The organism is Streptomyces soli, assembly GCF_003999195.1.
Lineage (GTDB): Bacteria > Actinomycetota > Actinomycetes > Streptomycetales > Streptomycetaceae > Actinacidiphila > Actinacidiphila soli.
Genome location: NZ_RJVR01000269.1, coordinates 1 through 43,564 on the forward strand (window position 1 = coordinate 1; position 43,564 = coordinate 43,564).

At 69.8% G+C, this 43,564-nt stretch carries 40 protein-coding genes, 1 tRNA gene and 1 pseudogene; 20 read left to right on the forward strand and 22 right to left on the reverse strand.

All coding sequences use genetic code 11. The features are described from left to right. Positions 1 to 1,676: SpoIIE family protein phosphatase (locus tag EFK10_RS28810; protein ID WP_127358619.1), on the reverse strand; the 1,676-nt coding region annotated here is incomplete at its 3' end. 517 nt (positions 1,677 to 2,193) lie between these two features. On the opposite strand from EFK10_RS28810, the gene EFK10_RS28815 reads away from it, so the two are divergent. After that, positions 2,194 to 3,447: an alpha/beta hydrolase family protein gene (locus tag EFK10_RS28815; protein ID WP_127358586.1), complete on the forward strand. Its 1,254-nt coding sequence runs from the start codon at positions 2,194 to 2,196 to the stop codon at positions 3,445 to 3,447. 140 nt (positions 3,448 to 3,587) lie between these two features. On the opposite strand, the gene EFK10_RS28820 is transcribed toward EFK10_RS28815, so the two are convergent. Both EFK10_RS28820 and EFK10_RS28825 read right to left on the reverse strand, forming a co-directional pair. Then, a complete protein-coding gene (locus EFK10_RS28820) occupies positions 3,588 to 4,010 on the reverse strand; it encodes a GNAT family N-acetyltransferase (protein ID WP_164836182.1) in 423 nt (140 codons plus the stop codon). Continuing rightward, positions 4,007 to 4,876: a LysR family transcriptional regulator gene (locus EFK10_RS28825; protein ID WP_127358588.1), complete on the reverse strand. Its 870-nt coding sequence runs from the start codon at positions 4,874 to 4,876 to the stop codon at positions 4,007 to 4,009. Before EFK10_RS28825 ends, EFK10_RS28820 begins: the two co-directional genes overlap by 4 nt. A 71-nt stretch (positions 4,877 to 4,947) precedes the next feature. On the opposite strand from EFK10_RS28825, the pseudogene EFK10_RS28830 reads away from it, so the two are divergent. Beyond that, positions 4,948 to 5,751, forward strand: a pseudogene (locus tag EFK10_RS28830) (DMT family transporter); the annotation flags it as partial. Between the two features lie 40 nt (positions 5,752 to 5,791). Here the strand turns inward: EFK10_RS28830 and EFK10_RS51020 are convergent. From EFK10_RS51020 to EFK10_RS28865, 7 genes are all read right to left on the reverse strand, one after another. Beyond that, positions 5,792 to 6,778, reverse strand: a complete 987-nt coding sequence (locus tag EFK10_RS51020) for a thioesterase family protein (protein WP_127358589.1) — start codon at positions 6,776 to 6,778, stop codon at positions 5,792 to 5,794. Between the two features lie 2 nt (positions 6,779 to 6,780). After that, positions 6,781 to 7,383 carry a TetR/AcrR family transcriptional regulator gene (locus tag EFK10_RS28840; RefSeq protein ID WP_127358590.1) on the reverse strand — a complete coding sequence of 201 codons (603 nt, stop codon included), beginning with the start codon at positions 7,381 to 7,383 and terminating at the stop codon, positions 6,781 to 6,783. Positions 7,384 to 7,468: 85 nt separating this feature from the next. Beyond that, positions 7,469 to 8,326, reverse strand: a complete 858-nt coding sequence (fdhD, locus tag EFK10_RS28845; protein WP_127358591.1) for a formate dehydrogenase accessory sulfurtransferase FdhD — start codon at positions 8,324 to 8,326, stop codon at positions 7,469 to 7,471. A gap of 5 nt (positions 8,327 to 8,331) precedes the next feature. Next, positions 8,332 to 9,219, reverse strand: coding sequence for a 2Fe-2S iron-sulfur cluster-binding protein (locus EFK10_RS28850; protein ID WP_127358592.1), 888 nt, complete (start codon positions 9,217 to 9,219; stop codon positions 8,332 to 8,334). Beyond that, entirely contained in the window at positions 9,216 to 11,087 is a 1,872-nt protein-coding gene (locus EFK10_RS28855) for an NAD(P)H-dependent oxidoreductase subunit E (RefSeq protein ID WP_127358593.1), read from the reverse strand. The genes EFK10_RS28850 and EFK10_RS28855 overlap by 4 nt, the downstream gene beginning before the upstream one ends. Before the next feature lie 92 nt (positions 11,088 to 11,179). Next, the gene (locus EFK10_RS28860; RefSeq protein ID WP_265737569.1) at positions 11,180 to 13,117 is read right to left on the reverse strand and encodes a molybdopterin oxidoreductase family protein; all 1,938 of its coding nucleotides are present in this window, start codon (positions 13,115 to 13,117) and stop codon (positions 11,180 to 11,182) included. Next, positions 13,114 to 14,097, reverse strand: a complete 984-nt coding sequence (locus tag EFK10_RS28865) for a 2-dehydropantoate 2-reductase (RefSeq protein ID WP_127358594.1) — start codon at positions 14,095 to 14,097, stop codon at positions 13,114 to 13,116. The genes EFK10_RS28860 and EFK10_RS28865 overlap by 4 nt, the downstream gene beginning before the upstream one ends. 183 nt (positions 14,098 to 14,280) lie before the next feature. Here EFK10_RS28865 and EFK10_RS28870 point away from each other — a divergent pair, with 183 nt between their 5' ends. Together EFK10_RS28870 and EFK10_RS28875 are read left to right on the forward strand one after the other, a co-directional pair. Next, positions 14,281 to 15,222: a rhomboid family intramembrane serine protease gene (locus EFK10_RS28870; protein WP_240677532.1), complete on the forward strand. Its 942-nt coding sequence runs from the start codon at positions 14,281 to 14,283 to the stop codon at positions 15,220 to 15,222. An 84-nt stretch (positions 15,223 to 15,306) separates the two neighbouring features. Continuing rightward, the gene (locus EFK10_RS28875) at positions 15,307 to 15,858 is read left to right on the forward strand and encodes a cysteine hydrolase family protein (RefSeq protein ID WP_127358596.1); all 552 of its coding nucleotides are present in this window, start codon (positions 15,307 to 15,309) and stop codon (positions 15,856 to 15,858) included. 241 nt (positions 15,859 to 16,099) lie between these two features. Here EFK10_RS28875 and EFK10_RS28880 read toward each other — a convergent pair whose 3' ends face one another. Further along, positions 16,100 to 16,612, reverse strand: a complete 513-nt coding sequence (locus EFK10_RS28880; RefSeq protein WP_164836183.1) for a maleylpyruvate isomerase N-terminal domain-containing protein — start codon at positions 16,610 to 16,612, stop codon at positions 16,100 to 16,102. 150 nt (positions 16,613 to 16,762) lie between these two features. On the opposite strand from EFK10_RS28880, the gene EFK10_RS28885 reads away from it, so the two are divergent. After that, positions 16,763 to 17,446: a GntR family transcriptional regulator gene (locus tag EFK10_RS28885; protein WP_127358598.1), complete on the forward strand. Its 684-nt coding sequence runs from the start codon at positions 16,763 to 16,765 to the stop codon at positions 17,444 to 17,446. A 191-nt stretch (positions 17,447 to 17,637) separates the two neighbouring features. On the opposite strand, the gene EFK10_RS28890 is transcribed toward EFK10_RS28885, so the two are convergent. Then, complete coding sequence (locus EFK10_RS28890) at positions 17,638 to 18,168, reverse strand: VOC family protein (protein WP_127358599.1); 531 nt, start codon at positions 18,166 to 18,168, stop codon at positions 17,638 to 17,640. 58 nt (positions 18,169 to 18,226) lie between these two features. On the opposite strand from EFK10_RS28890, the gene EFK10_RS28895 reads away from it, so the two are divergent. Both EFK10_RS28895 and EFK10_RS28900 read left to right on the forward strand, forming a co-directional pair. Continuing rightward, the gene (locus tag EFK10_RS28895; RefSeq protein WP_127358600.1) at positions 18,227 to 18,868 is read left to right on the forward strand and encodes a LysE family translocator; all 642 of its coding nucleotides are present in this window, start codon (positions 18,227 to 18,229) and stop codon (positions 18,866 to 18,868) included. Positions 18,869 to 18,924: 56 nt separating this feature from the next. Next, positions 18,925 to 19,227: a chorismate mutase gene (locus tag EFK10_RS28900; protein WP_127358601.1), complete on the forward strand. Its 303-nt coding sequence runs from the start codon at positions 18,925 to 18,927 to the stop codon at positions 19,225 to 19,227. Between the two features lie 42 nt (positions 19,228 to 19,269). Here the strand turns inward: EFK10_RS28900 and EFK10_RS28905 are convergent, their stop codons facing one another. From EFK10_RS28905 to EFK10_RS28925, 5 genes are all read right to left on the reverse strand, one after another. Next, positions 19,270 to 20,628 carry an OFA family MFS transporter gene (locus tag EFK10_RS28905; RefSeq protein ID WP_240677533.1) on the reverse strand — a complete coding sequence of 453 codons (1,359 nt, stop codon included), beginning with the start codon at positions 20,626 to 20,628 and terminating at the stop codon, positions 19,270 to 19,272. A 1-nt stretch (position 20,629) separates the two neighbouring features. Next, positions 20,630 to 22,021, reverse strand: coding sequence for an OFA family MFS transporter (locus EFK10_RS28910; protein WP_127358602.1), 1,392 nt, complete (start codon positions 22,019 to 22,021; stop codon positions 20,630 to 20,632). Between the two features lie 260 nt (positions 22,022 to 22,281). After that, positions 22,282 to 24,423 carry an acetate--CoA ligase family protein gene (locus EFK10_RS28915; protein ID WP_127358603.1) on the reverse strand — a complete coding sequence of 714 codons (2,142 nt, stop codon included), beginning with the start codon at positions 24,421 to 24,423 and terminating at the stop codon, positions 22,282 to 22,284. A gap of 3 nt (positions 24,424 to 24,426) precedes the next feature. After that, complete coding sequence (gene frc, locus EFK10_RS28920) at positions 24,427 to 25,656, reverse strand: formyl-CoA transferase (protein WP_127358604.1); 1,230 nt, start codon at positions 25,654 to 25,656, stop codon at positions 24,427 to 24,429. An 11-nt stretch (positions 25,657 to 25,667) separates the two neighbouring features. Further along, positions 25,668 to 27,359 carry a thiamine pyrophosphate-binding protein gene (locus tag EFK10_RS28925; RefSeq protein ID WP_127358605.1) on the reverse strand — a complete coding sequence of 564 codons (1,692 nt, stop codon included), beginning with the start codon at positions 27,357 to 27,359 and terminating at the stop codon, positions 25,668 to 25,670. Between the two features lie 164 nt (positions 27,360 to 27,523). On the opposite strand from EFK10_RS28925, the gene sucC reads away from it, so the two are divergent. The 4 genes from sucC (at position 27,524) to EFK10_RS28945 (ending at position 30,296) form a co-directional block, all read left to right on the forward strand. After that, positions 27,524 to 28,669, forward strand: coding sequence for an ADP-forming succinate--CoA ligase subunit beta (gene sucC, locus EFK10_RS28930; protein ID WP_127358606.1), 1,146 nt, complete (start codon positions 27,524 to 27,526; stop codon positions 28,667 to 28,669). Positions 28,670 to 28,674: 5 nt separating this feature from the next. After that, positions 28,675 to 29,550 (forward strand): succinate--CoA ligase subunit alpha, encoded by an 876-nt coding sequence (gene sucD / locus EFK10_RS28935; protein WP_127358607.1) that lies wholly within the window; start codon positions 28,675 to 28,677, stop codon positions 29,548 to 29,550. Continuing rightward, positions 29,547 to 29,978 carry a carbonic anhydrase gene (locus EFK10_RS28940; protein ID WP_127358608.1) on the forward strand — a complete coding sequence of 144 codons (432 nt, stop codon included), beginning with the start codon at positions 29,547 to 29,549 and terminating at the stop codon, positions 29,976 to 29,978. Before sucD ends, EFK10_RS28940 begins: the two co-directional genes overlap by 4 nt. Before the next feature lie 233 nt (positions 29,979 to 30,211). Further along, a tRNA-Leu gene (locus EFK10_RS28945) sits at positions 30,212 to 30,296 on the forward strand. 125 nt (positions 30,297 to 30,421) lie between these two features. Here EFK10_RS28945 and EFK10_RS28950 read toward each other — a convergent pair. Next, a complete protein-coding gene (locus EFK10_RS28950) occupies positions 30,422 to 31,150 on the reverse strand; it encodes a hypothetical protein (RefSeq protein WP_127358609.1) in 729 nt (242 codons plus the stop codon). A 188-nt stretch (positions 31,151 to 31,338) separates the two neighbouring features. Between EFK10_RS28950 and EFK10_RS28955 the strand changes: the two genes are divergently transcribed. Next, positions 31,339 to 32,043 carry a helicase-associated domain-containing protein gene (locus EFK10_RS28955; RefSeq protein WP_127358610.1) on the forward strand — a complete coding sequence of 235 codons (705 nt, stop codon included), beginning with the start codon at positions 31,339 to 31,341 and terminating at the stop codon, positions 32,041 to 32,043. Positions 32,044 to 32,052: 9 nt separating this feature from the next. Here the strand turns inward: EFK10_RS28955 and EFK10_RS47855 are convergent, their stop codons facing one another. Both EFK10_RS47855 and EFK10_RS28965 read right to left on the reverse strand, forming a co-directional pair. Next, positions 32,053 to 33,315, reverse strand: a complete 1,263-nt coding sequence (locus tag EFK10_RS47855) for a hypothetical protein (protein ID WP_164836184.1) — start codon at positions 33,313 to 33,315, stop codon at positions 32,053 to 32,055. Beyond that, a complete protein-coding gene (locus EFK10_RS28965) occupies positions 33,312 to 34,484 on the reverse strand; it encodes a hypothetical protein (RefSeq protein WP_127358611.1) in 1,173 nt (390 codons plus the stop codon). The genes EFK10_RS47855 and EFK10_RS28965 overlap by 4 nt, the downstream gene beginning before the upstream one ends. Before the next feature lie 99 nt (positions 34,485 to 34,583). On the opposite strand from EFK10_RS28965, the gene EFK10_RS52305 reads away from it, so the two are divergent. The 3 genes from EFK10_RS52305 to EFK10_RS28975 all read left to right on the forward strand — a co-directional run bounded on the left by EFK10_RS52305 (position 34,584) and on the right by EFK10_RS28975 (position 35,750). Then, positions 34,584 to 34,712, forward strand: a complete 129-nt coding sequence (locus EFK10_RS52305; RefSeq protein WP_265737570.1) for a hypothetical protein — start codon at positions 34,584 to 34,586, stop codon at positions 34,710 to 34,712. 309 nt (positions 34,713 to 35,021) lie between these two features. Then, positions 35,022 to 35,297: a hypothetical protein gene (locus EFK10_RS28970; protein ID WP_322973424.1), complete on the forward strand. Its 276-nt coding sequence runs from the start codon at positions 35,022 to 35,024 to the stop codon at positions 35,295 to 35,297. A 189-nt stretch (positions 35,298 to 35,486) separates the two neighbouring features. After that, complete coding sequence (locus EFK10_RS28975; protein ID WP_127358612.1) at positions 35,487 to 35,750, forward strand: DUF2255 family protein; 264 nt, start codon at positions 35,487 to 35,489, stop codon at positions 35,748 to 35,750. On the opposite strand, the gene EFK10_RS28980 is transcribed toward EFK10_RS28975, so the two are convergent. Continuing rightward, positions 35,729 to 36,667 carry a GlxA family transcriptional regulator gene (locus EFK10_RS28980; RefSeq protein ID WP_127358613.1) on the reverse strand — a complete coding sequence of 313 codons (939 nt, stop codon included), beginning with the start codon at positions 36,665 to 36,667 and terminating at the stop codon, positions 35,729 to 35,731. The two genes, EFK10_RS28975 and EFK10_RS28980, sit on opposite strands and share 22 nt — an antisense overlap. 214 nt (positions 36,668 to 36,881) lie before the next feature. Here EFK10_RS28980 and EFK10_RS28985 point away from each other — a divergent pair, with 214 nt between their 5' ends. From EFK10_RS28985 to EFK10_RS29005, 5 genes are all read left to right on the forward strand, one after another. Next, positions 36,882 to 37,571 carry a DJ-1/PfpI family protein gene (locus tag EFK10_RS28985; protein WP_127358614.1) on the forward strand — a complete coding sequence of 230 codons (690 nt, stop codon included), beginning with the start codon at positions 36,882 to 36,884 and terminating at the stop codon, positions 37,569 to 37,571. A 60-nt stretch (positions 37,572 to 37,631) separates the two neighbouring features. After that, positions 37,632 to 37,958 (forward strand): hypothetical protein, encoded by a 327-nt coding sequence (locus EFK10_RS28990; RefSeq protein WP_127358615.1) that lies wholly within the window; start codon positions 37,632 to 37,634, stop codon positions 37,956 to 37,958. Then, positions 37,955 to 38,428 carry a DUF2269 family protein gene (locus tag EFK10_RS28995; protein ID WP_127358616.1) on the forward strand — a complete coding sequence of 158 codons (474 nt, stop codon included), beginning with the start codon at positions 37,955 to 37,957 and terminating at the stop codon, positions 38,426 to 38,428. The genes EFK10_RS28990 and EFK10_RS28995 overlap by 4 nt, the downstream gene beginning before the upstream one ends. Further along, entirely contained in the window at positions 38,425 to 38,721 is a 297-nt protein-coding gene (locus tag EFK10_RS29000; RefSeq protein WP_164836185.1) for a DUF3817 domain-containing protein, read from the forward strand. The genes EFK10_RS28995 and EFK10_RS29000 overlap by 4 nt, the downstream gene beginning before the upstream one ends. Before the next feature lie 1,199 nt (positions 38,722 to 39,920). After that, on the forward strand, positions 39,921 to 42,485 hold the full coding sequence (locus EFK10_RS29005) for a galactose-binding domain-containing protein (RefSeq protein WP_164836186.1): 2,565 nt from the start codon (positions 39,921 to 39,923) through the stop codon (positions 42,483 to 42,485). Between the two features lie 59 nt (positions 42,486 to 42,544). On the opposite strand, the gene EFK10_RS29010 is transcribed toward EFK10_RS29005, so the two are convergent. Further along, on the reverse strand, positions 42,545 to 43,564 hold a 1,020-nt coding region (locus EFK10_RS29010), incomplete at its 5' end, for a (Fe-S)-binding protein (RefSeq protein ID WP_265737571.1).

Below are 43,564 nucleotides of genomic sequence, written 5' to 3' on the forward strand. Positions count from 1 at the left end.
AGGTCCTTCGCGTCGGCGTCCTCCTCGGTGAGGCGGACGACCAGGTCGTCGAGGTGGGCCAGCAGTTCGTCGGGGGGCAGGTCCATGTCGGCGAGGGTGTGCACGGCGGTGCGGAGCCGGCCCATGGTCGCCGCGGCGTTGATGCCGTGCCCGACCACGTCGCCGACGACCAGGGCCACCCGGGCACCGGACAGCGGGAACACGTCGAACCAGTCACCGCCGGCGCCGTGGTGGATGTCGGCCGGCAGGTAGCGCGAGGCCACCTCGACCGCGCACCCGCCCGTCACACGGTGTGGGAGCAGGTTGCGCTGCAGGGCGAGGGCCGCGGTGTGTTCGCGGGTGTACCGGTTGGCGTTGTCCAGAGACAGCGCGGCCCGGGAGACGAGTTCCTCGGCCAGGAGCAGGTCGTCTTCGTCGAAAGGCACCGGGTCCTCGGTGCGGACGAAGACCGCCACGCCCAGCACCGCGCCGCGCGCGTGGATCGGCACGACCATCACAGAGTGCAACCCGTACTCGCGGATCTTCTCCAACCGTGCCGGGTCCCGGTCGAGCCATGTACCGGGGGAGGTGTCCAGGACCGGTTCCAGGTGGGACTTCCCGGTGGACAGGACGCGGATGTAGGGCGAGGCCGGTGGAACGAAGACCGCCTCCCCCCGTGCGCACACGGCATCCGGGGCCCCGGGGCGGATCGATGCCAGGCCCGCGCGGCGGCAGGCGGGGATGCGCTCGCCCATCGGCCCCAGCCGGGCCAGGGGCTCCTCGCCGAGCGGGACCGACTCCGCCAGGTCGACGGCGACGAGGTCGGCGAGGAGGGGCACCGCGAAATCGGCCAGCTCCTGGCCGGTCCGCATAACGTCCAGGGTGCTGCCGATACGTGTGCTGGCCTCGCTGAGGATCGCCAGGCGTTCGCGCGTCCGCTCCCTGTCCGTGACGTCCACCAACATCGCGCACACGCCGAGCGCGCGGCCCTCAGCGTCGTCGAGACGGAAGAAGGAGACCGCGAACGCGTGGTTCCGGCGCGCATTCTCTGGCAGCCATGCCGGGTACTCAACGTCGATCGCCGGGGTACCGCTCTCCAGCACCTGCCGCGTCACCGCCACCATCGCTTCAGCCGCGAGGCCGGGCACCGCCTCCGGCAGCCGCCGCCCCAGCCGCACTTCGGGAGGAATACCGTCCCGCAGCTCTGCGATGTCGTTCACCCAGGTGCAGCGCAGCTCCTGGTCGCGGACGACGATCCCGACGATCGGCGCGCGGGGCAGAAGTGACGATGGCCTCAATCCCTTCACTGCCGACGAGGAGACCGCGGCCATGTCGGTCGCCGAGACGAGCCAGTGGGCGCTGCCGTCCTCCCCGAACAACGGGGAGATCCGCAGGTTCACATCGAGCGTGTGGCCGTCGCGGTGGCGAACCGCCGCAAGGCCGGACCAGCCACCCCGGGCACGGCACCGCTCTGCGAAGGCGGATGCCTTCGTCCAGTCTTCGGCAGACGCCAGCATGACCCCGGCGGGTCGGCTCACTACCTCCGCGGGCGAGTAGCCGGCCAGCCGCTCGGCGGCCTGCGTCCACCCGACCACCGCCCCTTCGGCGTCGAGCAGAGCTATCGCCGCGCCGGCCGTCCCCACCGACCCCTGCACCGTGTCGGGCACCGCGAGCTCAGGGCTGTCCACCGCGGCCATCCCGCTTGCGAGGTGTGTTCCGGACCGCTCGGACGCATCGCTCGCGTCCGCCATGCGGTCAAGCCAATCGGCCGGCAGCGCGCGCTCAGAAAACATCGTTCGAAAATACATCGTTTATGGACATATGCCGTGTGGCGCAGATCACACACCGATCCGGACGATTCGGCCTCCCTCGCTGTCATCGTGAATCTGGGCTCCGGCTATTGGCCCAGCCCGCCCGTGCTGCGGAGCGAGCGTGCTCGAAGAGGGAGGGCCGCGCGGTGGGACCCGCGTCGATCCCGTGAGGGAGCGAGTTGGCCGGTCTGTTCTGGCATGGCCCCGCTGTCGTCGGCGCACTCGCGCTGTTCGTTCCGGACTCGCAGATTCCTTATCAGCGCTCCCGCGACCGTACGTAGTCGGGTTATCCCCCCTGACGATCAAGGGGGCTGCCGGATGGGCCCGGGCGCTCGGGGCCGGAAGGCTGAGACAGGTCGGCAGCGCAATCGGCTGCGCCGCCCATCGAGCCAGGGGGATCCACATGCTCACACGCCGCGCCGCCGTGCAGACCGCCGTCGCCGCGCTCGCCCTGTCCGCCGTGCCCGTGGGCGCGGCGTCGGCCGCCGAACGGCGCCGCGAGAACGGTCCCGTACGGCTGAGGCTGCCCGCGCCGACCGGGCCGTACGCTGTCGGTACGGTGTCGTGGCGGCTGGTCGACGACTCGCGGCCGGACCCGTGGGTCGACACGCAGCCGTACCGCGAGCTGATGGTCAGCGTCCGCTACCCGGCCGCCCGGGACGCCGAGGCTTACCCCAGGGCGCCGCAGATGCTGCCGGGCGAGGCAGCGGGATTCGACGCCCTGAACAACCTCACCGACGTGCCGAGCGGCAAGGTCGACTGGGCGGCCACCCGCACCCACGCCCACGAAGGCGCTCCCGTGGACCGCAGCGGCGGCCCGTGCCCCGTCGTGCTGTATTCGCCCGGCGCGGGCGACCCGCGCTCCCTGGGCAGCACGCTCGCCGACGACCTGGCCTCCCGGGGCTACGTGGTGGTGATGGTCGACCACACCTACGACGCCACGGCAGTTCAGTTCCCCGGCGGCCGGGTGGAAACCACGTGCCTGGTGGAGGAGTTCGGGAAGGCCTACCCGGACGAAGCCAAGATCAGCGCTCTCCTGAAGAAGACGGTCGACGTACGGGTGGCCGACACCCGCTTCGTCCTGGACGAGCTGTCCCGCGAGGCCCTGGCGCCGCACGGCCTGCGCGACGCGATGGACCTCGACCGGATCGGGATGTTCGGGCAGTCGGGCGGCGGCTTCACCGCGTTGCAGGCGATGCACGACGACCCCCGGATCAACGCCGGCGCCGACTTCGACGGCCTGCTCGGATACGTCCAGAACGACTCCGACGCCGCCAACCCCGCCTCCGTCGCGACCGACGGCCTGGACCGGCCCTTCCTGCTCATCGGCAGCGACGGCAACGACCTCTCCACGGTGCCGTCCTGGGCCCTCCTGTCGAGGAACAGCACCGGCTGGCACTGCGGCCTGAGCCTGCGGGGCGCGGCGCACGCGACGTACACCGACGCCGAGGTGATGATCCCCCAGATCGCCCGGCAACTGAGCCTGCCGCGCGAGACCGTCGTCAAGAACATCGGCACCATCACACCCGCCCGCGCGCTGGCCGCCGACCGCGCCTACCTCGCCGCCTTCTTCGACCGCTGGCTGCGTAGCCGCGACGACCACGGCCTGCTCGACGGACCGTCCGCCCGTTACCCCGAGGTGCGTTTCTTCTCGTAATCCCCGATCAGGGCCGGAGCACGACCTTGCCCAGGTTGGCGCGGTAATTCGCACCCCCGACCCAACGACCGCCGTAAGAACGCTCACGGCACCGCTGTCCGCCGCCGAGAGGGCTCAGCTCACCGCTCTGCTCACCCGGATCATCGAAGCGGATGCTTGAGATACGTGGCTGTCTCCTCGAACCCGAGTCGCAGGTAGTAGTCGCGGGCCCGGCGCGTCGGCACGGTGACCTCCACCGCGCCTTTCGCGCGGGCCCGTTCGAGGACGGCCGCCACAAGCCGCTCGCCGATGCCCCGGCCGCGCAGCTCCGGGTCGACCATCAGCTCCTGCAGTTCGCAGACGTAACCGTTCGCGTACAGCACCAGCAGGTCGCAGACCAGCGCATACCCGACCACCCGCCCCTCCGCCGTCTCCGCGACCAGCAGACCGTCCCCGAGCAGCGGGAAGTGCCGGTCGAAGGCCTCCCGGTCGGGCCGATAGCTTGTCACGAAGTCGCCGAGCAGCCCGAAGACCGCCTCGGCGTCGCCCTCCTTCGCCGCGCGGACCGTGACGTCGTCACTCACGCCTGGACCTCCTCCGTGGCCTCGACAAGAGCTGGCACCGTCGGCAGCCACGGCCGCGACGCCGGCCCGGTGAGCACCAGCCGCCGGTGGATACGCCGCCGCAGCGGTACGAGAATGAGATCCCCCGACAGCATGGGCCGGGCCAGCCCCGGCACGACGGAGACGCCGATGCCGGCGCGCACCATGCTGATGAGGGTGCCGAGTTCGCGGATGCGGTGCACCGGCGCGAAGCGGGCGCCCGCGCTGCGGAAGATCTCGCGGATCCGGCGCTCGCAGCCGCCCAGGGACAGCAGGAACGGGTCGTCCTCCAGATCGCGTACGTCGACCTCGGCCTCCCCGGCGAGGGGATGGTCCCGGCGCAGGACGGCGTGGAAGGCGTCGTGCGCCAGTAGCCGCGAGCCGGGCAGCGCGGGCTCAGGGTCGACCACGACGGCGGCGTCGGCCGTGCCGGACTCCAGCCAGGCGGCGATCTCGTCGTCCTCGCCCTCGAAGATCCGTACGCGGATTCGGGGATGGGCCGCCGCCCAGCGCGTGAGCAGGTCCGGCAGCAGCCCCTGGCAGACGGTCTGGGGCGCGGCGAGCCGCACCGTCCCGGTGGGGGCGCGGCCCAGCCGGGACGCGATGGCGGTGACGGCCTCGGCGGAGACGACGGCCGCGCGGGCGTGCGGCAGGATCTGGTCGCCCAGCGCGGTGGGGCGGACCGGGGCGTCGCGGTGGACGACCGGCGCGCCCAGCGCGCGCTCCAGGGCGGCGACGGCGTGCGAGACGGCCGACTGGCTGACGGCCAGCTCCTGCGCCGCCGTACTGAAGCCGCCGGTGTCGGCGACGGCGAGCAGGGCGCGCAGCTGGGCGAGGTTGACGGTCATGAGCAAGTCTCATCTCGCGGAGGGCCGGACTTGTTGGACTCATGCCTATCGCTGCCGACACGGTGATGTCCATGGGGACCTTGAAAACCTGGCTGCCGGGCTTCGCCGTGCTCTCCGCGATCTGGGGATCGAGCTTCGCGCTGATCACGGTCGCCGTCGACGCGGGCGTGCCACCGGCCTGGGTCGCCCTGTGGCGCTGCGCGCTCGGCGCGGCGGCCCTGTGGGCGATCCTGGCGGTACGCCGTGAGCGCCTGCCCCGCGACCTGCGGGCCTGGGGCCACGCGGCGGTCGTCGCGGTGCTGCTCAACGCGGCGCCGTTCGTGCTCTTCGCCTTCGGCGAGACGCGGATCAGCTCCGTGCGGGCCGGGGTGTGGAACGCGACGACCCCGCTGTTCACGATGTTGAGCGCCGTCGTCATGCTCCGGGCCGAGCGGCTCGGTCCGCGCCAACTCGGCGGACTGGCACTGGGCTTCGTGGGCGTCCTGGTGGTCCTCGGCGTGTGGCGCGACCCCGGCTCGGCGCAACTCATCGGCAGCCTCGCCTGCCTGGCCGCGGCCCTCTGCTACGGCGTCGGCTTCGCCTACACCCGGCGCCACCTCACCGCGCTGCCGCACTCGGTGACCGCCCTGGCCACCCTCCAGGTCACCTGCGGCACCGTCGAACTCGCCCTCGTCGTCCCGGCGTTGTGCGGTCCGCCCCGCTGGCCGGGCGCGGGCGCGGCTGCCGCGCTGCTTGCCCTCGGGGCGGTGGGCACCGGCGTGGCGTACATCCTCAACCTGCACCTCGTCCGCACCGCCGGCCCGACCGCCGCCTCGACGGTCACCTATGCGATCCCGCTGTGGTCCACCAGCCTGGGCGCTCTGCTGCTCGCGGAGCCGGTCGGCGCGCACACCGTCATCGGCGCTCTGCTGGTCGTCACGGCCGTGGCACTCGTACGCGCGCCAGCTGCCGCGACTGCGCCACCAGCCGGCCCGTCGAGTCCCACACCTCGGCGTCCTCTTCCATGTAGCCGTCGGCGAAGTTCCGGGTCGCGTGGCTGATCCGCAGCCAGCCAGGGGCGGGCTTGGCCCGGACGTGCGCGGTGAGTTCGAGGGTGGGCGCCCAGCCGTTGATGCCGAGGTCGAAGGTGACCGGGGGGAGGGTGTCGACGGCGAGGAGCAGCATCAGGGGGTCGGGTTCGCGGCCGTCGGGGAGGCGTAGCCAGCCCTGGATCCGCCCGCGGCCGGTGGGGGCGCCGACGGCCCAGCCGACGGTGTCGGGATCGAGCCGCAGCTCGATGCTGTCGAGCAGAGGGGCGTCCTTGAGGAATTCCGGCGGGGCCAGTTCCGTGCCCACGCAACTCTCCGGCGGCGGCATGTCCGGGGGAGTGGCCGAGGTGCGGACGTCGCCGTCGGCGTGGCCTTCCAGGTCGCCGTACGTGGCGATGGCCCGCAGCCGCTCCTCGCCGTCCTGTACGACCGACGCCGTGCCGGTGGAGACGGTACGCCCGCGCCGCAGCGTCTCGGTCCGTACGGTGACCGGGCCCGGCCGGGAGGTGGACAGGTAGTAGGCGCTGATCGAGAACGGGTCGCGGTGCCCTCCCCCTGGCTTCGTCGGTGGGGGTGCTCCCCCTGGCTTCGTCGGTGGGGGTGCTCCCCCTGGCTTCGCCGGGGGCACCCCCACCGGCGAAGCCAGGGGGAGGACCCGTCCCCTGACTTCGTCCAGGGGACCCCCAAATCTCGCTTCGCTCGCCCCGCCGCCCAGCTCGGCGGCGAGCGCCCGCCCGGCGAGGGCCAGCAGGAGGCCGCCGTTGATGCCCATGCCGATGCGCCAGCTCTCGTACAGCTCGGCGTCGTGGAAGCCGGGGGCGTCGGGGCGCGGTGTGACGGCGGTGTCGCGGTCGAATCCGTATATCTGGCTCATCGTCAATGTCCTTCTGGAGATACGTCGTTCAGGCCGAAGGCGCACAGCAGTGCCTCCAGCGCGTGGTCCACGTCCGCTGCCCCCGTTGCCAGCGGCAGGGAGCCCCACATCCACAGCTGCGCCAGCCCGTGCAGTCCCGACCACAGGGCGCCGGTCAGCAGTCGTGCGTCGTCGGCCGGGCGCCAGCCCGCCTTCTGGGCGGCGTCCACCAGCGTGATCAGGTCCTCGAAGCACGTCAGGCTGACCTTGCTCAGCTCCCGGTCATGGGGGTCGAGCAGGTCGTGCCGGAACATCAGCGTGAACATCGCCGGGTGCGCGAGTGCGTAGGAGACGTATCCCCGCGCCCTGGTGCGCAGCCGCTCGACCGCCCCGACCCCGCCCGGACACCCGGCCACGGCGTCGTCCGCGCGGCGCCGCATCTCCCGGAAGCCGATCGTCGCCACGGCGGACAGCAGTGCCGCCCGGTGCGGGAAGTGCTTCAGGGGTGCGCCGTGCGACACGTCCGCGCGGCGCGCGATAGCCCGCAGGGTCAAGCCCTCGACGCCTTCCTCGGCGAGCACGGCGAGTGCGGCGTCGAGGAGGCGACTGCGTGGGTCGGTGGTCATGGTAGACAGTGTCTACCGACGAGGTGGACACTGTCTACCCCGTTATCTCCCGACGGTCCGGAAGGACCGGTCGGCGCAGGGGGCGCTACCCCGCCGACCGGTCCCCGGCCCGCGCACGCAGGGCGATTCGCTGCTCGCCCGCGTACACGTTCATGGAGGTGCCACGGAGAAAACCGACAAGGGTGAGACCGGCCTCGTCCGCGAGGTCGACGGCCAGCGACGAGGGCGCGGAGACGGCGGCCAGGACCGGGATGCCCGCCATGACGGCCTTCTGGGCGAGCTCGAAGGAGGCGCGGCCGGAGACCATGAGGATCTTCCCGGCCAGCGGCAGCAGACCCTGCTGGAGGGCCCGCCCGACAAGCTTGTCGACGGCGTTGTGGCGGCCGACGTCCTCCCGTACGTCCAGCAGCTCGCCCTCGGCCGTGAAGAGCGCTGCGGCGTGCAGGCCCCCTGTCCGTTCGAAGACCTGCTGGTGTGCCCGGAGCCGGTCGGGGAGGGCGGACAGCAGCTCAGGTTCGAGGCGGACCGGGGGAGAATCGCTGATCGGCCAGCGGGCCTGCGTACGGACCGCGTCAAGGCTCGCCTTGCCGCACAGCCCGCACGAGGAGGTCGTGTAGACGTTCCGCTCGAGGGTGATGTCGGGGACCGCGACGCCGGGCGCGAGCCGCACGTCCACGATGTTGTACGTGTTCGAGCCGTCCACCGTCGCGCCCGCGCAGTAGACGATGTTCGCCAGCTCCTCCGCGCTGCCGAGCACGCCCTCGCTGACGAGAAAGCCCGCCGCCAGCGCGAAGTCGTCGCCCGGCGTGCGCATCGTGATGGCCAGCGGCTTGCCGTTCAGCCGGATCTCGAGCGGCTCCTCTGCGACCAGAGTGTCCGCGCGGTGGCTCTCGGCGCCGTCCCTGATACGCAGTACGCGGCGCCGCTCGGTGACCCGTCCCATAGTGATCAGTCCCGGTTCTGTACGTGCTGGAAGCCGAATCGGCCCTTGATACAGAGGTTGCCATGGGTGACCGGGTTGTCGTGCGGCGAGGTCACCTTGACGATCTCGTTGTCCTGGACGTGCAGCGTGAGATTGCAGCCCACACCGCAGTATGCGCAGATCGTCGTCGCCTCCGTCTGCGCGTCCTCGTCCCAGGTACCCGCTTCCCGCATGTCGAATTCCGTCTTGAAGGACAGTGCCCCGGTCGGGCAGACCTCGATGCAGTTGCCGCAGTATACGCAGGCCGAATCGGTCAGCGGTGCGTCGTGCTCGACGGAGATCGTGTTGTCGAAGCCGCGGCCGGCGACGGCGATGGCGAAGGTGTTCTGCCACTGGTCGCCACAGGCGTCGACGCACTTGTAGCACATGATGCACTTGCCGTAGTCGCGCACGTACAGGTCGTTGTCGACCTTCGGCGCCCGGTCGGCGACCGTCGCCGCGTCCGGGCCGAAGCGGTCCGGCTCGGCCCCGTACTCCCGGATCCAGCCCGCCACGTGCGGGGTCGTGGACAGGTCCACGGACGAGGCGAGCAGCTCCAGCACGATCTTGCGGCTGTGCCGGGCCCGCTCGGTGTCCGTACGGACCGTCATGCCCGGCTCCGCCTTGCGCGAGCAGGCCGGAGCGAGCGTGCGGGCGCCCTCGACCTCCACGACGCAGACGCGGCAGGCGTTCTTGGGGGTGAGAGTGTCCCCGTAGCAGAGCGTCGGGATGTCCTTGCCGACCGCCTCGCACGCATCGAGGATCGTCGACCCCTCCGGGACCCTGACCGGCTCGTCGTCGAGGGCGAATTCCACCAGCCGGCGCGGCAGGCCGAGCTGCACAGGCACAGGCACGGGCTTGGGCACGGTTGTCATTCGTACGCTCCCAGACGGTCGATCGCGGACTCCACGGCATTCCAAGCGGTCTGGCCGAGCCCGCAGATCGACGCATCCCGCATCGCCTGCCCGACCTCCCGCAGGAGCGCGATATCGGTGGCCGCCGCCGCCCCCGTACGGTCCGCGATCCGGTGCAGCGCCTCCTCCTGCCGTACGGTCCCCACCCGGCAGGGCACGCACTGACCGCAGGACTCGTCCCGGAAGAACTCGGCTATGCGAAGCAGGATGCGCGGCAACTCGACGCTGTCGTCCAGCGCGAGGACCACCCCCGAGCCCAGCGTCGTACCGGCGGCCCGCGTGCCCTCGAAGGTGAGCGGGATGTCCAGTTCGTCGGGGCGTACGAAACCGCCTGCCGCGCCGCCGAGCAGTACCGCGCGCAGCGACTCCGGCGGGCCGGCCAGGTCCATCAGCTCGCGCAGGGTCGCCCCGAACGGCAGCTCGTAGATGCCTGGGCGGCTCACCGTCCCCGAGACGCAGAACAGCTTGGTCCCGGTGGATCCCTCGGTGCCGGTCGCGGCGTAGGCGGCGGCGCCGCGCTCGAGGATCGGCAGCACATTGACGAGCGTCTCGACATTGTTGACCGCCGTCGGCTTGCCGAACAGGCCCTTCTCGACCGGGAACGGCGGCTTGCTGCGCGGCTCGCCGCGCTGGCCCTCGATCGAGTTGAAGATCGCGGTCTCCTCGCCGCAGATGTACGCCCCCGCCCCGCGCCGGATCTCGATGTCGAAGGCGTACCCCTGGCCCAGCACGTTCTCGCCCAGCAGCCCCCGGGCACGGGTCTGATTGATCGCGTGGTTCAGGCGGTGCAGGGCCCGCGGGTACTCGCCCCGGAGGTAGATGAAGCCCCTGTGCGCGCCGACCGCATACCCCGCGATCGTCATCGCCTCCACCAGCGCGTACGGGTCCCCCTCCATGAGCACGCGGTCCTTGAAGGTGCCGGGCTCGCTCTCGTCCGCATTGCAGACCAGATAGTGCGTACGCTCCGGCTGCCGCGCCGTCGCCTCCCACTTCCGGCCTGTCGGGAAGGCCGCCCCACCGCGTCCGACCAGCCCGGCGTCCAGCACCTCGCGGATCACCCCGGACGGGCCCAGGGCGAAGGCGTGGCGCAGCGCGGTGTAACCCCCGTTGGCCCGGTAGTCGTCGAGGTCGGCGGGGTCGACGATGCCGATCCGGCGGAGCAGGACCAGGCCCGGGTCTCCTGCCTGGGGCACCGCTTCGGCTGCCTGCGGCTCGGCCGGAGCGGCCTGCGGGGCGTGGGCTGCCGCGACGACGCCCTCGGCGGTGGCCGGGGCGACGACGGCGGTGGCGTATTCAGCCTGTCCGGCGTCCGAGGGCCCGGAGCCCGGAGCGGTACCCGCCTGGATGACCAGCGCGGCCGGTGCGCGCTCGCACAGGCCGAGGCAGGGGCTGGGCTGCCAGACCGCGCCGTCGCGGGCCGCGCCCGCGGGGCCGAGGCGGTCCTCGAGCGCAGCGACAAGCGCCCTGGAGCCACGGGCCGCGCACGCGAGGTCCGTGCAGACGTGGACGACCCGCGCCGGACGCGGATTCACCGAGAACATGGCGTAGAAGGTGGCGACGCCGTACCCCTCCGCCGGAGGGATGGTGAGCCGGCGGCAGACGTAGTCCAGCGCGCCCTCGCTGATCCAGCCGATGCGGTCGTTGACCGCGTGGAGCGCGGGAAGGAGCAGGTCCCGGCGGTCGCGGGCGGCATGGCCGCCGCGCGCCCAGCGCAGGTCCGCCTCGGTCCGCTCACCGCCCTCCCAACCGGACTCGGGAGGGCCGAGGTATCCGTCGACGGCGTCCCGCTCCTCGTCCGTCGGCTTGGCGTCAGCGAAATGCAGGTCCAAGGTGGTTCACCTCGCCATCTCGTGCCGGGACAGCACCTCGGCCTGGGCTTTTGGCGGAGGTACGGGGAGTCGCTCCCCGGGAGGATGCAGCATCAGACACTCACCGCCGGCTTGTCGATTCGTACCGCCGTCGCCTTGTACTCGGCCGTGCCCGCGATGGGGCACGTCGCCTCGATGGTCAGCTGGTTCGTGTCGACCTCGTCCGGGAAGTGCATGGTCATGAAGGCCAGCCCGGGCCGCAGCCCCGGGTCGATCCACACCGGCGCGGTGACGTCGCCCCGGCGGGAGGAGATGCGGACCTCCTCGCCGGCCTCGACGCCGTACGTCGCGGCGTCCTCGGGCGAGAGCTCGATGTACTCGCCGCGCCGCATCGGGGAGGCGAAGCCGCTGCTCTGCACGCCGGTGTTGTACGAGTCGAGTCGCCGTCCCGTGGTCATCCGGATCGGGAAGCGCTCGTCGAGCAGATCGACCGGCGGCGAGTGCTTGACCGGCCCGAAGGGCGCCGGCATGCCGCGCCGGGCGGGGTCCTTCTCCCACAACCGGCCGTGCAGATAGGTGGGTTCGATCCGGTCCTCGCTCGGGCAGGGCCACTGGATGCCCTGGTGTTCCTCAAGGCGGGCGTAGGTCATGCCGTAGTGATCAGGGGAGACGGCCCGCAGTTCGTTCCAGACCTCCTCCGAGTCCGCGTACTTCCAGTCGTCGTGGCCGAGCCGGGCGGCGAGGTCGCAGAGGATGGCGATGTCGTCGCGCGCCTCGCCGGGCGGGGAGATCGCCTTGCGGACCCGCTGCACGCGCCGTTCGCTGTTGGTGGCCGTGCCCTCCGTCTCGCACCAGGAGGCCGAGGCGGGCAGCACGACATCCGCGAGCTCGGCGGTCTTCGTCAGGAAGATGTCCTGGACGACGAGGTGGTCGAGCATCTCCAGGCGCTTGATGGTGTGCTCGCAGTCCGCCTCCGACTGCGCGGGGTTCTCGCCGATGCAGTAGACGGACCGCAGGACACCCCGCTCGATACCGTCGAGCATCTCGGTGAGGTTCATCCCGTACCGGGGCTGGATCACGGTGTTCCAGGCGGCCTCGAACTTCGTCCGGATCTCCGGCTCCAGGATGTCCTGGAAGCCGGGGAGCCGGTTGGGGATAGCGCCCATGTCGCCGCCGCCCTGGACGTTGTTCTGGCCGCGCAGCGGCTGCAGCCCGGAGCCGTACCGCCCGACGTGTCCGGTGAGCAGCGACAGATTGATCAGGGCGCGCACATTGTCCGTCGCGTTGTGGTGCTCGGTGATGCCCAGCGTCCAGCACATCTGCGCGCGCTCGGCGGTGGCGTACGCGTGCGCCAACTCCCGTATCGCGTCGGCCGGTACGCCCGTCACCTGCTCGGCGACCGAGAGGGTCCACGGCTCGACCTCGGCCGCGTACTCCTCGTAACCACTCGTCGCGCGCTCGATGAAGGCGGTGTTGGCGAGCCCGGCGTGGATGATCTCGCGGCCGACGGCGTGGGCGAGCGGGATGTCGGTTCCGACGTTCAGCCCGAGCCATCGGTCGGCCCATTCGGCGGTGCTGGTGCGGCGGGGGTCGACCGCGTACATCCGGGCACCGTTGTGGATGCCCTTCAGGACGTGCTGGAAGAAGATGGGGTGGGCGAAGCGGGCGTTGGAGCCCCACATGATGATGAGGTCGGTCTCCTCCACCTCCTGGTACGAGGAGGTGCCGCCGCCGGAGCCGAAGGCCGCGGACAGGCCGGCGACGCTGGGGGCGTGACAGGTGCGGTTGCAGGAGTCGACGTTGTTGGTCCCCATGACGACGCGCGTGAACTTCTGGGCGACGTAGTTCATCTCGTTGGTCGACCGGGCGCAGGAGAACATGCCGAAGGCGTCGGCGCCGTACTCCTGCGTCGTACGGGCGAAGCCGGCGGCGGCGCGGTCCAGGGCCTCCTCCCAGGTGGCGCGGCGCAGCTCGCCGTTGTCGCGCACCATGGGGTGGGTCAGCCGGGGGTACTGCTTGGGTTTGCGGTCGTTGCGCTTGCGGTCCCTCACGCGATGCTCCTGGTGGAGGAGGTCCGGTTGAGAAGATCGGCGACGGCGTTGATGGCACGCAGCGTCGGGACGGGCGTGCCGGTCAGCTCGGCGAGCTCGACCACCGCTGTCAGGAGGACGTCCAGCTCCATCGGCTTGCCGCGCTCCAGGTCCTGGAGGGTGGAGGTCTTGTGTTCGCCGACTTTTTCGGCGCCGGCGAGACGGCGCTCGATGGAGATCTTGGGATGGCTGCCGAGCCGGGCCGCGACCTCCAGGGTCTCACGCATCATCTCGGTGACCAGCTCGCGAGCTTCGGGGTGGCGGCAGATCTGGACCATGGTGGCGCGGGCGAGGGCGCTGATCGGGTTGAAGGAGATGTTGCCGAGCAGCTTGATCCAGATGTCGTTGCGCAGATCCGGCTCGACCGGGCACTTCAGCCCGCCGGCCTGCATGGCCTCGCTGAAGTCCAGACAGCGCCGGGACACGGTCATGTCGGGCTCGCCGATGGAGAACCGGGTGCCCTCCAGGTGGCGGATGACGCCCGGCGCCTCGATCTCGGTGGCGGCGTAGACCACGCAGCCGATCGCCCGCTCGGGCGCCAGCGTCGCGGAGACGGCGCCGCCCGGGTCGACGCTTTCCAGGCGGTGTCCGGTGTGTTGTCCGGGCAGCCCGTGGAAGTACCACCAAGGGATGCCGTTCTGGGCCGCGATGATCGCGGTGCGGTCGTGCAGCAGCGGATGGACCAGGGGCCCGCTGGCGGCATACGAGTTCGCCTTGAGACCCAGAAAGACATAGTCGGCCGGGCCGACTTCCGACGGGTCGTCGGTGGCGTTGGGATACGCGGTGAAGTCTCCGCGTGGGCTCAGGACCTGTACGCCGTCGCGGCGTAGCGCGTCCAAGTGGGCGCCCCGGGCGATGAGATGGACCTCGGCACCGGCGCGGTGAAGGGCGGCTCCTACGAAGGCGCCGATTGCCCCGGCGCCGACAACTGCGACTTTCACTGGACGGGCTCCCGTCTCGTAGTGTCGACAGAATATTGTCTACAGTATGCCTTTCGAAGTGGTCAAGAGTCCTGCACGCGTGCAACAGCACCGCAAAGAGGTTTGACGGCCGGCGCCGCCGGTCGGTACAACCGTGCGAATCTTCCGCGTTGTACAGGCATCTCCCGGAGCGCTGACCCACCCGTGACCACCACCGATGCCGACCAGGGCACCCAGCCCCCGGCCACCGTCTGCTACCGACACCCCAAGCGTGAGTCGTACGTCCGATGCACGCGCTGCGACCGCTACATATGTCCTGATTGCATGCGCGAGGCGGCGGTCGGCCACCACTGCGTGGAGTGCGTACGGGAAGGCAGTAAGAGCATCCGCCAGGCCCGTACGGTCTTCGGCGGACGGGCCACCGGCGCGGCCGTCCCCGTGGTGACGTACGTGCTCATCGCGCTCAACGGTCTGATGTATCTGGCCGAGCTGGTCCGCCCGGAGATCGTCGACCGGCTGTCGGCCCTGGGCCAGGGGCTGGTGGGTCCGGACGGCCAGTCGTATGTCTTCGACGGCCACACCTATCCGGGCGTCGAGACGGTGGGCATCGCCTACGGCGAGTGGTACCGCCTCATTACGTCGGCGTTTCTGCATGTGCTGCCGACGCAGGGCTTGTTCGGGATCACGCACATCCTGTTCAACATGTACTCGCTGCTGTTCCTCGGGCGCGTGATCGAGGGGCAGCTGGGCCGCGTTCGCTACCTCGCCCTCTACCTGATCTCCGCCCTCGGCGGCGGCGTCGCTGAGTACCTGATCGCGCCGACCGACAGTGCGGTCGGCGCCTCGGGCGCGATCTTCGGGCTGGCGGCGGCCTATTACGTCTTCAGCCGCCGCCTGCGGTACGACCCGCTGGGCGGCAGCCGGCTGATCGTCGGCTTCCTGCTGTGGATGGCAATCTCCGCCGGCATCACATCCTGGGAGGGCCACCTCGGCGGCCTGCTCACCGGCGGCGCCGTCGGCCTGGCCTTCGCGTACGCGCCGAGGAACCGGCAGGCGCTCGTCCAGGCGGCGGGGGCGGCCGTCATGGTGCTGGTGCTGGTGGCGCTCGTCGTACTGAAGACCCAGGAGCTGACCGGCTCCGCCTGAGCCTGCGCGAGCCCGGGCGGCCGCTGTCAGTGGGTGGGTCTACCGTGCGTGGAGACAGGAGTTCAGCGTGAATAAGGGGAGACCATGACCACCCTCGAGAACCGGCCGAACACCGCACTCCTTGTGGTCGACGTGCAGAACGGCGTCGTCGAGGGGGCTCACGAGCGCGACGCGGTCGTCGCGAAAATCGGCAGCCTTGTCGAGAAGGCGCGGCGGGAAGGGGCCCCCGTTGTCTGGGTCCAGCACTCCGACGAGGGCCTTGCGAGGGGAAGTGACGACTGGCGGATCGTCCCCGAGCTGATTCCTGTCGACGGGGAGCCGCTCATCGAGAAGAACTACGGCGACTCCTTCGAGGACACCACCCTGGAGACCGTGCTGTCGGGCCTCGGCGTCGGGCGACTCGTCGTCGTCGGCGCACAGACCGATGCGTGCATCCGCTCGACGCTCCACGGCGCGCTCGTCAGGGGATACGACGCGACCCTGGTCAGCGACGCCCACACGACGGAGGACCAGACGGCATGGGGGGCGCCGCGGCCGGACCAGGTCATCGCGCACACGAACCTGTACTGGACCTACCAGACGGCGCCCGGGCGGACGGCCGGGACGGTCGAGACCAAGGCCGTCGACTTCGGCTAGGAGGCCGCGCGAATAGGTGGGGTGGGTGAAGGAGCGTGTCGAGGGCCGAGTCTGGCAAGGCGGTGGAGGCACTCTCCCCCGGACTCCGTCCGGGGGGAGGACCACCAGCCTTCGGCCGGTGGGGGTCCCCCCGGCGAAGCCAGGGGGAGGACCACCTCCACCCAGTCGCCAGGCTGGGGGACGTCGTCGACCGACGACAACGCCGCCAGGCGCCGCCCATCGGCACGCGACACCGCCCCACCTATACATCGCTGTAGCCACGGGCCAGGACCACCTGCCCCTCCCCGAATCGCTCGCCGTACATCTCACGGCGGTCGCCGACCGGATCGCGGACCCAGGCGTGCAGGCCCGCGTCGAGGGCGGCCGCGCCCGCGCCCAGCCAGTGCGGCAGCGGGCCCAGCAGCGGATCCAGCGGGGTCGACACCTTCTCCGCGTCGGCCGGGACGCTGGCCCAGGCCGCGGCCACCGAGGCCAGGACGGCGTCGAGTTCGGCGAAGGACCCCGAGCCGAGGGCGTCCTCGGGCTGGAAGGGGTTCGACGTCGGCATTCCCTCGCCGGTGATGGCGGCGCCGTAGGCCTGCTGGTCGAGCCGCGCGTGGTTGAGGACCTGGCGGGCGGTCCACTCGCTGCACGGGCTGGGTTCGCCCCACCGTTCCTCGGGTACACCGAGAACCACGGTGCGCAGGTAACCGTGCGAGTCCGTCAGTAACTTGAGTCCGTCGAGTGAGGTCGCCCGAGCAGCATAGGCGGACACGCACTGTGCGTGGACCGTGACCTTCCGCCTATCGCCTATTGGGGTGGTGTGAAACGGGTCACCACGAGTCACTACATCTGGTCCCCATGCACTCAGTAGACTGTAGACGAAAGCCAATTGCTTTTCCCGTCGTCGAGCTGGGGGACACCGATGCTGTCCACAGGACTGCCGCAGGGTTCCGTGCCCAAGCTGGAGCGCCCCGGGCCGCTCCGGGAGCGGGTGTACGAAGCTCTGCTCGAACTGATCATCACCCGGTCCCTGCGCCCCGGCCAGCACCTGGTCGAGACCGAGCTGGCCGGTCACCTGGGCGTCTCACGGCAACCCGTGCGCGAAGCCCTCCAACGGCTCAGCACCGAGGGCTGGATCGACCTCCGCCCCGCCCAGGGCGCCTTCGTCCACGAGCCCACCGAGGAAGAGGCCGACCAACTCCTCGTCGTTCGTGCCCTCCTCGAGGCCGAGGCCGCCCGCCTCGCCGCCGCCAACGCCTCCGGCAAGGGCCTGAGCCGGCTCGACGCGCTGTGTACCACCGGCGAGCGCGCGGTCAAGGCCGACGACATCGACGCCGTGGTCGCCGCCAACGCCGCCTTGCACGCCTACGTCATGGAGCTGGCCGGCAACTCCGTACTCTCCGAACTGGCCGGACAGGTCGAGCGACGCGTCCGCTGGTACTACACCCCCATCGCCCGCCAGCGCGGCATGCAGTCCTGGAAAGAGCACCGCGAACTGATCAGCGCCATCGCCGACCGCGACGAGGCCCGCGCCCAGCGGGTCATGCGCATCCACACCGAGCACACCCGCACCTCGTACCACCAGCGCGAGAAGACCGCCGACTGACGCCCGCAGTGGCTCGTCGCGCAACCTCGACCGGCTCGCGGCGCGCCCCCAGCCTTCGGCCGGGTGGGGTCCTCCCCCAGCCTGGCGGCTGGGAGGTGCCCCCACCGGCCGAAGGCCGGGGGGAGTGCCCCACCGCTTGCAATCGCAGGCACCAACCCCTCCTTTCTCCACGGAGATCCGCCGGACAGGCCCTAGCCCTTCGGGTCGGCCAGCAGCGGGATGCCCTCGAACTGGCCGAGGTTCTCGCGGTAGAGCTCCAGGTTGAGGCCGTTCGGGTCGCGGACGTAGAGGCTGTTGTCGACGCCGCGGTCGGGGCCGAGGTAGTCGAAGCCGGCCGCGTCGAAGCGCTCCTTGGCGCGCGCGAACTGCTCGGCCGTCACCGAGAGCGCCATGTGCTGGAGGCCGCCGATGGTCTCGTGCTGCTCGGGGTGGTCATGCCCGGGGAAGTCGAAGAAGCCCAGCAGATTGTTGTTGCCGATGTCGAAGAAGAAGTGGCTGGAGCCGGCGTAGTCGCGGTTCTCGACCAGCTCGACCAGCGGGAAGCCCAGGAAGTCCTGGTAGAAGGCGATCGTCTCCTCGACGTCCTTGCAGATGAAGGCCGCGTGGTGGATGCCCGACGCGGTCGTCACCGGCCGCTCCTCGGGGGGCCGCAGATACTTCGTACGCAGTGCCTCCCGGCGCTCGCGCACCGCTTCCAGCTCTTTGCCCTGGGGCTCGGTCATGGTCGCCTCCTGAGATATCGCGATGCCGGTCGACACCTACCCGCTATATCTTCCCGGAATGGTGTCACTCGACCGACTCGCCGCGTTCGCCGCGATGTCGCTGCTCATCTGCGTGATTCCCGGGCCCAGCGTCCTCTTCGTGATCGGCCGGGCGCTGGCGCACGGGCGCAGGGTCGCCCTCACCTCCGTGGCCGGCAACACTCTTGGATCGTACGTCCTGGTGACGGCCGTCGCCCTGGGCGTCGGGCCGGTGGTGGGGCGCTCCGCGCTGCTGTTCGCCGCCCTGAAGCTGGCGGGCGCCGCGTACCTGGTCCACCTCGGGGTGAAGGCGCTGCGACAGCGCAAGGCCCTGCTCCTGACGGCAGGGGAGCTGCCGGCACCCCGGCGCGGTCCGCTGCGCACGCTGGGGGAGGGGTTCGTGGTCGGGGTCTCGAACCCGAAGACCATGGTGTTCTACGCGGCCGTGCTGCCGCAGTTCGTCGACCGTGCCGCCGGTCAGGTCACCGGGCAGATGCTGCTGCTCGGCCTGATCTTCAACGGCATCGCGCTGGTCTCCGACTCGGCGATGGGCCTGGCGGCGTCCGCGGCCCGCTCCTGGTTTGCACGCTCGCCGAAGCGGCTGTCCATGGTCGGCGGGGCGGGCGGGCTCGCGATGATCGGGCTGGGCGTCACGGTCGCGGCAACCGGTCGCGGCGACTGACCACGGTCGCGGCAACCGGTCGCGGCGACTGATCACAGCCACGTTAATGTGGCCGGATGAGTGACGAGCACGAGGTGCTGGAGCGCCTGCGGTATCTGCGTGGAAGTATCGACAACCTGGACGCGGCGCTCGTTCATCTGCTCGCCGAGCGGTTCAAGGCCACGCAGCAGGTGGGCGAGCTGAAGGCCGCGTACGATCTGCCGGCGGCCGACCCGACCCGGGAGGCCCAGCAGATCGAGCGGCTGCGGGCGATGGCCGAGGACGCGCATCTGGATCCGGCGTTCGCGGAGAAATTTCTCGCCTTCATTATCGAAGAGGTCATTCGCCACCACAAGGCGATCGCTGACCGGACAGGGTAACCGTGAGCCTCAGCCGCGAGGGATCGCGGCTGAGGCATCCCGTCACACCGTCACGCCGCCAGGGCGGCGCAGGAACAGGGACATCCCGGCGGCCAGCAGGCCCACGCAGCCGGCGGTCACGTACGCACCGTTGTAGCCCCATGCGGCGACCACAGTGGCGCCAAGGCCGCCGCCGATGATGCCGGAGACGAACTTGGAACTGTAGACCAGCCCATAGTTCGAGGCGTTGTTGTTCTCCCCGAAGTAGTCCGGTACGAGGGCGGCGAAAAGGGGGTAGAAGGCGCCGCCGCCGAAGCCGGAAAGGAAGGCGAAGAACAGGAAGAACGGCTCATTGCCTGAGTCGCCCGCCCACAGGATCCCGAACTGAGCGATGCCGAGCACCACGCACACATACGTGAGGGTGGGGCGTCGGCCCAGCGTGTCCGACAGCCAGCCGACCACGCCTCGCCCGGTGCCGTTCACCACCGCCATCACGCCCATGGAGGAGGCGGCGACCAGCGGCCCGAAGCCCATCTCCTTGGCGAAGCTCACCTGGAAGGAGATGCCGAAGATCGACACTCCAGCTGTGCACAGCAGGCAGGCCCACATCAGCGGGATCAAGCCGGTCCTGATGGCTTCGCCAGTGGTGAACTGCTTCGCGGAGGGCGGGTTCTTGGCCAGGGACTTGGCCGACTTGGGGTTGGACTGCCGGTCGAGCGGGTCGACGTCCGCGGGCCACCAGTTCTTCGGCGGGTCCTTGAAGAACATTCCGGCGATTGCCGTCAGCAGCAGCACGTAGAAGCCGACGAGGTCGAGCATCAGCTTGTAGTTGCTGGTGTTGAGGCCGTAGTTGAAGATGAAGATGAACGGCACTGATCCGTAGGCGAAGGCTCCGTTGACGAAGCCGGTCTTGCCGCCGCGCCGTTCGGGATACCACTTGCCGACCATGTTGATGCACGTCGCGTAGACCAGCCCGGAGCCGACGCCGCCCACCAAGCCGAAGCCCACGAGCGCCCAGAAGAGGTTCGGCGCGTGCGAGAGGCTGAGGAATCCCAGCAGCGCGCACCCCGATCCGGTCAGCATCGCGGCCCGGCTGGTCAGGATGCCCTTCTCGCGCAGCTTTCCGGCCGGGAAGGCGACCGCGGCCTGGAAGAACACCCAGATGCTGAGTACCCAGAAGGTGTTGGTGGAGGTCCAGTGATGGGCCTTGGAGAGCGTCTCCTCGGCCGATCCGAAGGCGTACTCGAAGATGCTGATGCCGAGCATCGCCAGCCAGGGCAGCCAGACCATCGTCGAGCGGGGGTAGCCCAGGATGTCACGGTCGGTCTCGCCGACCCGGTACACGCGGCCACGCTCGTCGGTTATGTTGCGGTAGTCGGTGATCTTGGTGGTTGCGGGTGCGGGCGGGTTTTCGGTGGTCACTTCACACCATCTCCCTACTGGTGGGCAGCGGGTTGGGCTTGATGTTCTTCAGTCGGGGCCTGCCGGGCTGGTGCAGCAGCAGCGACAGAGCGCCGGCGAACAGGCCGATCGAGCCGGCCAGCGCGAAAGCGCCGCCGTAGTCCCAGGCGTCGACGACCAATTTGCCGAGGCCTGCGCCGACCAGGCCGGAGACCAGCTTGGAGCTGTAGACCAGGCCGTAGTTGGAGGCGTTGTTGTTCTCGCCGAAGTAGTCCGCGGTCATCGCGGCGAACAGCGGGAAGATCGCACCGCCGCCGAAGCCCGAGACCATGGAGGCCAGCAGGAAGAGCGGCAGGCTGCCGATCGAACCGGAGAAGTACACCGCGAACTGCGCGAGCCCGAGGACCACGCAGACGAACGTCAGCGTCTGCCGCCGCCCGTAACGGTCCGATATCCAGCCGATCACGCCACGACCGGTGCCGTTGACGATCGCCTTCAGGCTCATGGCGAGGGCTACGATGCCGCCCGCGAAGCCCATCTCGTCGCCGAAGTCCACCTGCATGGCGATACCGAAGATGTTCACGCCCGCCGTGCACAGCAGACAGAACCACATCAGCGGCAGGATGCCGGTCTTGATGGCCTCCATCGGGGTGTACTGCTTGACCGCCGGCGGGTTCTTCGCCAGCGCCCGGCGTACCCGAGGGTCGTCGGACACCGCAAGCGGGTCGATGTGCGAGGGCCACCAGTTCTTCGGTGGGTCCTTGAAGAAGAAGCCGCTGACGCCGACAGCGGCCGCCAGGCCGATTCCCACCACGATCAGCAGGTTCTGATAGTTGCCGAGGTCCATGTAGGACTTGAACAGGAAGATGAAGGGCACCGACCCGTAGGCGAAACCGCCGTTGACGAAGCCGGTCTTGCCGCCCTTACGTTCCGGGTACCACTTGCCGACCATGTTCACGCAGGTCGCGTAAACGAGACCGGCCCCGGAGCCTCCGAAGAAGCCGAAGCCCAGGTACGCCCAGAAGACGGTGGGCGCGTGAGCCAGTGAGAGATAGCCCATGAAGGTGCCGGCCGCGCCGATCAGCATCGCCGCCCGGGCGGACAGGGTGCCGTTCTCGCGCATCTTGCCCGCGGGGAAGGCGACGGCGGCCTGGAAGAGGATCCAGACGCCGAGCAGCCAGAAGATGTGCGCGCCGTGCCAGTTGTGTGCCTCGGAGAGGGTGTCGTCGGCGGATGTGAACGCGTACTCCGAGGAGCTGATGCCCATCATGGCGACCCAGGGAAGGATCACCATCGTCCATCGTGGTCGTCCCATGATGTTCCGGTCGGTTTCGCCGACCCGGTACACCCGGCCGTTCCTGTCAGTGACCTCCTCGTACGCCGCTGGTGGCTGATCTGATGTCGATGACGCCATTGTCATTCCCCTTGCTTTCGACAGAGCCTGGCCAGCGCCCCCTGGCGATCTCCATTCGTGTTCTTGGGGCGGGTTAGGCCGCCCGCTCTCGCGGAGGCCGGACCCGTCACGCGCGTGCGTCAGGCGCTACGCGCTGTGCGGTGGCCGGTCCGGGGCTGTGCCCGGGTCGGTCGACCGCTTCGTTTGCGGGCCACGCTGGCCCGCCAGTGGTGGTGGTCGCGGCGGCGGCCGCGGATATCCCGGAACCTCACGGTCGGTGCTCATCGTGGAAGAAGCCCTGCGGCCCGTGCCCAGCGGTACTTCGCGCCGAGCGCCGCCACCGGCTGTTCTGTCGTGTACGGATACGCGACGACGCCGCGTCGGAAGAGATACGCGCTCGCTTGCTCCACCTCCGTGTCGCCTGCCAGTGAGGCCACCACCGGCTTGTTGATGCCCTTGGCCCGCGCCTCGGCGACCACGCGCGCGGTCAGCTCGGCGAAGACCATCGGCGGGGTGACGATCGTGTGCCAGTAGCCCAGGATCAGCGCGTGGACCCGGGGGTCCTCCATGCCGAGCCGGATCGTGGCCTCGTACGTGGACGGCGGCTCGCCGCCGGTGATGTCGATCGGGTTGCCGGCCGCGCCGAACGGCGGGATGTAGCGCATGAACGCCGCGTCCAGGTCGGGTGGGATCTCCATCAGCTTCAGGCCGTTGTCCACGCAGGCGTCGGACAGCAGCACGCCCGAGCCGCCCGCGCCGGTGATGATCACGACGTTGTCGCCCTGCGGGGTGGGGAGTACGGGCAGCGCCCGCGCGTACTCCAGCATGTCCTTCAGCCCCGGCGCCCGGATGACGCCGGCCTGCCGCAGGATGTCGTCGTACACCTTGTCGTCACCGGCCAGCGCGCCGGTGTGGGAGCCCGCGGCCTTGGCCCCGGCCGACGTACGGCCGGCCTTGAGGACGATGATCGGCTTCTTCTTGACGACCTCGCGGGCCGCCTCGACGAAGGCGCGGCCGTCCTTGAGGTCTTCCAGGTGCATGGCGATGCACTGGGTGTTGCGGTCCTCACCGAAGTACGTCAGCAGGTCGTCCTCGTCGACGTCCGACTTGTTGCCGAGTCCGACGATCGCTGAGACGCCGGTCTTGGTGGTTCGCGCGAATCCGAGGATCGCCATGCCGATGCCGCCGGACTGCGAGGTCAGCGCCACCGGGCCCTTGACGTCGTACGGGGTGCAGAAGGTGGCGCAGAGGTCCTGCCAGGTGGAGTAGTAGCCGTAGATGTTCGGGCCGAGGACGCGGACCTGGTACTCGGCTGCGATGGCCACGACCTTGTCCTGCAGGGCCTGGTCGCCGGTCTCGGCGAAGCCGGACGGGATCAGGACGGCTGCCGGGATCTGCTTGCGGCCGACTTCCTCCAGTGCGGCGGGCACGGCCTTCGCGGGGATCGCGAAGACCGCGACGTCGATCTCGCCGGGCACGTCCAGGACGGTGGCGTACGCCTTGAGCCCGAGGATGTCGTGCGCCCTGGGGTTGACGGGGTAGATGTCCCCGGCGAAGCCTCCGTCGACGAGGTTCCGCATGACGGAGTGGCCGATCTTCCCCTCCTCGTTGGACGCCCCGATGACCGCCACGGCACGCGGCTTCATCAGGCGGTTCATCGAAAAAAGGATCTCCTCGCGGGAGAACCGCGGGCGCTCCACCGGCGCGCCTTCGGAGAGGATTACACGGATATCCGCCGCGAGCGCCCCCTCGGACGTGGCGATTACCGGATTGAGGTCGACCTCGGCGATCTCCGGGAAGTCGGTCACGAGCTGGGACACCCGGCGGATCTGCTCGGCCACAGCCCAGCGGTCCACGGCCGCCTGACCTCGTACGCCGCGCAGGATCTCGGCGGCCTTGATGGAGTCCAGCATGGAGGCGGCCTCGTCGCCGGTGACGGGGGCGAGGCGGAAGGTGATGTCCTTGAGCACCTCGACCAGGACCCCGCCGAGGCCGAAGGCGACGACCTTGCCGAAGGTCGGGTCGGTGACGGCGCCGACGATGACCTCCTGACCCGGCGGCAGCATCTGCTGCACCTGGACGCCCTCGATGCGGGCGTCGGGCACGAAGGCCCTGGCGTTGGCGACGATTCTGTGGAACGCACTCCGCACCTCGGATGCGGTGTGCACTCCGACCACCACGCCGCCGGCATCCGTCTTGTGCAGGATGTCGGGGGAGACGATCTTCAACACGACCGGCCCGTCGAAGCGGTGGGCGAACGCCACCGCCTCGTCCACGTCCCTCGCCAGCGCCTCACCGGGGGTGGCGATGCCGTACAGGTCGGCGATGATCTTGCCTTCGGGGGCGGTGAGGGTCGTACGTCCGGAGGCGCGTACGGAATCCAGCAGGGCCCTTACGGCGGCGCGCTCATCCTCGTCGGCCATGGGTCAGATCACCCCGTTCGTCTGCAACTCGACCAGCTCCGCGGGGGAGAGGCCGAGTTCGGTGGCGTAGATGTCGTGGTTGTGCTCGCCGAGGAGCGGCGAGCGCCGGACATCGGCGGGGGAGTCCGACAGCTTCAGTGGATTGCCGACAGTGACGTACGAGCCGCGCTCGGGGTGCTCGACCTCGACGACGATCTCGTTGTCCTTGAGGCTGGCGTCCTCGATGATCTCCTTGGTGGAGAGGATCGGGCCGCAGGGGATGTTGTGGGCGTTGAGGGCTTCCAGCACTTCCCACTTGGCGAGAGTGCTGGTCCACTCCTCGATCAGCTGGAACATCTTGCCGAGCTTGGGCAGCCGGGCCTCCGGGGTCGCCCACTCCGGGTCCTCGGCCAGTTCGGGGCGGCCGATGAGTTCGGTGAGCGGCTGCCAGCCGACGGGCTGCACGATGACGTACACGTAGTCGTTGGGGCCGCCGGGCGCACACCTGACCGCCCAACCGGGCTGGCCGCCGCCGGAGGCGTTGCCGGAACGCGGCACCTCGTCGCCGAAGTTCTCGTTCGGGTACTCGGCGAGCCGGCCGTGCGTCAGGCGCTGCTGGTCGCGGAGCTTGACGCGGCAGAGGTTGAGCACCGCGTGCTGCATCGCGACCTGGACGCGCTGCCCGCGCCCGGTGTGGGTGCGCTGGAACAGCGCGGCGAGGATGCCGGCCACCGCGTGCATGCCGGTGCCGGAGTCGCCTATCTGGGCGCCGGTGGCGAGCGGTGGGCCCTCCTCGAAGCCGGTGGTCGCCATCGAGCCGCCCATGGCCTGGGCCACGACCTCGTACGCCTTGAAGTTGGTGTACGGGCCGTCGCCGAAGCCCTTGATGGAGGCGTAGATGATCCGGGGGTTGATCTCCTGGATCCGCTCCCAGGTGAAGCCCATGCGGTCGATCGCGCCGGGGCCGAAGTTCTCGACCATGATGTCGGAGCGGGCGATCAGCTCGGTGAGGATCTCCTTGCCGCGTGGAGTCTTGGTGTTGAGGGTGATGCTGCGCTTGTTGCCGTTGAGCATCGTGAAGTAGAGGCTGTCGACGTTCGGGAGGTCGCGCAGTTGCTTGCGGGTGATGTCGCCGGTCGGGGCTTCGAGCTTGACCACGTCCGCCCCGAGCCAGGCGAGTATCTGGGTCGCGGAGGGCCCGGACTGGACATGCGTCATGTCCAGGACGCGGATGCCTTCGAGTGCTTTGGCCACGGTGTGCCTCCTCACGTATGCATCGTCTGGTTCATGGTTCCGGGGGCGTACGCGTCCGGGTCGACCCAGACGTTGATCAGCGACGGTTTGCCCGACGCGCGGGCCCGCTGGAGCGCCGGGCCGATATCGGCCGGGTCGCGGACCTCCTCGCCGTAACCGCCGAGCATCTGGGCGAACTTGTCGTAGTGCACGTCGCCGAGGGTGTTGCCGACTCGTTCGCGCTCCGGGCCGTACTTGGCGCACTGGCCGTAACGGATCTGGTTCATCGAGGAGTTGTTGCCGACGATCCCGACGAAGGGGAGGTCGTAGCGGACCAGCGTCTCGAAGTCCCAGCCGGTCAGGGAGAACGCGCCGTCACCGAAGAGCGCCACGACCTCCTTGCCGGGCCGCGCCTGCTTGGCGGCCAGGACGAAGGGGATTCCGACGCCGAGGGTGCCGAGTGGGCCAGGCCCCATCCAGTGGCCGGGGGACTTGGGCTGCACGACCTGGCCGGAGAAGGTGACGATGTCGCCGCCGTCGCCGATGAAGATCGAGTCCTCGGTGAGGAAGTCGTTGATTTCGCTGACCAGGCGGTACGGGTGGATGGGCGACGCGTCGGACCTGAGGTGCGGCAGCCGCTTGTCCGTCGCCCTGGTCTCGACCACGCGCAGCTCGTCCAGCCAGTCCTTGCGGCCGGCAGCGCCGCCGTTGATCCGTTCCGACGCCGCCTGGGTCACGGCGGCCAGGACGCGTCCCGCGTCGCCGACGATGCCGAGGGCGATGTCGCGGTTCTTGCCGACCGTGCGGTAGTCCAGGTCGATCTGGACGACGGTGGCGGTGGGGGAGAGGCGCTTGCCGTAGCCCATCAGGCTGTCGAACGGCGTGCCGACGATGATGATCAGGTCGGCCTCGCTGAAGGCATAGCGCCGCGAGAGCTGGAAGTGGTGCGGGTCGCCGGGCGGGAGGGTGCCGCGCCCTGCGCCGGTCATGTACGCGGGCACGTTGAGGGTGCGTACGAGTTCGACGGCGGCGTCGGTCGCGCGGGTCGTCCAGACCTGGCTGCCGAGCAGGATGGCCGGCTTCCGGGCGTGGACCAGGAGGTCGGAGAGCTCCTCGATGGCCGCGGGGTCGCCGATGCTGCGGGTGGAGGCGCGGTAGGCGCCGGCTTTGGGGATGCGGGCCTTCTCGACCGGGACCCTGGCGTCGAGCACGTCGCGCGGGATCTCCAGGAACGAGGGCCCGGGGGCGCCGTTGTAACACTCGCGGAAGGCCATGGAGACCAGGTCGGCGACGCGGGCGGTGTCGGGCACGGTGGCCGCGAACTTGGTGATCGGGGTCATCATGTCGACGTGCGGGAGGTCCTGGAGGGACCCCATCTTGTGCTGGCTGTGGGAGCCTTGGCCGCCGATGAGCAGCATGGGGGACTCGGCCCGGAAGGCGTTGGCCACACCGGTGATCGCATCGGTGGTGCCGGGGCCGGCGGTGACGACCGCGACGCCCGGTTTGCCGGTGACGCGGGCGTAGCCGTCCGCCGCGTGTGCGGCCACCTGTTCATGCCGGACGTCGATCACGTCGATGCCCTCGTCGACGCAGCCGTCATAGATGTCGATGATGTGCCCGCCGCAAAGCGTGTAGATGACGTCGACCCCCTCGGCTTTGAGGGCCTTGGCGACGAGATGGCCGCCGGAGACGAGGTCTGAGGTGTCGAAAGTGCGGTCGGGCATGGCGCGTTCAACCCCTTCAGGTCCGTGGTCTGTACATTGCATACAGCCGACGAATACTGTATGCAGACGGTTATCCCTCATCGGCAAGTCGATGTCCAGGGGGCGTGCACCGGATTCTCATCGGGACCTCATCCAAGACCCAAGCAAGGGCAGGTGCGTTGACGATGGATCTGTTCGAGTACCAAGCACGAGAACTGTTCGCGAAGCACGGCGTCCCCGTGCTCGACTCCCACGTAGTGGACGAGGCCGAAGCCGCTGGCGAAGCGGCCCGCCTCCTCGGCGGCCGAGCCGTGGTGAAGGCCCAGGTCAAGACCGGCGGCCGGGGCAAGGCAGGCGGCGTGAAACTCGCCTCGGACCCGGCGGAAGCCGTGGCCCACGCCGCCCGCATCCTCGGCATGGACATCAAGGGCCACACCGTGGAAAAGGTCATGCTGACCCGGACCGCCGACATCGCGGAGGAGTACTACGTCTCCTTCCTCCTCGACCGCACCAACCGCACCTTCCTGGCCATGGCGTCCGTGGAGGGCGGCATGGACATCGAGGAGGTCGCCGCCACCCGGCCGGAGGCCCTGTCCCGGATCCCCATCGACCCGGACGAGGGCGTCACGGACGACAAGGCACGCGAGATCGTGGCCGCCGCCGGCCTGCCCGACGAAGCGGCGCCCGTACTGACCGCGCTGTGGCGGGTGTTCACCGAGGAGGACGCCCTCCTGGTCGAGGTCAACCCGCTCGTACGCACCGAGGATGGCCAGATCCTCGCCCTCGACGGCAAGGTCACTCTCGACGCCAACGCCCGCTTCCGGCACCCTGACCACACCGCATACGAAACCCCCGGCGAGGGCGACCCCCTGGAGGCCGCGGCCAAGACCAAGGGCCTGAACTACGTCAAGCTCGACGGCTCCGTCGGCATCATCGGCAACGGCGCGGGTCTGGTCATGTCCACCCTCGACGTGGTTGCCTACTCGGGTTCGGATCCCGCCAACTTCCTCGACATCGGCGGCGGCGCCTCCGCCCAGGTCATGGCCGACGGCCTCGGCGTCATCCTCGCCGACCCGGACGTACGGTCCGTCTTCGTCAACGTCTTCGGCGGCATCACCGCCTGCGACGCGGTCGCCGACGGCATCATCCAAGCCCTGGACCAGGTCGAGCTGACCAAGCCACTGGTCGTACGCCTCGACGGCAACAACGCCGAGCGCGGCCGGGCCATCCTGCGGGACGCGGCCGCTTCGCTGGGTCCCCTCGTACAGCAGCTGGACACCATGGACGGCGCGGCCTCGCGGGCCGCCGAGCTGGCAATCGCAGGGAGCTGATCCGCATGGCCATCTTCATCGACCGGAACAGCAAGGTCATCGTCCAGGGCATGACCGGCATCGAGGGCATGAAGCACACCCGCCGCATGCTCGCCGCCGGCACCGACGTCGTCGGCGGCGTCAACCCCCGCAAGGCCGGCACTTCCGTCACCGTCGAGGGCCGTACGGTCCCGGTCTTCGGCTCCGTGAAGGAGGCAATGGCCGCCACCGACGCCGACGTCACCGTGGTCTTCGTCCCGCCGCCCTTCGTGCGCGCCGCCGTGGACGAGGCCTCCGACGCCGGCATCGACGTCGCCGTCGTCATCACCGAGGGCGTGCCCGTCCACGACACCGTCGCCTTCCGTGCCCGCGCCGCCTCCTCCGGCACCCGGCTCATCGGCCCCAACTGCCCCGGCCTGATCAGCCCCGGCCAGTCCAACGCCGGCATCATCCCGGCCGACATCACCACCGCCGGGCGCATCGGCCTGGTCTCCAAGTCCGGCACCCTCACATACCAACTCATGTACGAGCTGCGCGACATCGGCTTCTCCACCGCCGTCGGCATCGGCGGCGACCCGGTCATCGGCACCACCCATATCGACTGCCTCCGCGCCTTCGAGCAGGACCCCGACACCGACCTCATCGTCATGATCGGCGAGATCGGCGGTGACGCCGAGGAGCGCGCCGCCGCCTACATCGCCGAGCACATCAGCAAACCCGTCGTCGGCTACGTCGCCGGGTTCACCGCCCCCGAGGGCAAGACCATGGGCCACGCCGGCGCCATCGTTTCCGGGTCCTCCGGCACCGCCCTCGCCAAGCAGCAGGCCCTCGAAGCCGCCGGCGTCGCTGTGGGACGTACGCCCTCGGCCGCCGCCCGTCTCGTACGGGAGCGGCTCGCATGACCGGCGCGGAGCACCTGCTGTCCCGCCGGCACCACGTGGGCGCCGCGCTCACGCCACTCGACCCGGAAAAGCGGCGCCCTCTGACCCGGGTCGCCATCGTCGCCTGTATGGACGCCCGGCTGGGCATCGAGACCATGTTCGGCCTCAGGGCAGGCGACGCCCATGTCATCCGCAACGCGGGTGGGTGTATCACCTCCGACACCCTCCGTTCGCTGCGGTTGAGTCAGATACGAGGCGGCACCCGCGAAATAGTGCTGGTGCATCACGAGGACTGCGCGGCGCTCAGCGACCCCGACGCGGACCTGCGGGAGTGCCTCGATCTACTGCGTACGAGCAATGAGCTGCCGCATACAGATGTGGTGCGGGGCTTCATCTACACGCGCGGTGGTGCGCTGCGCGAGATCCGCCCCGATCGACGAGCGGAGTAACCCTCATGACCCTCACGTCCCCCTCACCCCTCACCCCTCACCCCGTCCCCCGCAACTTCCCCGACTACCACCTCATGCCCGCCTGATCCGTCCGCCTGCGCATTCGCACGGCCCGCCACGCACAGTGGCGGGTCGTGCGCCCCCCGCCCACGCGGAATACGCAGGTGAAACGCACCCCGAATCCTTGGTATCCTTGTCCACGTCGCCGCGGGCAACCGCACGACACACACCTGGTCCGGGTGGCGGAATGGCAGACGCGCTAGCTTGAGGTGCTAGTGCCCTTTATCGGGCGTGGGGGTTCAAGTCCCCCCTCGGACACGATATTTTCACCAACGAAATGCTGGCTGGGAGCGATCCCGACCAGCATTTTGTGCTGTTGCGGTTGGTAGGTCATCCGCAGCCCGAGTGCGCGGTACAGCCGGTTCTTCTGCGTCCCTTGGGCGCTACGGAGCGCATCCGCGGCGTCTCCCGCCGCGTCCACGAGCTCGGCCAATTCTCTCGCGCGAGAGCACGCGGGGCTTGCGGGTGCGTAGCTGGGCCGCCGCGGTGGCTCGGCGGGCTTCGGTCTCGGCGATCCACTGGGCGACGGTCTCGGAGTCGGCGGCCCCGGAATCGATCAGGGCTCTGTAGCGGGTGAGTTTCCCGTCGCAGTCGCGGACGATGGCCGCGGTGGCTGCGTCGGCTGCGCCGGCACACACCGTCTGCGCTTCGTACATCTGGTTGATGGTGGCTGCCTTCCGGCATGGGGCGAACTGTAGGGAGATCCATTCGTCGAGTTTGGGGACGACATCGCGCTCGCGGAAGAGCACGTTGCGGGGGTGGTCGACCTTGTTCGCCAAGGCGTATTGCAGGGCAAAGCGGCACCGGTAGTAGGCCTCGTCGTGGGACCACTGGGTGCCAATCCGGCGTCGGCACAGGCCGCAGGTTACAAGGCCTTGGAGCTGGTAGTCGTGGTGGCGACTTTGGCGTTCCTTCATGCCGGTGCGTGCGGCGCGCGTGGACATCAGTTCCTGTGCGCGCCAGAAGCGCGCGATGTCGATGAGCGGTGGGTGGACGGTCTCCTTCGACCACACCCATGTATCGGAGCCGTTCCACTTCATTTGGGTCTGGTAGCCGAGCGCGACGTCTTCGACGTTGAGGAGGACTTCCTGCTTGCGTTGCTTGTTCCACACCTGGTGCCCGGTGTAGCGCGGAATTGCGGTCTGGATCGTGTGCGGATGGGCAGGGGATGCCGTCGGCGGTGAGGCCTTCGGCGACGGCGTAGAAGCCGCGCCCGTCCAGTGTGGGCGTACGCGTCGCGTAGTTCCGCGAGCAGGGTGACTACGGCAGCCTCGGCTACGACGGACACCACGACTGGCCGGTGCTGCAGGGCCGCTACACCCTGTGCGTGCTGTTCGAGTACGCGGCCACCCTCGGCCTCGTCGACGTCCAGTACATCGACCCGGACGGCGCCCGGGACGACTTCCGCCACATGTGGGGTGCCGACTGGCTGGAGCGGCTCAGCCGCTACGACGGGCTGCTCGCCATCCGGTTGAACCCGCTCGGGGCGTACGCGACGGGGCGCGCCGACGACTACCGGCCCCGTCCGGCGCCCGCCGTCGGGGCACGGAGCCCGGTCAGGGTCCTGCCGAACTTCGACATCGTGGCACTCGACGGCCTGGCCCCCGCCGAGGCGCTGCTGCTCGAGGCGTTCGCGACCCGGTCCGCCGACCACGTCTGGACGCTGTCCACCGCCTCCCTGCTGAAGGCCCTCCACGCAGGCCGCGGCCTGGACGAGCTGCGCCGCTTCCTTGCCAGGAGCGACACAGGAGAGGAACTGCCGCAGACCGTCACGGCTTTGCTGGCCGACGCCGCCTCCCGCACGGAGAAGGTACGGGATCTGGGCACGTGCCACCTGCTGGAGTGCGTGGACGAGGCACAGGCAGTGATGATCGCGAAGGACCGCAAGGCGGGCGCGCTGTGCTCCCGGATCGGTCGGGAACACCTCATGGTGGCCCCCAGCGATCTGCCGACTTTCCGCGCCGCGCTGCTGAGACTCGGCTGCGTACTGCCCGCCCGGACCTGAGCGGGATGTTCATGCCCAGGGCGCGGTCCGTGGGGCGCGGGCCCGTGCTCGGAGCGCGGTGAGGGCGGCAGCTTGGCCGGTGGGGGTGAGGGAGAGGGTGGAGCGGCGGCGATCTCGGTATGCCAGGAAGCCGAGGGCCTCGCCGGGACGCAGCCACTGCCACAGGAAGTGGCGGGTGTCGTCGGGGCGTGGCGGGGTGCCGTCGGCGAGGGTGAACGCCTCGGCGGCCAGGGTGTGCACGGCACCGGTGAGGTCGTCGAGCGTGAGCTCTCCGTCGAGCAGGGCCGCTGCGGCGGCTTCGGCGAGCTCGGCTCGGACACCGTCGCCGAACCACGCGCGGGCGGCGATGGCCTGCAACAGGGCCGGGTCGGCGAGGTGCTGCCGACCGCGGGCGGTCAGGGAAAGCTTCCGGTGCCGCTTGGCGAGCAGCCGCGCCTCGCGGGCCAGTTCGTGCAGTTCGACGAGGCGGACGACGTCGTACTCGGTGCGCGGCACCATGCCGGGCAGATACCAGTCGTAGCGTTCGGTGGCCTCGATGACCAGAGCCCGCGGCAGGTAGCCGGCCTGGGTCAGCGTCACCCCGTCGCCGACCGACTCCAGCAGCCAGCGTAGGGGTTCGGCCGTGTCGGCGGGCACCTGGGGCGCCGCGCTCAGCAGGTCCGCCAGGGCGCCGCGCAGACGGCGGCGGGCGGCGGGCGGGGCCTCGGCCCAGGTACGGCGGCGCTCGCTGTGGACGGCGTCCAGCGGGGTACGGCCGTCGTGCGCGGGGTGTGGGGTGGTGAGCCAGCGCTCCACGTGCTTGATACGCGCGGCGGCGTAGCCGCGGGCACCGGGCACCAGCACACCCTCGTCGAGTGCCTGCTCCAGCAGCCGGGAGGCGTTGCCGTGGGCAACGGCCTCGTCGATGCCCATCACCGGCCCCCATGTGAGCAGGGCGGTGTCCGGCGGCGTCACCGGGGAGGCGCCCACTGCCCGCTGGTAGGCGGCCCGCCCCTGATCGGGCGAGCGCCGCCATGCGTCGAGGATCTCGCGGGTGGCCTCCGACGTGCAGACGGCCGCGGCCCGGGAGCGGCCGGCGTCCTGAAGGAGTTCGGCCAGGGCGGTGAGGATGTGCGGGTACTCGGCGAGCTCGGCCATCCACTTGACCGGCAGCTCGTACCAGCAGAACCGCTCCACGTCCTCCTGGGCGAGCGAGTCGGCTGGGCCGCCGTCCGGCAGCAGCCAGCCGAGGAGCCGGTCCCGCATCTTGCTCGTGTCGTCGGCGCGCGTCATGCGTGTCCTTCCCCGCCTAGTTCCCGGTCGACTTCGATGGCCCGGCGTTGTACCCAGTCCCGATGGAACCCCGGCCGGTCCGCCGCCCGGAGCACGGCTCGGGCGGTCGCGGCGTCACCCTGCCGCAGGGCGCACGAGACCATGGCCTCCAGCGGTTGCCAGTCCTCCGAGCCCAGCACAGCCGCGGTGGCGGTGAACCGGTCCACCGCCCCGGCCGCGACCTGGGCGTAGGCGCGAAGCCCCAGGATCTCACGGGCTCGGAAGTCCCAGCGTGCCGAGGCGTACTCGCCGTGCAGCGCGCAGGCCAGAGTCTCCACCAGGTCCAGATCGCCCCGGACCCCGGCGTGAAGGAACAATTCGGCCTCCTGCCGAGACGTCCCGCCGAAATCGCCGACCTCACCCAGGAGTTCAAGGAAGTCCTGCCAGAACACGTCGGCAGGCATCGTCGTCTGCCGCCAGGGGACGACGGCGTACTCGGTCACCGCCTGGCGCAGCCACTCGCCCAATGTGCCGCACGAGTCGTCGCACACCCTCACCGCCCGCACCCCGCAGGTCAGCGCGGCCCGCCGGATGGCCAGCAGCCTTGCTGCGTCCCCGTCTGCTTCTCCCACCTGGGCGACTGTGGCTTCGGCCAGATCCTCCGCCACCGACATCGTCGCCCACTGGCCGTGATGCCGATCCAGATCCACAACCCCGGCGAATGCTTCGTACGGTCCCTGCGGCGACACTGGGAAGCGCGGCCACGCCCCGGTCAGAGCCCGCTCGGACAGCCGCCGACCCGGAGTCCACCACATGGGCGCCGTCTTCGCCCGCCCCTCCAGCGCCTGCTTCCACACCTTGGAACGGGCCCGGGCGAGGACCTTCGGATCTCGCACCGCGCCCCCGGCCAGCTCGGCCGCACCGAGCCCGTCCGCCGCAAGACGCTCCCGCAGATCCAGCAGATGACTCCACAACGGTTCCAGATACGCCCCGGGCATGACCCCGCCCGACCGCTCCCGCGTCAGGCGAACATCGAAGGCATCCCAGTCGCCGCCGCAGTCCACCACGCACGCCACGGCGAACCACACGTCCCAGTGCGACCACTCGCCCGACGGTGCCGTATGAGGCCACGGCTCCGGGCCGAACGTCGGCGGCCTGCGCCTGCTCGTGGCCTTGTCCGCTGTGCTCACCAGCGCATTGTCGCACCGGAGACGACGGCGCTCGTAGCGCGCCATGGGGGTCACCCTGTTCGAGCGCAGCCGAGAACTTGGGGGAGTAGCCTCGCGCGCATGACCGAGGCATGGACCGACCACGCGCTCAAGGCGCTCCGCGCCGCCTGCCACACCGCAGACGGCCCGTCCCTGCTCGCCCTGCTGCGTATGCACGACCGCGCCGTGAGTGACAGCGGGTGTCTCTGATGTCCTTCGCCAAGGGCTGGCGGGTCAGGTTGTGGCGTTTGTCAATGTGAGGGTGCAGAGGCTTCTGGTCCAGGTCGGCGACCTTGAGTGGAGACCGGCGCCCCACCAGCCGGGCTCTCTGCTGGCCGAGCACGTCCATGGCCGGGTTGTCCGCGGCAGAATGGGGTCCATGGTCGACCTGGAGACAACCCCGAAGATCCGTGCGCGGATGAGCAAGCAGCGCAGTCGCGACACGGACATCGAGATGACCCTCCGCAGGACCCTCCATGCCGTCGGGCTCCGCTACCGGGCCGCAGACCGCTCAAGGGTGTGGGCCGCGAGGCCGACGTTCTCTTCGGCCCGGCGCGCGTCGCGGTCTTCGTCGACGGCTGCTTCTGGCACGGCTGCCCTGAGCATGCGACATGGCCGAGGAACAACGCGGTGTTCTGGCGCGAGAAGATCGAGAAGGACCGTGCTCGCGACAGCGACACTGACGCCCGTCTCGCGGAGGCAGGCTGGGCATCGGTGCAGGTCTGGGAGCACGAGAACGCCGCCGAAGCCGCCGAGCGGATCGTCGCCCTGGTGCGGGAGCGTCGTGGGGCGTAGGCCAGGCCGAGCTCGGCCGTTGAGCCACAACCCTACGAATGGCTGGGGCAGGCGGTGGCCGGGGGTGCCTTCCAGCTGCATGGACCTCCACGGCACTGCTGCTCGCGGTCGCGGTGGCGGCCGCTCTGCTGCTGAAGCCCGCCCCGCAGAAGTGACGGCCGGGGCCCAATTCACGAAGGAGACGACCCCATGACGACATGGACGAGCGACGAACTCACCAGGATCGAGCGGGCGGAGGAGCTGCAGATCGCGTCCCTGCGGCGCGACGGCACGCTGGGAAGCCGGCGGACGATCTGGGTCGTCCGCCTGGGCGACGACATCTGCATCCGATCCGTGAACGGACCCACCTCCGCCTGGTATCGCGGCACCCGGGCCCGCCAGGAAGGCCGCGAAGCGTCAGCCGCAGCGCACGCCGAGCGTAGGAGCAGGCGTCAACTGAAGGCGCGCCGGTAGGCGTTGGGGCTGACGCCGGTGGTCCGTTTGAAGCGGTCGCGGAAGGCGGTGGGTGAGCCGAAGCCGACCTGGGCGCCGATGCGTTCGACGGGGTGGCGCGTGGTCTCGAGGAGGTGCTGGGCCTGGCGGATGCGGGCGCGGTGGAGCCACTGGAGCGGGGTGGTTCCGGTCTGTTCGCGGAAACGGCGGATCAGGGTCCGGGTGCTGGTTCCGGTGTAGGCGGCGATGTCGGCGAGGGTGAGGTCGCGGGCGAGGTTGTCCTGCAACCAGGTAAGGAGGGGTTCGAGCGCGGAGCCCTGGGGTGTGGGGTTGCGATTGTGGACGATGAACTGCGCTTGTCCGCCCTCGCGTTCCAGGGGCATGACGGACAGCCGGGCCGCGTCGGCGGCGACGGCCGAGCCGTAGTCGCGGCGGATCAGGTGCAGGCACAGGTCCAGGCCGGCGGCGGCGCCGGCGGAGGTGAGGATCTGGCCGTTGTCGACGTACAGGACGTCCGGGTTGACCTCGATGTCGGGGTGGATGGCGGCAAGTTGGGCGGCGGCGATCCAGTGGGTGGTGGCACGCAGGCCGTCGAGCAGGCCGGAGGCGGCCAGCGGAAAGGTGCCCGAGCAGATGGAGGCGATGCGCGTGCCGTCGTCGGCGGCTGCGCGCAGGGCATCGCGGACGGCGGGGGCGAGGGGGGCCGCCGGGTTGTCCGTACCGGGCACGATGATCGTGTCCGCGCCTTTGAGGCCCTCCAGTCCCCACGGCGCGCGCAGGGTGAAGGCACCTGTGTCGATCTCCGGCTTCTCCGCGCACACACGGATCTGGTAGCCGGGGCGCCCGTCCGGGAGGCGGGTGCGGGTGAAGACCTCGATCGGGGTGGACAGGTCGAACGGGATCACCCGGTCGAGCGCTAGGACGGCGACTGTGTGCATGGCCAGAAGATACCTGCCCGCCGAATGCTCGTTTCGGTCGCTGCGAAGACAAGAAGTGTCGTTTTCCCAGCTCATAGCCTCTCCTTGAAGGCTGTGGCGATATCCCGTTGGAAGCTGTCACTAATGCCACTGGGGACGCTTCGGTAGCCGGTTTAACGTCGGAAGCGTCCGGCGCAGAGACCGGCCCAACCGCACCGCATCCGAAGGAACGTCCATGCACGCCCAGATCGTCTTGTTCGACGGCTTCGATCCGCTCGACGTCATCGCCTCCTACGAGGTGCTGTACGCAGGTGGCACAGCCTCCGGCGGCGCGGTGAGCGTGGAACTGGTCTCCGCCGAGGGGCCACGCGAGGTGGTGAGCGGTACCGGTGGCCTCGCGCTACGCGCCACTGCCGGCCTCGACCCCGGGCGCGCGGGCCTGATCCTGGTTCCTGGCGCATCGGGCCGGGTCGGAGAGCCCGGCGAGGTCCCCGACCAGGACATGGGGGCGGGGGAGTGGAGGCAGGACGAGTTCGTCCCCGTGCTGCTGGGCCGCACCCTGACCACCGGGTTGCCCACGCTGTTGAAGGCGGCGGTGGCGAATCCGGAGGTGACGACCGCCGCGGTGTGCGGCGGTTCGCTCGTCCTGGCCATGGCGGGCCTGCTGGAGGGCCGTCACGCCACCACCCATCACCTGGGCCTGGACATGCTCGACGCCACCGGCGTCCACGCGGTCCACGCCCGCGTCGTCGACGACGGCGACCTCGTCACCGGCGCCGGCGTCACTTCCGGGCTCGACCTGAGCCTGTATCTGCTGGAGCGCGAGGTCGGCCCCCGGATCGCCCACGCTGTCGAGGAGCTGTTCGCCCACGAGCGCCGCGGCACGGTCTGGCGCCACCAGGGCCCGTCGCCCGCCGGTCTCTGACCGCCCGCGCGCCTCTCCCGTACGTCTCACTCTCGCCGCACCGTAAGGAAGAACAGCACCATGCCCGTCGAAGGCACCTGGGACCTGTCCATCGCCACCCCCATCGGCAAGATCAAGGCCGTCGTCGAACTCCGTCGGCAGGACGATGTCCTGACCGGCGTCGCCCACGGGGCCGGAGAGGAAGTCACGCTGGGCGACGTCGTCCTCGACGGTGACCGGCTCACCTGGAAGCAGGCCATCACCAAGCCCATGCGCCTGAATCTGGCCTTTGACGTGACGGTCGACGGCGACACCCTGACCGGAACCTCCAGGGCCGGACGTCTGCCGGCCTCCAAGGTCACCGGCCGGCGTCACACCGTCCGAGCCACCACGGAACTCCGACCGTGACGAAACTCTTCCTCTCCCTGCACGTCCTGGCCGCCGTGCTGGCCATCGGCCCGATCACCGTCGCAGCGAGCATGTTTCCCAAAGCCCTGCGCCGCGCCCACAGCGAGCCGGGTGACCACGAGGCGCTCACCACCCTTCGGTTGCTTCACCGGATCTGCCGGGTCTACGCGGTCATCGGCATCGCCGTACCCGTCTTCGGGTTCGCCACCGCCAGCAGCCTCGGCGTCCTCGGCAGCGGATGGCTGGTCACCTCGATCCTCCTGACCGCCGCAGCCGCCGCCATCCTGGCGCTGCTGATCCTGCCCGCCCAGGACAGTGCGCTCGCCACCGCGACGCAGGCGGCCCCCAGCTCCGGCGCCGACCCTCGATCAGCCGCCCGCCTGGCCATGCTCACCGGCATCTTCAACCTGCTGTGGGCCACCGTCACCGTACTGATGATCATCCGCCCCGGCTCCACCACAGGAGTATGACCGTGGACCTTCGCCACCTCCGTATCGCGGCACACGTCGAACTCGCCTCGCTCATCGCCATGCTGGCCAACCTCGCCACCGCTCACCTCAAACCCGTCTCCGCCCTGCTGGGCCCAACCCACGGCTGCGCCTACCTCTTCGTTCTGGCAGCGACCTGGCGCCTCGAACAAGCCACGACCACCACCAAGGCCACTGCCGTCATCCCCGGCATCGGCGGCCTCCTCGCACTCCGCCGGATCGAACGTCGGACGCTCCAGCGGGCCGGTCACCGCGAAGGTGGCGGGGCCCGGTAGCCCGGGAAGGGTCAACTGCCGTACCCGGCCACCCAGATCCAGTTCTGGCGTTCGTACAGCACCCGGAAACCGATGTTCGATGGTGACGGGTTCGGCTTTCTCCCCGGCCGTGTCCATGGCTTCGGCGGCGGACAGTAGCAGTGCGGGGATGTAACCCCGGTAGAGGGGGCGTTCGATGCGGGCCGGCAGGTCGATGCGGGCCACCAGTTCGTCCGGTACCAGGGCGTCCTCGACGAGGACATCGTGGCTCCCGGAGCTGCGCATGCCGCTGACGTTCCACGTGTCCCGGATGGACAGCTGATCCCGGGGGAGCACGAAGTGCCGGACGTCCGGCAGGCCCGCTTCCGTCGGGCGCGGGGCACCGTCCTGCATGACGACGGCGACCACGACGAACCAGTCCGGGCGCAGCCCCGGGGGCTGCCCGGACTGGGCTTCCAAGACTGCTTCAGAAGCGAGCCGCCCCAGCCTGTACAGCTCGCTACGCCCCACTGGCGCACGTGAGGCCCCCGAAAGAATCAGCTTCATTTGCGCTGGGGAATCGTATGCATCTAAGTCTTTCGGCCCAAATGGTGGGATGTACTGTCCCGTTATGCGCCTTTGGATAAGAAAAGTTCCGCGCGATTCACAGATTTGATCCAGGTCTTCCCTTCGCGACACACGAGTGTCATAGTGACGCGCTGTGTCATCCAAGAGCCTATGGATCTGATTCATTTGTCGAAGGGGACCCTCGACGTGGCAGGGCGCAGGGAGGGTAGGAACGGGCGTAATGTCCGACCGTTACCGTCCGGGTCGAATCGCGTATCTCGCCGACGCCTACCGCCTCCGCGCGGCGGTACATGGCTGACGCGCGAGCACCACGTGGACGCCGAGGGCTCGTCCACACCCCCACCTCACACACGCACCCGGAACGGTGACACGAAATGCCGTGCCGCCTCGGCAGACCTATCTCCAACCAACGACGTCTCGGAGAATCCATGCATCGACGTTCCTTGCGCTCGGCCGTATTCCGGATAGCCACCGGTGTACTGCCAACGCTCCTCGCAGCTGCTGCAGTTGGTGTGGGCGCGCCTCCCGCCTCAGCCGCAACCGCCCCCATCGTCTACTCCGTCTCTCCCAACGGACAGGGATCCACCTGCTCGACCCAGGCCCCATGTGCACTGCTGACGGCGCAGTCCATGGTCCGACAGGCGACAAGCGCGATGACCACGGACATCAACGTCGTGCTGGCCGACGGGACGTACCGGCTCGACGGCCCCCTCTCGTTCGGCTCCGCGGCGGGCGACTCGGCGACCGGCGGTCACACCGTCAGCTACCAGGCGGCCCCCGGCGCCCACCCGGTGCTCAGCGGCGGGCAGCAGGTCACCGGATGGACCCAGGGTTCCAACGGCGTGTGGAGCGCGAACGTCCCGGCCGGCACCGACACCCGGCAGCTCTACGTCGACGGCGTGCGCGCGAACCGCGCGTCCGGGCCGGCGCCGACCACCTTCACTCGTACCGCCACCGGCTACACGACCTCCAACACGACCCTGGCCGGCTGGCAGAACATCTCCAACGTCGAGTTCGTCTACGGCGTCGAGTGGACGCAGATGCGCTGCGGAGTCGCGTCGGTGTCGGGGACCACGGTGACGATGCAGCAGCCGTGCTTCGACAACTCCACGAAGAAGCAGTACGGCGTGAACGCCGACGTGCCGAGCTTCATCGAGAACGCGAAGGAACTGCTCAACGCCCCGGGCGAGTTCTACCTCGACAAGCCGGGCCACACCATCTACTACCTGCCGCGCGCGGGTCAGCAGATGAGCACCGCCGACGTCGAGATGGCGAGCCTGCAGAATCTGATCACCGGCAACGGCACCGCGTCGAATCCGCTGCGCGGCCTGGCCATCAGCGGTATCACTGTCGCGTACGGGGGCTGGACCACCCCGAACTCGTCCGACGGCTTCTCCGAGGTGCAGGCGAACATGCGCCTCACCGGTGCGAACGCCTGGCAGAAGCAGGGTTCGTGCGACCGCTTCTCCACCACTGATCCGGGCACCTGCCCGTACGGCAACTGGACGATGACTCCGGGCAATGTGACGTTCACCTACACCGACGGGCTGAAGCTCAGCGGCAACACGTTCCAGCATCTCGGCGCCGCCGGCCTCCAGTTGGGGCAGGGCGTCACCAACTCCTCGATCACCGGAAACGTCTTCACCGACATCTCCGGAAACGGCGTCGAGATCGGCAACGGCACCGACGCGAACCCCACCGACCTCTCCGTCCTGCCCACCGGCAACACCATCGCCGACAACTGGATCCACAACGTCGCCGTCGAGTACACCGGGGGTGTCGGCATCTTCCAGGGCTACACCCGCAACGACACCATCACGCACAACCAGGTCAACAACGTCCCCTACAGCGGCATCAGTTCGAACTGGGGCTGGGGACGCACCGCCACCAAAACCTCGGGCAACAAGATCACCAACAACCTCGTCTACGACTACATGCAGCAACGCTCCGACGGCGGCGGCATCTACGTCCTGGGCCAGGAAGGCACGTCCCTCGCCGACGGCCTGGTCATCAGCGGCAACGTCGTGCGCGGCGCCGGGGGCGGCGGGTTCGCCATCTACACCGACGGCGGCAGCCAGTACGTGACCATGACCGGCAACGCCGCCTACAACGCCAACAACGCCTCCATGGGCGGCTGCAAGGAGGGGACCACCACTCCCTACGGCGACTTCTCCTTCACCGGCAACTACTTCGAGAACCTCACACCCAACTGGGTCTGTGGCGACCCGAGCAACGTCAACGTCAGCGGCAACACCCAGGTCTCCGCTGCCGGCGTCGGCGTGCCGGCGACCGTGCTGGCCAACGCCGGCCTCGAATCGGCGTACGCGGGCATCGCGGCACCGCCGGCCGGCGTGGCACCGACCAACCTCGCGGCCCACAAGCCGGCCGTGGCGCAGTTCATCGACGGCAGCACCGCGCAACTGCAGCCGGAGTCGCAGCTGACCTACGCCACGGACGGTGACCCCGCCACGTATATCCAGGCCAGCGGGCAGTTCCGGTGGCAGCTCGTGGTCGACCTCCAGCAGGCGCAGGGCCTGGGGTACATCACGGTCGGCATGCCCCAGGCCCACTTCGCCACCGACTTCCACGTGGACGCCTCGACCGACGGCACCACCTGGACCACCGTCGGCACCGTCAACAACAGCGGGTGGGGGAGCATCCCGGTCGCGTTCAGCACGCCGGTGACGGCCAGGTACCTGCGCGTCGTCGCCGACAAGCCGGACAACTCGGGCCAGCGAGGCGACCAGATGGCGATCAGTGAGATCGGTGCGTACGCCCCCATCCAGGGAGGCAGCAACACCGCGCTGAAGACCCCGGCCCAGGCGCTGTTCATCGACGGAACCCAGGCCGACATGCAACCGGGCTCCACGCCGGCGCTCGGCAACGACGGCAACACGTCAACTTTCGCGCAGGCGTCGGGACGCTACCGGTGGTCGCTGCAGGTGGACCTCCAGCAACCGGAGTCGATCAGCGTGCTGTCCGTCCTGATGCCCACCGACAAGTACGCGACCGCCTTCCACGTCGACGTCTCCCTCGACAACTCGACATTCTGGACGGTCGCGCACCGCACTGACAGCGCCGGCGGTATCACCGGCATCCAGCTGGACGCACCCGTCACCGCTCGCTATGTGCGGGTCATAGCCGACCGCCCGAACTCCGGCGGCCAGACGGGCGGCCAGATGGCCATCAGCGAACTCGCCGTCTACGGCACCAAGTAGAGGAGAGCACCCGGATGCGCGGCCCAGCCCGGCCCCGCATCCGGGTGTGATCCCCAGGCCTACCGCTCGGGGTGGTGCTGAGCGAGGAGCTGCGCCAGGTGTAGGCCCCGCCGACCGGCGAGCTGGTCCAGCTGGGTGCGGCAGGAGAAGCCGTCGGCGAGCAGCTCCGTGCCCTCGTCCGCGGCGCGTACGGCGGGCAGCAATGAGGTCTCCGCCACCGCCGCGGAGACCTCGTAGTGGCCGCGCTCGGCGCCGAAATTCCCCGCCAGGCCGCAACAGCCGCCCACCGCCTCCACGGTGGCCCCCGCCTTCTCCAGCAGTGCTCGGTCGGTCGCCCATCCCATCACCGCGTGCTGGTGGCAGTGCGGCTGCGCCACTGCCCGTACGCCGGTCAGATCGGGCAGCGGGGCATCGCGCTCGGTCAGCAACTCGGCCAGGGTCCTGGTGGCCCCGGCCACCGCGGCCCGGTGCGGGTCGTCGGGCAGCAGGTGTTCCGCGTCGCCGCGGAAGACGGCTGTGCAGGACGGCTCCAGGCCGACGATCGGCACTCCGCGTTCGGCTTCGGGGGCGAGCGAGGCGACGCTGCGTCTGAGGATCCGCCGGGCCGCATCGAGCTGGCCGGTGGAGATCCAGGTCAGCCCGCAGCACAGCCGCCGAGGCGAGATACGTACCGAGAAGCCCGCGGCCTCCAGGACTCGCACCGCCGCGATGCCGACCTCGGGACTGAAGTGGTCGGTGAAGGTGTCCACCCACAGCACCACCGGATCCCCGGCGGCCGGCTCGTGGGTGGCGAACCAGCGCCGGAAGGTCTGCGCGGCGAAGAGCGGCAGCTCGCGCCGGTGATCGACGCCCGCCATGCGCTTGCCGACGGCTCCGAGCGGGCCGCGCATCACGCGGTTGGCAACTCCCGGCGCCCGCGCGGCCAGGGCGGCCCAGCGCGGCAGTCGGCCCAGTGCGTAGTGGCTGGCCGGACGCAGCCGGCGCCGGTACGCCTGGTAGAGCATCTCGGCCTTGTAGGTGGCCATGTCCACCCCGGTCGGGCAGTCCACTGAACAGCCCTTGCACGACAGGCACAGATC

What these genes read in the sequence shown, in the direction of transcription:
- EFK10_RS28815 (WP_127358586.1), top strand. Translation starts at nt 2,194, where the DNA reads ATGCTCACACGCCGCGCCGCCGTGCAGACCGCCGTCGCCGCGCTCGCC.
- EFK10_RS28825 (WP_127358588.1), bottom strand. Translation starts at nt 4,876, where the DNA reads ATGACCGTCAACCTCGCCCAGCTGCGCGCCCTGCTCGCCGTCGCCGAC.
- EFK10_RS51020 (WP_127358589.1), bottom strand. Translation starts at nt 6,778, where the DNA reads ATGAGCCAGATATACGGATTCGACCGCGACACCGCCGTCACACCGCGC.
- EFK10_RS28840 (WP_127358590.1), bottom strand. Translation starts at nt 7,383, where the DNA reads ATGACCACCGACCCACGCAGTCGCCTCCTCGACGCCGCACTCGCCGTG.
- fdhD (WP_127358591.1), bottom strand. Translation starts at nt 8,326, where the DNA reads ATGGGACGGGTCACCGAGCGGCGCCGCGTACTGCGTATCAGGGACGGC.
- EFK10_RS28850 (WP_127358592.1), bottom strand. Translation starts at nt 9,219, where the DNA reads ATGACAACCGTGCCCAAGCCCGTGCCTGTGCCTGTGCAGCTCGGCCTG.
- EFK10_RS28875 (WP_127358596.1), top strand. Translation starts at nt 15,307, where the DNA reads ATGACCACCCTCGAGAACCGGCCGAACACCGCACTCCTTGTGGTCGAC.
- EFK10_RS28885 (WP_127358598.1), top strand. Translation starts at nt 16,763, where the DNA reads ATGCTGTCCACAGGACTGCCGCAGGGTTCCGTGCCCAAGCTGGAGCGC.
- EFK10_RS28890 (WP_127358599.1), bottom strand. Translation starts at nt 18,168, where the DNA reads ATGACCGAGCCCCAGGGCAAAGAGCTGGAAGCGGTGCGCGAGCGCCGG.
- EFK10_RS28895 (WP_127358600.1), top strand. Translation starts at nt 18,227, where the DNA reads ATGGTGTCACTCGACCGACTCGCCGCGTTCGCCGCGATGTCGCTGCTC.
- EFK10_RS28900 (WP_127358601.1), top strand. Translation starts at nt 18,925, where the DNA reads ATGAGTGACGAGCACGAGGTGCTGGAGCGCCTGCGGTATCTGCGTGGA.
- EFK10_RS28910 (WP_127358602.1), bottom strand. Translation starts at nt 22,021, where the DNA reads ATGGCGTCATCGACATCAGATCAGCCACCAGCGGCGTACGAGGAGGTC.
- EFK10_RS28915 (WP_127358603.1), bottom strand. Translation starts at nt 24,423, where the DNA reads ATGGCCGACGAGGATGAGCGCGCCGCCGTAAGGGCCCTGCTGGATTCC.
- EFK10_RS28925 (WP_127358605.1), bottom strand. Translation starts at nt 27,359, where the DNA reads ATGCCCGACCGCACTTTCGACACCTCAGACCTCGTCTCCGGCGGCCAT.
- sucC (WP_127358606.1), top strand. Translation starts at nt 27,524, where the DNA reads ATGGATCTGTTCGAGTACCAAGCACGAGAACTGTTCGCGAAGCACGGC.
- sucD (WP_127358607.1), top strand. Translation starts at nt 28,675, where the DNA reads ATGGCCATCTTCATCGACCGGAACAGCAAGGTCATCGTCCAGGGCATG.
- EFK10_RS28940 (WP_127358608.1), top strand. Translation starts at nt 29,547, where the DNA reads ATGACCGGCGCGGAGCACCTGCTGTCCCGCCGGCACCACGTGGGCGCC.
- EFK10_RS47855 (WP_164836184.1), bottom strand. Translation starts at nt 33,315, where the DNA reads ATGACGCGCGCCGACGACACGAGCAAGATGCGGGACCGGCTCCTCGGC.
- EFK10_RS52305 (WP_265737570.1), top strand. Translation starts at nt 34,584, where the DNA reads ATGACCGAGGCATGGACCGACCACGCGCTCAAGGCGCTCCGCGCCGCC.
- EFK10_RS28975 (WP_127358612.1), top strand. Translation starts at nt 35,487, where the DNA reads ATGACGACATGGACGAGCGACGAACTCACCAGGATCGAGCGGGCGGAG.
- EFK10_RS28980 (WP_127358613.1), bottom strand. Translation starts at nt 36,667, where the DNA reads ATGCACACAGTCGCCGTCCTAGCGCTCGACCGGGTGATCCCGTTCGAC.
- EFK10_RS28985 (WP_127358614.1), top strand. Translation starts at nt 36,882, where the DNA reads ATGCACGCCCAGATCGTCTTGTTCGACGGCTTCGATCCGCTCGACGTC.
- EFK10_RS28990 (WP_127358615.1), top strand. Translation starts at nt 37,632, where the DNA reads ATGCCCGTCGAAGGCACCTGGGACCTGTCCATCGCCACCCCCATCGGC.
- EFK10_RS29000 (WP_164836185.1), top strand. Translation starts at nt 38,425, where the DNA reads ATGACCGTGGACCTTCGCCACCTCCGTATCGCGGCACACGTCGAACTC.
- EFK10_RS29005 (WP_164836186.1), top strand. Translation starts at nt 39,921, where the DNA reads ATGACCACGGACATCAACGTCGTGCTGGCCGACGGGACGTACCGGCTC.